Source organism: Variovorax sp. J22R115 (genome assembly GCF_030317005.1).
Lineage (GTDB): Bacteria > Pseudomonadota > Gammaproteobacteria > Burkholderiales > Burkholderiaceae_C > Variovorax.
On record NZ_JASZYM010000004.1, the window covers coordinates 391379 to 441232 of the forward strand.

48 protein-coding genes and 3 tRNA genes (1 of these 51 running past the window's edge) are annotated in these 49854 nt (G+C 65.0%); 22 read left to right on the forward strand and 29 right to left on the reverse strand.

Going from position 1 to position 49854, the window contains the following annotated elements; translation table 11 throughout:
- Nucleotides 1-938 carry the 5' portion of an ABC transporter permease gene (locus tag QTI04_RS09540; RefSeq protein ID WP_286615297.1) on the reverse strand. Its footprint begins 13 nt before the window's first position, so the window shows 938 of its 951 coding nt (coding positions 1-938); it begins with the start codon at nt 936-938; its stop codon lies beyond the left edge, outside the window.
- A gap of 62 nt (nt 939-1000) precedes the next feature.
- Here QTI04_RS09540 and QTI04_RS09545 point away from each other — a divergent pair, with 62 nt between their 5' ends.
- Nucleotides 1001-1309 (forward strand): YfhL family 4Fe-4S dicluster ferredoxin, encoded by a 309-nt coding sequence (locus QTI04_RS09545; protein WP_286615299.1) that lies wholly within the window; start codon nt 1001-1003, stop codon nt 1307-1309.
- On the opposite strand, the gene QTI04_RS09550 is transcribed toward QTI04_RS09545, so the two are convergent.
- The 8 genes from QTI04_RS09550 to QTI04_RS09585 all read right to left on the reverse strand — a co-directional run bounded on the left by QTI04_RS09550 (nt 1306) and on the right by QTI04_RS09585 (nt 7724).
- Entirely contained in the window at nt 1306-1764 is a 459-nt protein-coding gene (locus tag QTI04_RS09550) for a hypothetical protein (protein ID WP_286615303.1), read from the reverse strand. The genes QTI04_RS09545 and QTI04_RS09550 overlap by 4 nt on opposite strands.
- A gap of 32 nt (nt 1765-1796) precedes the next feature.
- The gene (gene pth, locus QTI04_RS09555) at nt 1797-2429 is read right to left on the reverse strand and encodes an aminoacyl-tRNA hydrolase (RefSeq protein ID WP_286615304.1); all 633 of its coding nucleotides are present in this window, start codon (nt 2427-2429) and stop codon (nt 1797-1799) included.
- A 161-nt stretch (nt 2430-2590) separates the two neighbouring features.
- Entirely contained in the window at nt 2591-3250 is a 660-nt protein-coding gene (locus QTI04_RS09560; RefSeq protein ID WP_286601327.1) for a 50S ribosomal protein L25/general stress protein Ctc, read from the reverse strand.
- A gap of 97 nt (nt 3251-3347) precedes the next feature.
- Nucleotides 3348-4325 (reverse strand): ribose-phosphate pyrophosphokinase, encoded by a 978-nt coding sequence (locus QTI04_RS09565; RefSeq protein ID WP_286601412.1) that lies wholly within the window; start codon nt 4323-4325, stop codon nt 3348-3350.
- A gap of 77 nt (nt 4326-4402) precedes the next feature.
- A tRNA-Gln gene (locus QTI04_RS09570) sits at nt 4403-4479 on the reverse strand.
- A gap of 67 nt (nt 4480-4546) precedes the next feature.
- Complete coding sequence (ispE, locus tag QTI04_RS09575) at nt 4547-5407, reverse strand: 4-(cytidine 5'-diphospho)-2-C-methyl-D-erythritol kinase (protein ID WP_286615306.1); 861 nt, start codon at nt 5405-5407, stop codon at nt 4547-4549.
- Nucleotides 5404-5862 carry a lipoprotein insertase outer membrane protein LolB gene (locus QTI04_RS09580; RefSeq protein ID WP_286615377.1) on the reverse strand — a complete coding sequence of 153 codons (459 nt, stop codon included), beginning with the start codon at nt 5860-5862 and terminating at the stop codon, nt 5404-5406. The genes ispE and QTI04_RS09580 overlap by 4 nt, the downstream gene beginning before the upstream one ends.
- Nucleotides 5863-5900: 38 nt before the next feature.
- Nucleotides 5901-7724 (reverse strand): tetratricopeptide repeat protein, encoded by a 1824-nt coding sequence (locus QTI04_RS09585; protein WP_286615309.1) that lies wholly within the window; start codon nt 7722-7724, stop codon nt 5901-5903.
- An 81-nt stretch (nt 7725-7805) separates the two neighbouring features.
- Between QTI04_RS09585 and mutM the strand changes: the two genes are divergently transcribed.
- The 3 genes from mutM (at nt 7806) to mutY (ending at nt 11828) form a co-directional block, all read left to right on the forward strand.
- The gene (gene mutM, locus QTI04_RS09590; protein WP_286615379.1) at nt 7806-8621 is read left to right on the forward strand and encodes a bifunctional DNA-formamidopyrimidine glycosylase/DNA-(apurinic or apyrimidinic site) lyase; all 816 of its coding nucleotides are present in this window, start codon (nt 7806-7808) and stop codon (nt 8619-8621) included.
- Between the two features lie 75 nt (nt 8622-8696).
- Entirely contained in the window at nt 8697-10658 is a 1962-nt protein-coding gene (locus QTI04_RS09595) for a dynamin family protein (protein ID WP_286601330.1), read from the forward strand.
- A gap of 99 nt (nt 10659-10757) precedes the next feature.
- The gene (gene mutY / locus QTI04_RS09600) at nt 10758-11828 is read left to right on the forward strand and encodes an A/G-specific adenine glycosylase (protein WP_286615312.1); all 1071 of its coding nucleotides are present in this window, start codon (nt 10758-10760) and stop codon (nt 11826-11828) included.
- Between the two features lie 21 nt (nt 11829-11849).
- Here the strand turns inward: mutY and rapZ are convergent, their stop codons facing one another.
- From rapZ to QTI04_RS09615, 3 genes are read right to left on the reverse strand one after another with little or no spacing between them, the layout of a single operon-like run.
- Nucleotides 11850-12725 (reverse strand): RNase adapter RapZ, encoded by an 876-nt coding sequence (rapZ, locus tag QTI04_RS09605; protein WP_286615314.1) that lies wholly within the window; start codon nt 12723-12725, stop codon nt 11850-11852.
- Nucleotides 12722-14404, reverse strand: coding sequence for a DNA repair protein RecN (gene recN, locus QTI04_RS09610; RefSeq protein ID WP_286615316.1), 1683 nt, complete (start codon nt 14402-14404; stop codon nt 12722-12724). Before recN ends, rapZ begins: the two co-directional genes overlap by 4 nt.
- A 1-nt stretch (nt 14405) precedes the next feature.
- Nucleotides 14406-15302, reverse strand: a complete 897-nt coding sequence (locus QTI04_RS09615) for an NAD kinase (protein ID WP_286615317.1) — start codon at nt 15300-15302, stop codon at nt 14406-14408.
- A 28-nt stretch (nt 15303-15330) separates the two neighbouring features.
- Between QTI04_RS09615 and hrcA the strand changes: the two genes are divergently transcribed.
- A complete protein-coding gene (gene hrcA / locus QTI04_RS09620) occupies nt 15331-16335 on the forward strand; it encodes a heat-inducible transcriptional repressor HrcA (RefSeq protein WP_286601339.1) in 1005 nt (334 codons plus the stop codon).
- A 400-nt stretch (nt 16336-16735) separates the two neighbouring features.
- Here hrcA and QTI04_RS09625 read toward each other — a convergent pair whose 3' ends face one another.
- Nucleotides 16736-17125, reverse strand: coding sequence for a hypothetical protein (locus tag QTI04_RS09625; RefSeq protein ID WP_286615386.1), 390 nt, complete (start codon nt 17123-17125; stop codon nt 16736-16738).
- On the opposite strand from QTI04_RS09625, the gene QTI04_RS09630 reads away from it, so the two are divergent.
- A complete protein-coding gene (locus QTI04_RS09630; RefSeq protein WP_286615382.1) occupies nt 17045-20110 on the forward strand; it encodes an AAA family ATPase in 3066 nt (1021 codons plus the stop codon). The genes QTI04_RS09625 and QTI04_RS09630 overlap by 81 nt on opposite strands.
- Nucleotides 20111-20114: 4 nt before the next feature.
- On the opposite strand, the gene QTI04_RS09635 is transcribed toward QTI04_RS09630, so the two are convergent.
- From QTI04_RS09635 to QTI04_RS09655, 5 genes are read right to left on the reverse strand one after another with little or no spacing between them, the layout of a single operon-like run.
- Nucleotides 20115-21986 (reverse strand): hypothetical protein, encoded by a 1872-nt coding sequence (locus QTI04_RS09635; RefSeq protein WP_286615319.1) that lies wholly within the window; start codon nt 21984-21986, stop codon nt 20115-20117.
- 15 nt (nt 21987-22001) lie between these two features.
- Nucleotides 22002-23204, reverse strand: a complete 1203-nt coding sequence (locus QTI04_RS09640) for a saccharopine dehydrogenase NADP-binding domain-containing protein (protein WP_286615321.1) — start codon at nt 23202-23204, stop codon at nt 22002-22004.
- 30 nt (nt 23205-23234) lie between these two features.
- Nucleotides 23235-24299 carry a polyprenyl synthetase family protein gene (locus QTI04_RS09645; protein WP_286601342.1) on the reverse strand — a complete coding sequence of 355 codons (1065 nt, stop codon included), beginning with the start codon at nt 24297-24299 and terminating at the stop codon, nt 23235-23237.
- Between the two features lie 10 nt (nt 24300-24309).
- Nucleotides 24310-25116, reverse strand: coding sequence for a hypothetical protein (locus QTI04_RS09650; RefSeq protein WP_286615322.1), 807 nt, complete (start codon nt 25114-25116; stop codon nt 24310-24312).
- Complete coding sequence (locus QTI04_RS09655; RefSeq protein WP_286615324.1) at nt 25113-27365, reverse strand: NAD(P)-binding protein; 2253 nt, start codon at nt 27363-27365, stop codon at nt 25113-25115. Before QTI04_RS09655 ends, QTI04_RS09650 begins: the two co-directional genes overlap by 4 nt.
- 340 nt (nt 27366-27705) lie before the next feature.
- Between QTI04_RS09655 and QTI04_RS09660 the strand changes: the two genes are divergently transcribed.
- Nucleotides 27706-27782 (forward strand) — tRNA-Arg (locus QTI04_RS09660).
- An 87-nt stretch (nt 27783-27869) separates the two neighbouring features.
- Here the strand turns inward: QTI04_RS09660 and QTI04_RS09665 are convergent.
- Entirely contained in the window at nt 27870-28706 is an 837-nt protein-coding gene (locus QTI04_RS09665; protein ID WP_286615326.1) for a hypothetical protein, read from the reverse strand.
- Between the two features lie 381 nt (nt 28707-29087).
- Between QTI04_RS09665 and QTI04_RS09670 the strand changes: the two genes are divergently transcribed.
- From QTI04_RS09670 to greB, 7 genes are all read left to right on the forward strand, one after another.
- Nucleotides 29088-29315 carry a hypothetical protein gene (locus QTI04_RS09670; RefSeq protein ID WP_286615328.1) on the forward strand — a complete coding sequence of 76 codons (228 nt, stop codon included), beginning with the start codon at nt 29088-29090 and terminating at the stop codon, nt 29313-29315.
- Nucleotides 29316-29730: 415 nt separating this feature from the next.
- Nucleotides 29731-30465 carry an ABC transporter ATP-binding protein gene (locus QTI04_RS09675; protein WP_286615330.1) on the forward strand — a complete coding sequence of 245 codons (735 nt, stop codon included), beginning with the start codon at nt 29731-29733 and terminating at the stop codon, nt 30463-30465.
- Nucleotides 30465-31178, forward strand: a complete 714-nt coding sequence (locus tag QTI04_RS09680) for an ABC transporter ATP-binding protein (RefSeq protein ID WP_286601351.1) — start codon at nt 30465-30467, stop codon at nt 31176-31178. Before QTI04_RS09675 ends, QTI04_RS09680 begins: the two co-directional genes overlap by 1 nt.
- Before the next feature lie 9 nt (nt 31179-31187).
- A complete protein-coding gene (locus QTI04_RS09685; protein ID WP_286615332.1) occupies nt 31188-32057 on the forward strand; it encodes a branched-chain amino acid ABC transporter permease in 870 nt (289 codons plus the stop codon).
- A 3-nt stretch (nt 32058-32060) separates the two neighbouring features.
- The gene (locus tag QTI04_RS09690) at nt 32061-33047 is read left to right on the forward strand and encodes a branched-chain amino acid ABC transporter permease (RefSeq protein WP_286601356.1); all 987 of its coding nucleotides are present in this window, start codon (nt 32061-32063) and stop codon (nt 33045-33047) included.
- A 77-nt stretch (nt 33048-33124) separates the two neighbouring features.
- The gene (locus tag QTI04_RS09695) at nt 33125-34354 is read left to right on the forward strand and encodes an ABC transporter substrate-binding protein (protein WP_286601357.1); all 1230 of its coding nucleotides are present in this window, start codon (nt 33125-33127) and stop codon (nt 34352-34354) included.
- A gap of 56 nt (nt 34355-34410) precedes the next feature.
- Entirely contained in the window at nt 34411-34986 is a 576-nt protein-coding gene (greB, locus tag QTI04_RS09700; protein ID WP_286615334.1) for a transcription elongation factor GreB, read from the forward strand.
- A gap of 12 nt (nt 34987-34998) precedes the next feature.
- On the opposite strand, the gene QTI04_RS09705 is transcribed toward greB, so the two are convergent.
- The 4 genes from QTI04_RS09705 to QTI04_RS09720 all read right to left on the reverse strand — a co-directional run bounded on the left by QTI04_RS09705 (nt 34999) and on the right by QTI04_RS09720 (nt 39126).
- Nucleotides 34999-37254 (reverse strand): bifunctional (p)ppGpp synthetase/guanosine-3',5'-bis(diphosphate) 3'-pyrophosphohydrolase, encoded by a 2256-nt coding sequence (locus tag QTI04_RS09705; RefSeq protein ID WP_286601360.1) that lies wholly within the window; start codon nt 37252-37254, stop codon nt 34999-35001.
- Between the two features lie 92 nt (nt 37255-37346).
- Nucleotides 37347-37550 (reverse strand): DNA-directed RNA polymerase subunit omega, encoded by a 204-nt coding sequence (gene rpoZ, locus QTI04_RS09710; protein ID WP_028249368.1) that lies wholly within the window; start codon nt 37548-37550, stop codon nt 37347-37349.
- Nucleotides 37551-37579: 29 nt separating this feature from the next.
- Entirely contained in the window at nt 37580-38200 is a 621-nt protein-coding gene (gene gmk, locus QTI04_RS09715) for a guanylate kinase (RefSeq protein WP_286615336.1), read from the reverse strand.
- Between the two features lie 11 nt (nt 38201-38211).
- Nucleotides 38212-39126, reverse strand: a complete 915-nt coding sequence (locus tag QTI04_RS09720; protein WP_286601362.1) for a YicC/YloC family endoribonuclease — start codon at nt 39124-39126, stop codon at nt 38212-38214.
- 89 nt (nt 39127-39215) lie between these two features.
- Here QTI04_RS09720 and QTI04_RS09725 point away from each other — a divergent pair, with 89 nt between their 5' ends.
- The 8 genes from QTI04_RS09725 to QTI04_RS09760 all read left to right on the forward strand — a co-directional run bounded on the left by QTI04_RS09725 (nt 39216) and on the right by QTI04_RS09760 (nt 45703).
- A complete protein-coding gene (locus tag QTI04_RS09725) occupies nt 39216-40223 on the forward strand; it encodes a serine/threonine-protein kinase (RefSeq protein WP_286601364.1) in 1008 nt (335 codons plus the stop codon).
- Nucleotides 40220-41125, forward strand: a complete 906-nt coding sequence (locus QTI04_RS09730) for a PP2C family serine/threonine-protein phosphatase (protein ID WP_286615338.1) — start codon at nt 40220-40222, stop codon at nt 41123-41125. The genes QTI04_RS09725 and QTI04_RS09730 overlap by 4 nt, the downstream gene beginning before the upstream one ends.
- 26 nt (nt 41126-41151) lie before the next feature.
- Complete coding sequence (gene rph, locus QTI04_RS09735; RefSeq protein WP_286601367.1) at nt 41152-41880, forward strand: ribonuclease PH; 729 nt, start codon at nt 41152-41154, stop codon at nt 41878-41880.
- A gap of 28 nt (nt 41881-41908) precedes the next feature.
- Nucleotides 41909-42508 carry an RdgB/HAM1 family non-canonical purine NTP pyrophosphatase gene (rdgB, locus tag QTI04_RS09740; RefSeq protein ID WP_286615341.1) on the forward strand — a complete coding sequence of 200 codons (600 nt, stop codon included), beginning with the start codon at nt 41909-41911 and terminating at the stop codon, nt 42506-42508.
- A 68-nt stretch (nt 42509-42576) separates the two neighbouring features.
- Nucleotides 42577-43752 carry a radical SAM family heme chaperone HemW gene (hemW, locus tag QTI04_RS09745; RefSeq protein ID WP_286615384.1) on the forward strand — a complete coding sequence of 392 codons (1176 nt, stop codon included), beginning with the start codon at nt 42577-42579 and terminating at the stop codon, nt 43750-43752.
- A gap of 15 nt (nt 43753-43767) precedes the next feature.
- The gene (locus QTI04_RS09750; RefSeq protein WP_286601370.1) at nt 43768-44454 is read left to right on the forward strand and encodes a TetR/AcrR family transcriptional regulator; all 687 of its coding nucleotides are present in this window, start codon (nt 43768-43770) and stop codon (nt 44452-44454) included.
- A 38-nt stretch (nt 44455-44492) separates the two neighbouring features.
- A tRNA-Ser gene (locus QTI04_RS09755) sits at nt 44493-44577 on the forward strand.
- A 406-nt stretch (nt 44578-44983) separates the two neighbouring features.
- Complete coding sequence (locus QTI04_RS09760) at nt 44984-45703, forward strand: hypothetical protein (RefSeq protein ID WP_286615343.1); 720 nt, start codon at nt 44984-44986, stop codon at nt 45701-45703.
- A 187-nt stretch (nt 45704-45890) separates the two neighbouring features.
- Here QTI04_RS09760 and QTI04_RS09765 read toward each other — a convergent pair whose 3' ends face one another.
- The 6 genes from QTI04_RS09765 to QTI04_RS09790 form a co-directional block, all read right to left on the reverse strand.
- Nucleotides 45891-46733, reverse strand: coding sequence for a hypothetical protein (locus QTI04_RS09765; protein WP_286615344.1), 843 nt, complete (start codon nt 46731-46733; stop codon nt 45891-45893).
- Nucleotides 46717-46974, reverse strand: coding sequence for a hypothetical protein (locus QTI04_RS09770; RefSeq protein ID WP_286615346.1), 258 nt, complete (start codon nt 46972-46974; stop codon nt 46717-46719). Before QTI04_RS09770 ends, QTI04_RS09765 begins: the two co-directional genes overlap by 17 nt.
- Nucleotides 46965-47192 (reverse strand): hypothetical protein, encoded by a 228-nt coding sequence (locus tag QTI04_RS09775; RefSeq protein ID WP_286615347.1) that lies wholly within the window; start codon nt 47190-47192, stop codon nt 46965-46967. Before QTI04_RS09775 ends, QTI04_RS09770 begins: the two co-directional genes overlap by 10 nt.
- Nucleotides 47193-47204: 12 nt before the next feature.
- A complete protein-coding gene (locus QTI04_RS09780) occupies nt 47205-47426 on the reverse strand; it encodes an AlpA family transcriptional regulator (protein ID WP_286615349.1) in 222 nt (73 codons plus the stop codon).
- Between the two features lie 82 nt (nt 47427-47508).
- On the reverse strand, nt 47509-48168 hold the full coding sequence (locus tag QTI04_RS09785; RefSeq protein WP_286615352.1) for a hypothetical protein: 660 nt from the start codon (nt 48166-48168) through the stop codon (nt 47509-47511).
- Nucleotides 48169-48181: 13 nt separating this feature from the next.
- On the reverse strand, nt 48182-49459 hold the full coding sequence (locus QTI04_RS09790; protein WP_286615354.1) for a site-specific integrase: 1278 nt from the start codon (nt 49457-49459) through the stop codon (nt 48182-48184).
- Nucleotides 49460-49854: the final 395 nt, after the last annotated feature.

Consider the following 49854-nt stretch of genomic DNA (forward strand, 5'->3'; position numbering starts at 1 on the left):
GCCTTGATGCGCGGGTCGATCACTGCGTAGAGCACGTCGACGACGAAGTTGACGATGACGACCATGGCCGCCAGCAGCATCACGCAGTTGCGCACGACGATCAGGTCGCGGTTGCTGATGGCCTGGAAGATCAGCCGGCCGAGGCCGGGCAGGTAGAAAACGTTCTCGACCACGATCGTGCCGGCGAGCAGTTCGGAGAACTGCATGCCCATCACCGTGATGACCGGGATCAGTGCATTGCGCAGCACGTGGCGCCAGAGCACCGCACGCTGCGACACGCCCTTGGCGCGCGCTGTGCGAACGAAGTCCTCGCGCATCACCTCGAGCACTGCCGAGCGCGTGATGCGCGCGAGGATCGCGGCTTGCACCACCGCGAGCGACAGGGCGGGCAGCAGCAGGGCCTTCAGGCCGGGGAGGATGCCTTCGCCCCATCCCTCGAAGCCGCCGGCTGAAAACCATTGCAGCTGCACCGAAAAGACGAGGATCAGCAGGATCGCGAACCAGAAGTTGGGGATCGCGATGCCCACTTGCGTCAGCCCCATCAGGCCGACGTCGCCGAGCTTGTTATGGCGGGCCGCGGCGGTGACGCCGACCACCAGCGCCAGGATGGTCGTGAAAGTCATCGCGAGCAGTGCCAGCGGCACGGTCAGCGCGAGCCGTTCGAGGATCAGGTCGAGCACCGGGGAGCTGTAGGCGTAGCTGTCGCCGAGCTGGCCGGTCAGCAGGCCGCCGATCCAGTGCCAGTAGCGGGTCCATGCGGGCTGGTCGAGTCCGAGCTTGGTGGCAAGCGCTGCCACGGCGTCGGGCGAGGCGTCCGGGCCCATGAGCATCTGCGCCGCGTTGCCGGGCAGGATCTCGAGCACCAGGAAAACGATGATGGAGGCGCCGATCAGGGTGGCGATCAGCGTCACGAGGCGTTTGAAGAGAAACAGGCTCATGGGGCGGGGCGCAGCATAACCCGATTGACGCAACGACCATGCCCACCCGCGATAATCGGCCAATGGCCCTCATGATCACCGACGAATGCATCAACTGCGATGTGTGCGAGCCGGAGTGCCCCAACGACGCGATCTACATGGGTGTGGAGATCTACGAGATCGATCCGCACAAGTGCACCGAATGCGTCGGCCACTTCGACGAGCCGCAGTGCGTTCAGGTGTGCCCGGTCGCGTGCATTCCGACCAACCCGGATCACGTCGAAACGCGAGAGACGCTCTGGCAGAAGTTCCAGCGGCTCACGGCCGCGAAGCAGGCGGAGCAGGGCGGAGCGGCTGGCAGCATTCCGCCAGCCGCTGCATCCGCGTCCTAGCTCTTCGTCGCGGACCGGGAGGACTTCTTTTTCGGCGGTGGTGATGCAGGGTCTTGCCCGCTCACGTACACCGGGTCTTTCTTGCCCTTCTTCAATCTGTCCGCACCGTAGTTGTCCTGTCGCGATGGCTTTGCCGCCGCTGGCTTGGGCTGGTTGTCGATCAGTGAAGCCTGCCTGCGTGCACTGGTCGACTCCAGGCGCAGACGATCTCGCTCCAGGCGATCGGCCGCGGCGCGTGCATCGCGCGTCGTCTGGTCTGCATCGCGTTTCTGATTGGAATTGCGCGGGTCGTCGAGATCCAGTGCCCTGCCGCCCTGGCAGGGCTGGTCGGTGTAGGTGTTGCCGCAGCGCCAGGTTCCGTTGCTGCCGTCTGCGGCGAAGGCAGCCCATTGAAGGCATGCTCCGGCCAGGAAGACGGCGCTCCGGGTGGCGATTCGTGTGTGTGACAGTTTCATTTTTGTAGCTCCCTTTTCTTCTCTCTCTTCCGCTAGCCCACGGCGGGTGCGCCCCCGTCGCCCGGCTCACGCCGCGGTGGTTTGGGGCGCGGCGGCTTGCTCGTGTGGATGAGCAATGTCGCCTTGTCCATCTCGCCGGCCACCAGCGCCGGGAAGGCATGCAGCGTGCGAGCGATCGCGTCTTCGATCGCCTCGCGTTGTTCCTTGAGAGGCTTCTTCAGCACCCAGCTGACGACCTCCGACTTCACGCCCGGGTGGCCGATGCCCAGTCTCAGGCGCCAATAGTCGGCCGTGCCGAGTTGGGCATGAATGTCGCGTAGCCCGTTGTGGCCGGCATGGCTGCCGCCGAGTTTCAGCTTGGCCTGGCCCGGAACCACGTCGAGTTCATCGTGCGCCACCAGGATTTCCTGCGGTTCGATCTTGAAGAAGCGCGCGAGTGCTGCGACCGACTTGCCCGAGAGATTCATGAAGGTCTGCGGCTCGAGCAACCACAGCGGTTTGCCGCCGACTTGCGTGCGCGCCACGAGGCCGTGATAGGACCGCTCGGGCGAAAGGGTGAGCTTGAGATCGCGTGCGAGCGCGTCGATCCACCAGAAGCCTGCGTTGTGCCGCGTGGCTTCGTAATCCGGGCCCGGGTTTCCGAGGCCGACAAACAGCTTGATCATGTCTGGATCATATTTGTTGCTCGCCCCCAGGCTGCCCGCACTTCGTGTCGGTACGCCTACCCCTGCCGGGGGTGGGCCGGCCGCTTCGGGCGGCCGGGCGCGGCGGCCCCCAAATGAAAACGGCCCGCACTGGGCGGGCCGTTTGGGCTGCGCGAAACGAATTACTTCTTCTTCGCGGGGGCCTTGGCGTCAGCCTTGGCTGCTGCGGGTGCGGCACCTTCGGCGGGAGCGCCTTCAGCGCCTGCAGCGGGTTCTTCCGCGACCAGCGGGGCCACCGCCGACACGACCACGGGGTTGACCTTGCCGTGGCTCACGAACTTCACGCCCTTGGGGAGCTTGATGTCGTTGACATGAACGGTGGCTTGCTTCGTCAGGCCAGAGAGGTCGACTTCGATGAACTCGGGGAGGTCGGCCGGCAGGCAGCTGACTTCGAGTTCGTTCATCACGTGGTTCACGAGGTTGTGGTCGAGCTTGACGGCCACGGACTCTTCCTCGCCCTTGAAGTGCAGGGGCACCTTGACGGTCATGCGGGTGCGGGCGTCGACGCGTTGGAAGTCGATGTGCTGCACGAGCTGACGGAACGGGTGGTATTGCACGTCACGGAGCAGCACCTTGGTGGTGTTGCCGGCGAGTTCCATTTCGAGGATGGACGAGTGGAAGGCTTCCTTCTTGAGGGCGTGCCACAGCGCGTTGTGATCGAGCTCGATCAGTTGGGGCTGGCCTTCGCCACCGTAGACGATACCGGGCGTCTTGCCCGAGATGCGGAGACGGCGGCTCGCACCCGTGCCCTGCTTTGCGCGCTCAAAAGCGACGAATTTCATAACTGGCTCCTGTGGAAGTCGACCGCGACCAGTGCGACTCCGGTTTCAAAATGGGCTCTCCGAAGGAAGCCCGGCTTTTTGCTCGGTCAGCGAAACCTCAGAAGAGGTTTTCCTGGTCCGAGAACAAACTCATGACCGACTCGCCCTTGGCGATGCGCTGGATCGTCTCGGCGATCAGCGGTGCCACGGAGAGTTGGCGGATCTTTCCGCAACCCGTCGCGCTGGCGCTCAGGGGGATCGTGTCGGTCACGACCACCTCGTCGAGCGCGGACCCCTGGGCGATCCGCTCGATGGCGGGGCCCGAGAAGATCGGGTGGGTGCAATAGGCGTACACCTTCTTGGCGCCGCGTTCCTTCAGCACTTCGGCCGCTTTGACCAGCGTGCCGGCCGTGTCGATCATGTCGTCCATGATCACGCAGTTGCGGCCGTCGATCTCGCCGATGACGTGCATGACTTCGCTCACGTTGGCGCGCGGACGGCGCTTGTCGATGATCGCGAGGTCGCAATTCAGTTGCTTGGCCAGCGCCCGGGCGCGAACCACGCCGCCGACGTCGGGCGAGACCACGATCAGGTCTTCGTAGTTCTTCTGGCGCAGATCGCCCAGCAGCACCGGCGACGCATAGATGTTGTCGACGGGAATGTCGAAGAAACCCTGGATCTGGTCGGCGTGCAGGTCCATCGTCAGCACGCGGGCCACGCCCACCGTTTCGAGAAGATTGGCGACCACCTTGGCCGAGATCGGTACCCGGCTCGAGCGGGGGCGGCGATCCTGGCGCGCATAGCCGAAATAGGGGATCACGGCACTGATGCGCTCGGCCGATGCACGCTTGAGCGCGTCGACCATGATGAGCAGTTCCATCAGGTTTTCGTTGGTCGGCGCGCAGGTCGACTGCACGACGAACACATCGCGCGCCCGGACGTTCTGGTTGATCTCGACGGTGACTTCGCCGTCAGAGAAACGACCGACACGGGCCGCACCGAGCGAAGTGCCCAGGTGCTGCGAAATTTCCGCGGCAAGACCAGGATTGGCGTTGCCGGTGAAAACCATGAAATCAGGGTTGTGAGCAGCCTGCATGAGCGTCCCGGCAAAGTGCATCCGGCAATGCGAAATGGCTCTTGAAGGAGCCGCCAAAAATCTCTTGAATGAAGATTTGGCAGGGGAGAAAGGATTCGAACCTTTGCATGCTGGAATCAAAATCCAGTGCCTTAACCAGCTTGGCGACTCCCCTACACGGGTCGATGACCAATGTCATCAACCGATATATGTCGCATCAGACCGCAGAGCGCTCTGATTATCTAGGCTGCCCAGCCCACGAGGGGATGAACAGCCAAGTTGCTGCACTTGCGAACCTGCCAGCCCTGAGGGGCATCGGCCAATTCCGCTTCGTGCTGCATTGTCGCAAACACCGAACTTCCTGAACCGGTCATGCGGGCACTGAGTCCTTGGTGACCGAGCCATTCGATGGCTTCGGTGACCGCGGGACAAAGCCGCTGAGCAACCGGCTGCAGGTCGTTATGACCGAAGTCAAAGCGGAAACCTGAAACTTCCGCTTCGCTGTGTGCAGCAAAGCCCGAGATTATAGCAGCAGGAGTTTCACGTTGGAGATCCGGCGCCGCAAAAATCAGTCGGGTATCGAGTCCGGCGGATGGCTTCACGACTGCGAAGGTCCCGACCGGCAGCGTGATGGGCGTGATTTTCTCGCCGATTCCCTCCACCCACGCATTCTGTCCACGCAAAAAGAATGGAACATCGGCGCCGAGTTGGAGGCCGATCTCCTCGAGCTTCTGCAGAGGCAAATTCAGGCGCCACAGCCGGTTCAGGGCCAGGAGGCAGGTCGCCGCGTCGGAAGAGCCGCCGCCCATGCCCGCCTGGGCTGGCACCTGCTTGGCGATTCCGATGTGCGCGCCCTGAGGCGTTCGCGCAAAGTCCTGCAGCGCCCTTGCGGCGCGCACGATCAGATCGTCCTCGGGGAGTTCTGTCGTCAGATCCTCGCGCGAGATGACCCCGTCGTCGCGCCGTTCGACGTGCAGCGTGTCGCACCAGTCGATCAGCATGAACACCGACTGAAGCAGGTGATATCCATCCGCTCGCCGCCCTGTGATGTGCAGGAAGAGGTTGAGCTTGGCCGGAGCCGGAAGGTCGTAGATCGCCTTCATGCGCGTTCGAACACGATGCGCAGGTCGGCGCGCGGCTCGGGCGATTCGCGGGTCGCCTGCAGTCGTCCCGTGCCGATCTGGGAAAGATCCGGGCGCCAGCCGGGCACGCGTTCGTCGCGGCCGGCCAGCCACGCGAAGAGGGCGCCGACCGGGATGGCGGCGCCCGTCGCGGCCTCGATCAGTGCGTCGACCGAGTCGAAACGCCGTGTCTCGCTGCCGTTCTTGAGCAACGCTTCTCCGGGCGCCCAGTGAAGTTGCGCGAGCGTGCTGCCAATCGGGCTGGTGAGCGTGAGATCCCCGGCCTGCGGTGCGCCGCGCAACTCGAAAAGCGCCGAAAACGTTTGTACGGGCTGACTGTCGATGCGCAGCGAAAGCCGGCCGCTCCATGCTTCGACGGAGATTCCGCCGGCCGGCTTCGCCGGGCCGCTGGGGCTGGCACAACCCGCGGCCAGCATTGCGCCGGCACAGCCGGCTGCCAGCACCAGGCGTCGATTCAAAGTTTCACGCGCAGGCGCTTGAGCGTTTCCTGCAGCGTCTCGTTGTCTGCATCGGCCAGGGACGCTTCCTTCCAGATGGTCATGGCGCGGTCGCGCTGACCAGTGGCCCACAACACCTCGCCCAGGTGCGCGCCGATTTCCGGATCGGGCCGGCGCTTGTAGGCGTCTTCCAGGATCCGCATCGCTTCACCGGTGTTGCCGAGCCGGTACTCGACCCAGCCCAGGCTGTCGGCGATGAACGGATCATCCGGCGCGAGTTGCACGGCCTTCTGGATCAGCGTGCGTGCTTCTTCCAGCCGCACCTTGCGATCGGCGAACGAGTAGCCGAGTGCGTTGTAGGCATTCTGGTTGTCGGGCTTGAGTTCGATCAGGCGGCGCAGCAGGCGCTCCATTTCGTCGAGGCGATTGAGCTTCTCGGCGACCATCGCCTGGTCGTATATCAAGTCGGTATCGGCGGGCGCGGCCACGCTGGCCTGCGCCAGCATGTCGAAAGCCGCCTGGTACTGCTTGGCGTCGCGCAGCAATTGCACTTCGGCCAGGAACTTCTGCTTCTTTTCGTCCGCGGTGCGGTCGGGCAGGCTGCGAACGAGTTCGCGCGCCTGCGGCAGCTTGCCTTGACGGGCGAGCAGCGCGGCGCGGCGCACCTGGGCGACGACCAAGTCGTCCGTGTTGTCGATGCGCGCCAGCCAGCTGTCGGCACCCGCGAAATCCTTCTTGCGTTCCGACAATTGCGCCATCAGCAGGTAGGCCTGTGTCAGCCCGCGCTCCTGGGCGTCCGGGTCGCGCTGCGAGCTGGCGAGCGACATGTAGCGCCTGAGCGAGGCATCGGCCGCCGCATCCTGCCGCGCCTGCACCTGCAGGCTACCGAGCAGCAGCCAGGGCTCGGGCAATTCCGGGCGCGCGGCGGTGAGCGCCGCGAGCTCGGCGGTCGCTTCGGCATAGCGGCGTCCTTCGACCAGCACCCGCGCGTAGGCCATGCGCATCTCGGGCTGGGCTTTCGGACCCGAGAGGTAGCGCTTGACGATCGGCTCTGCCAAGGGCTGGCTCGGATCCATCAACTCCAGGGCCAGCAACGCCGGGCCGTCCGACGATGGGTCCAACTCCTGGCCCTTGATCGCAGCATCGAGCGCCCCTGCCGTGTCGCCTGCGGCGAGCCGGAGGCGGCCCACCGTGCCCCAGGCCGCGCCGCCGGTGGCGGGGCTCTTGAGGTCTTCGGCAAGCGCCTGTTCGACGACCGAAGCCGCAAGCTTCTTGTCGGTGGCCCGGCCGTAGTTGCGCGCGATCACCGCCATGAGAAAAGGTCGCTCGACCTGGGGTGTGGCCGCCACTTCGGCCCGCAGGGGTTCGACCGTCTCGCCGATGCGGTTCAGTGCGATGAGGATCTGCAACTCGAAGCGCCGTGCCTCGCGGGAGTCGGGCACGCTCTCCTTCCATGCTCGGGCTGCAGCCAGCGCCGCATCGCCGGAGCGCGATTGCAGCGCGATCTCGACGGCACGTTGGAAGAGCTTGCTGTCACGGGAACGTCGGGCGGCGTCCAGTACGAGGCCGTACCCTGCGCCCGGGTCGCCGGATCGAGCGGTGAGTTCGCCCATGAGCACTTCATAGAAGAGCTCGGCTGTCATGGCGGAGGGCTGCGCCGGGGATTTGTCCGCACCGCCAGATGCGGCCGGCGTCACAACGGGTGCGGCCGGCTCGATGATGGGGGCGGGGCTGGTGGGTGCTGCAGGCGCGGGCGGTTCAGTCTGTGCCTGGGCGGCAAGGCCCGTCAGAGCCAGGAACGCGGCCGCCGCGAGGCGGGAACGGCGGAGCGGGAAGGTCATCGAACCATAATAATCCAAGGCTTTTGCATGATGGTCGCGTGGGGCTTCGGCGCCGGCGTGTTTTCGTGTCAGCCTTCACCCATGCCCGAACTCCCTGAAGTCGAAGTCACCCGCCGCGGTTTTGCCGATCGCATCGCCGGCGCCCGGATCGACGCGGTTCGCATGGGCAAGCCCTTGCGGTGGGCGCTCGCCGTCGAACCGTTCGCGCTCGTCGGTCGGACGGTGCAGGCGGTTCGGCGCCGCGGCAAATACCTGCTGGTCGACCTGGATATGGGCCTGCTGCTCATGCATCTGGGCATGTCGGGCAGCTTGCGCTTCGACACTGCGTTGCCGGCACCGGCTGCGCATGATCATTTCGACCTGGTCACCAGCCGTGGCACGTTGCGCCTGAATGATCCGCGCCGTTTCGGCGCCGTGGTCTACGTGGAGGACGAGGCCTCACCGCTCGCGATCAAGCTGCTGGGCGGGCTGGGCATGGAGCCGCTGGGCGATGCCTTCGACCTGGACGCATTCCACGCAGGGCTGCGGCGGCGCACGGCGCCCATCAAGCAGGTGCTGCTGGCGGGCGACGTGGTGGTGGGGGTGGGCAACATTTACGCATCCGAAGCGCTCTTTCTCGCCGGCATTCGGCCGACGCTGGCCGCTTCGCGCATCAGCCGGCCGAGGGCCGCGCGCCTGCATGCGGCGGTGCGTGACATCCTGGCGCGCGCCGTCGAGCGCGGGGGCAGCACTTTGCGCGATTTCTCGAATATCGACGGGCAAAGCGGTTACTTCCAACTGGAGGCGACGGTCTATGGTCGCGCCGGAGAGCCCTGTAGAGTGTGCGCAACCCCCATTCGGCAAGTGCGCCAGGGGCAGCGGTCCACTTATTTCTGCCCAAACTGCCAAAAGTACTGAATCTCATCGGGGCGAATGACGCCTGCATGGCCATGCCGATGCTATATTTTGTAAATCGCTCTTACATTTAGCCCCTTGACCGCCTCTTTCAACCAGCAGTTCGACCAGCATGGTGCTTGGCGGCGCAACTTTGCGCAGCGCCTGAAATGGCTTTCGCACTGGCTGAATGAAAACGAGTTGCTGAACCAGAGCGTTGCGGAGCGCTTGCGCGACGTGGAATCGCAACTGCGCACCAGCAAGGTCATGGTCGCCTTCGTCGCCGAGTTCTCGCGCGGCAAGTCAGAACTGATCAATGCGATCTTCTTCGCCGGGTACGGCCGCCGCATCATGCCGGCGAGCGCAGGGCGCACGACGATGTGCCCGACCGAACTGGGCTACGACCCCGCTTATCTGCCCAGCCTGCGCCTCCTGCCGATCGAAACCCGGCTCGAACCTCATTCGCTGACGCATTGGCGCGACGAGCCGGAGCGCTGGACCGAGATAGAGATCGACGTCGAAAATGCCGAGCACCTGTCGCAGACGATGAGCAAGGTCGCCGAGGTGCGATGGGTCCCGATGGATGAAGCCCGCGCACTGGGCTTCTGGAGCGACGACGCCCCCGACGACAACCCGGTCCCCGATTCCGATGGCCGCGTCGAGATTCCGCGTTGGCGCCATGCCGTGCTGAACATGCCACATCCCTTGCTCGAGCAGGGTCTGGTGATTCTCGACACGCCGGGCCTCAACGCGATCGGCGCCGAGCCCGAACTGACGGTGAGCCTGATTCCGCAGGCTCATGCTGTCGTGTTCATCCTGGGTGCCGACACCGGCGTGACGCGCTCCGACCTCTCGATCTGGCGCGAGCACCTCGTGACCGAGGGCGACGTGAGCGAAACGCGCATCGTGGTGCTGAACAAGATCGACACCATGTGGGACATCCTCAGCACGCCTGCGCAAGTCGACGCGCAGATTCAGCGCCAGCGCAAGGGCGCCGCCGATCTGCTTGGCGTGCCGCTGTCACAGGTGCTGCCGGTCTCCGCGCAGAAGGGATTGCAGGCCAAGATCCGCCGCGATGTGCCGCTGCTGCAGGCGAGCCGCCTCCCCGCGCTCGAAGCCGTGCTCGGCGAAGGCCTGCTCGGCAAGCGTGAGACGATGCTTCGGCTGGCCGTGGATGCCGGCATTGCTTCGCTGCGGACCGAGGCGGCGCGCATTCTCAATGTTCGCCAGCGCGACCTGTCCGAGCAGGCGCTCGAACTGCAAGGCCTGCGCGGCAAGAACGGTTCCGTCATCCGGCACATGCGAACGCGCATCGAGCAGGAGCAGACCGAATTCGAAGGCAGCAACACCCGCATCCTGGCCTTGAGGTCGGTGCAGGGCAAGCTGCTGCGCGAGGTGTACGCGGTGCTCGGCAGCACTGCGCTCAAGGCGGACATGGGGCACCTCGCGGCGGCCCTCAAGCGCCGCGGCATCAAGTTCAACGTGCGCAAGGTGTATGGCGAAACCTTCGATTCGCTGCGCAACAACCTGCGCGAAGTCCAGGCGACGACCTCCGAGATCCAGTCGATGCTGCATGCGACCTTCAGGCAGCTCAACGCGGAGCACGGCTTCACCTTGCAGGCGCCGGCCGAGCCCGATTTGTCGGGTTTCGAGCAGCAGCTGACGCAGATCGAGCGCAGCCACGTCCACTATCTCGGCGTCGGCAACCTGCTCAAGCTGGCGCAGCCGGATTTCTGCGACAAGCTGGTACGCGCCCTCGCGAGCCGGCTTCGTGTCGTCAACGAGGCGGCCATGACGGAGGTCGAGCGCTGGAGCAAAGGCGCGGGAGCGCAGCTCGACGCACAACTCAAGGAGCGGCGCCGTACTTTCACCAAGCGGATCGAAGCGGTCGAGCGCATCCAGGGCGCGGCAGGCAATCTCGATGAGCGCCTGGCGGAGCTTTCCGCGCAGGAGGCCAACCTTGCCGAACTGCATCGGCGCTTGGGCGAACTGACCTCGGTGCTCGCGAGCAACGAAGCGCCGAATGCTCCTGCGGCTCGCAGTGAACTCAGTGCAGCATGAGGCTCTCCCCCAGGTTGGCTCACTTCGTGTAGCCTCCCACCCCCTCACCGGGGGCAATACCAGCGGCCCGGCAGAGCCGGTTCCGCGGTATTTCTGGTTTTGAGCGCGTCGGGTTCGGCGCGCGCGCAGGCGTTGGCGCCGGTTTTTTCGGGACGCATCGTCGGGTGGCAGCGCAGCCATGGGCGCAGCGAGTTGCCTTGGCAGAACACCCAGGATCCCTATCGGGTCTGGCTTTCGGAAGTGATGCTCCAGCAGACCCAGGTCAGTACCGTGTTGGGGTACTTCGCGCGCTTTCTCGATCGGTTTCCGGCAGTGCAGGACCTTGCGGCAGGGACCGAGGACGAAGTCTTCGCACTCTGGAGCGGGCTCGGCTACTACAGCCGTGCGCGCAACATGCACCGGTGTGCAAAGGAAGTCGTGGCGCGCTTTGGCGGGGAGTTTCCGCGCACTGCGGCTGAGCTTCAGACCTTGCCGGGTATCGGCCGATCCACCGCTGCGGCGATCGCTGCTTTCTGCTTCGGCGAGCGGGTCGCGATCCTCGACGGCAACGTGAAACGGGTGCTCACGCGGGTGCTGGGCTTCGACGGGGATCTGTCTTCCGCCGCGCAGGAGCGCGCCTTGTGGAATGAGGCCACCGAGCTGTTGCCGCTGGCGCCGCAGCGGAAGGCGATCGCGCGTTACACGCAAGGGCTGATGGACCTGGGCGCGACCGTCTGCCTGCCGCGGAAGCCGAGTTGCATCATTTGTCCGGTCAACGACCTTTGCGCGGCGCGGCAGGAGGGCACACCGGAAAAGTATCCCGTCAAGACGCGGAAGCTGCGGCGCAGCGCCCATTCGTACTGGATGCTGCAGGCGCGCGACGCCAAAGGCCGTGTGTGGCTGGAAAAGCGTCCGTCGCGGGGGATCTGGGCTGGCCTCTACTGCCTGCCGATCTTCGAGACTCGGGACACCTTGCTGGAAGGGCTATTGCCCGAGGACCGCGAGACCGCGCGCGACGACGTGGCCTTTCTTCATGTGCTCACGCACAAGGATCTCCACCTGCATCCGGTGTCCGTCGTCTGCCGTGAAGAGCGGGCGCTGGGCGAAGCCGGCGGATGGTTTGACGGCGACCAATGGCCGGTGCTGGGCCTGCCTGCACCGGTACGCAAACTGCTCGCGAACGGCGGCTGAAAGCCGCCGCCGAGCGGGCCCTCAAGCCCCGTCGAGTTCGCGATGGCGCTGGAGGGCGGCCCACTTCGCGCCGAACCCGCGGGCGAGTTGCTCCACCAGGAATACCGATCGGTGCTGGCCGCCGGTGCAGCCGATGGCCACGGTCACATAGCTGCGGTGGTCCCGCGCCAGCGCATCGAGCCATCGTCCGAGAAACTGTTCGATGTCGGCATACATGCGGGCGACGTCGTCATGCTCGCGAAGCCAATCGATCACCGGGGCGTCACGGCCGGTGAGGGGGCGCAACGCGGGGACGTAGTGCGGATTGGGCAGCATCCGCACGTCGAACACATAGTCGGCGTCGAGCGGCACGCCGCGCTTGAATGCGAAGGATTCGAAGACCAGCGTGAGGGCGCTCTCCGGCGCCGAGATCAGTGCCTTGACGTAGCTCTGCAACTGCGCCGGACGGATGATGCTGGTGTCGATGACATCCGCGCCATCGCGCAGGTCGGCGAGCAACTCGCGTTCGAGTTCGATGGCCTGGACCAGCACGCGTTGCTGCTCAGGTGCGTCGGTACGGCCTTCCTGCCGCGAGAGGGGATGGCGACGGCGCGTTTCCGAGAAGCGGCGGACCAGCGCATCGGTGGTCGAATCGAGGAACAGCGAGCGCAACGAAACGCCTTCGCGCCGCAGCCCTTCGAGCTGCTGCGGAACGAGCGGCAAGGAAACGCCGCTTCGCACGTCCATCGCAATCGCCACGCGTTTGGCTTGCTGCTGCTGTTGCAGGGCAATGAAGGGTGCCAGCAGTTCTGGAGGCAGGTTGTCCACGCAGTAGTAGCCAGCGTCTTCCAGTGCGTGAAGGGCCACGGACTTTCCGGAGCCCGACATGCCGGTGATCAGCACCAGCTCAAGACTCATGGCGATGTCTCCGGCGTCCTGCTGCCCAGCATCTCGCGCGCGTGCGCCAACGAGGTGGCGGAGACGCGTTCGCCGCCCAGCATGCGCGCGATCTCCTGGGCCCGGTCTTCGCCTTCCAGCACCGACACGCCGCTTTCCGTGCGAGGCGCTTCCTTGCCCTTGACGCTGGTCTGCCGCTTGGCGACCACGAGGTGATGATCCGCGCAGGCGGCCACTTGAGGCAGGTGGGTAACGGCCAAGACCTGCCGGTCGCGGCCGAGTTGCTTCATGAGCCGCCCCACGGTTTCGGCCACTGCGCCGCCAACGCCCGCATCGACTTCGTCGAAGATCAGGGTCTGCGCCGCACCGAGCTCGCTGGTGGTGACCGCGATGGCGAGTGCGATGCGCGACAACTCGCCGCCGGACGCCACCTTGCCGATCGAACGCGGCGTGCTCCCCGCGTGTCCGGCGACCAGGAAGGCGATGTCTTCGAGCCCGGAGCGGCTCGGTTGGGCCAGCGGCTGCAGCTCGACTTCGAAACGACCGCCCTTCATGCCGAGTTCCTGCATGGCCTGAGTCACTGCCTGGGCGAGTCGTGGCGCGGCCTGCTTGCGTGACTTGCCGAGTACCTTGGCTTCTTTCATGTAGGCCTGCTGCGTCGCTTGTTCCGCGCGCTCCAGTGCGTCGAGGTCGCTCTGGGCATCCAGCGCCTGCAACTCCGTCTGCCAGCCGGACAGCAGCGCCGGGAGCTCTGCAGGCGGGCGCCGGTACCTGCGGGCCAGGGACATCCAGAGGCCCATGCGTTCGTCGAGTTCGGCGAGCTTTTCCGGGTCGGTGTCGGCCTGGCGGAGGTAGCTGTGCAGAGAGTGCGCAGCATCGGAGGCCTGGGCCACGCTGGAGGCCAACACCTCCCCGAGCGCCTTGAACTCAGGCTCGATGTGCTCGCAGTTCTGCAGCACCGTGACGGCTCGACTCAGTGCGGCCAGCGCGCCGCTGTCGTCATCTTCGAGCGCACTGCACGCGCCTTCGGCTGCGTCGATGAGCGCCTGGGCGTTGGAGATGCGGGTGTGGCTGGACGACAGTTCTTCCCACTCGTCCTCCCCGGGCGCCAGCTTCATCACCTCGGCGACTTGCCATTGAAGGCGTTCGCGCTCTCGTTGCAGCGAATCTTGCGCGGAGCGGGCGGTTTCCAGCGTCGAGATCGCTTGTCGCCAGGCCTGCCATGCGCTGTCGAGTGCCGTGGTGCTCACGCCGGCGTAGGCATCGAGCAGGCCACGCACGGCTTCGGGCCGTGTGAGGCTCTGCCATGCGTGCTGGCCGTGGATGTCGAGCAGGCGGTCGCCGAGCTCGCGCAGTTGTGTCGCCGTGGCGGGGCTGCCATTGATCCAGCCGCGGCTGCGCCCCTGGAGGTCGACGGTTCGGCGCAGGAGCAGGGCGTCGCCCGCTTCGAAGCCGCCTTCGTCGAGCCAACCGGTCAATGTCGGGTCGGCGTCGAATTCCGCGCTCACGTCCAGCCGCTCGGCGCCCTCGCGCACCGAGCCGGCATCGGCGCGATTGCCCAGCGCCAGTTGCAGTGCGTCGATCAGGATGGATTTGCCGGCTCCGGTCTCGCCGGTGAGGACGGTGAAACCCGTCGAGAGATCGAGCTCGAGTGCGCGCACGATCACGAAATCGCGCAAGGCGATGCGGCGCAATGCCATTTCAGGAACCTCCTTCGTTCCAGTGCAGTTTCTTGCGCAGGGTATCGAAATAGCTCCAGCCCTTGGGGTGCAGGAAACGGACCCGGTATTCAGAGCGGCGCACCACGACCCGGTCGCCGATCGCCAAGGATGCCAAGGACTGCATGTCGAAATTCGCGCTGGCGTCGCGCCCGCCCACCAGCTCGATCGAGACTTCGTCCTCGTCCGGCAACAGGATGGGGCGGTTGGAAAGCGTGTGCGGTGCAATCGGCACCAGCACCCATCCCGGTACCGCGGGATGCATCAGCGGGCCACCGGCCGAGAGCGCGTACGCCGTCGACCCGGTGGGCGACGCGATGATCATCCCGTCGGCGCGCTGGTTGGCCACGAAATGGCGGCCGACCGTGACCCGCAACTCGACCATCCCCGAGGTGGCGCCGCGGTTGACGACCACGTCGTTCATCGCGAGCGCGTCGAAGACCGACACGCCGTCGCGAATCACCTGTGCCTGCATCAGGCCGCGGTGGTCTTCTTCGTATTCGCCTGCCAGCATCGGGACCAGCGTTGCCTGATAGTTGTCCAACGAAATGTCGGTGATGAAGCCGAGCCGGCCCCTGTTGATGCCGATCAGCGGAACGCCGTAGGGGGCGAGCTGCCGCCCGATGCCGAGCATGGTGCCGTCGCCTCCGACCACGAGGCCGAGATCGCATTCCTCCCCGATTTCCTCGACTGTCAGTGCCTTGTAGGGCCCGACCTCGACTTTGTCACTCTGCGACCGCTCGACAAACACCATGCAGCCTTGCGCTTCGAGAAAGGCGCCGATGCCTTCCATGACGTTGTCCTGCGCACCACATTGCGCCCGGGCACCGGAAGCCTGGTATTTACCTATGAGGGCGACGTGCCGAAAGCGAGGGGCCATCTACAAATTACAACATTAAAATTGCCCGATGCTGGACGACCGCGCCAAGTTGCTGCTAAAGACTCTCGTCGAGCGCTATATCGCCGAAGGGCAACCTGTGGGCTCGCGCACCTTGTCGCGTGCATCGGGCCTGGATCTCTCCCCTGCGACGATCCGCAACGTGATGTCCGACCTCGAAGGCCTCGGCCTCATCGCCAGCCCGCACACGTCGGCAGGACGTATTCCGACGGCGCGCGGCTATCGGCTTTTCGTCGACACCATGCTGACCGCGCAGCGCGAGCAGTTCTCCACGCCAAGCCTCGCGCCCGATCAGCCGCAGAAAGTGATCGCGAACGCCGCAAACCTGCTGTCGAACCTGTCGCAGTTCGTGGGCGTCGTGATGGCGCCGCGGCGCGCATCGGTGTTCCGCCAGATCGAATTCCTGCGGCTGTCCGATCGCCGTCTGCTCGTGATCATCGTGTCGCCCGACGGCGATGTGCAAAACAGGGTCATTTTTCCGGAAGCCGACTATTCGCAGTCGCAGCTGGTCGAGGCGTCGAACTACATCAATTCCCATTACGCCGGCCTGTCGATCGAGCAGGTGCGGGACCGCCTCCAGTCGGAGGTCGAGCAATTGCGCGGCGAGATCGCGGCGCTGATGCAGGCGGCAGTGCAGGTGAGTTCCGAAGTACTCACCGAGGCGCAGGACGAAGTCGTGATCGCCGGCGAGCGCAACCTGCTGGCCGTGACCGATTTTTCCAGCGACATGAGCCATCTGCGACGCGCGTTCGAGCTGTTCGAACAAAAGGCGCAGCTGATGCGCCTGCTAGATGTATCGAGCCAGGCGGAGGGCGTGCGCATCTTCATCGGCGGCGAGAGCCAGGTAGTGCCTTTCGATGACCTGTCGATCGTGAGCGCGAACTACGAGGTCGACGGACAGGTGGTCGGAACGCTTGGCGTCATCGGCCCCACGCGCATGCCGTACGAGCGAATGATCCAGATCGTCGACATCACGTCGAAACTGGTCACCAACGCGTTGAGTCACCGCAAGTAGGGGCCTCGTCGGCGCTCGCGTGCAGCGCTATAGAATGCGTCGCAGTGGGCCGTTAGCTCAGTTGGTTAGAGCAGAGGACTCATCGAAATGGTGACCCCACCGTGAAAACGATGGTGGAAAAACCGGGTGAATTCAGGGAAACCGTCAGTCAGTTGTTGACCCGGCAATCCTGAGCCAAGCTCACTGAAGGCAGATCGCAAGATCGGTAAGTGAGAAGGTGCAGAGACTAGAGTGCGAGGAGCCAGTCCGATAAGCATTCCTCGAGCGCCCGGCACCCGAACGAACGGAGAAATCCGGGCGAGGGTGGTGAGATAGTCCAGGGAATAGGGAAACCTATACAAACCTGAATCCTTTGGTCGTTGGTTCAAGTCCAACACGGCCTACCACAGCGATTTCGTCGTCAATCCGCGACGACGCGCCTATTCTGGAAGCCGGCACGGCAGCGCAGCCCGGTGCGCCCCTCGACAGGGCGCGCAACTTGAGCGAGGATGTAAGGAGAAACTCTTACTGACAATTCTCCGTATGCGCCATGCCGCTCCAATGCCGACAATGCCAGCGCACTAATCGCGATGACGCGAGCTTCTGCGACTGCTGCGGACGCCGGCTTCGAGGCGGTGCCGCGGATGCGGCGTCGGAATCCACGGTCGAACTCCGCTATGGGACTTTCGTCTTCTGCGACCTTGTCCATTCGACCGCGCTCGCCAATCGTATCGATCTCGAAGACCTGCGGCGTGTATTCCGCTGGTTTCGCGAGCAGGTCGACCTGGTGGCGCGCCACCACGACGGCCATCTGATCCGCTTCGTGGGCGACGGCGCCTTCCTGTCCTTCGGGCTGCCCGAGGCCAGTGAGGATGCCACCGAATCGGCGGTGCGCGCGGGTCTCGCGCTGGTCAGCGCCATCAGCACGGGGGAGGCGCTGCCTGGCATCTCGCTCGCGTTGCGCGTGGGCATCGCGTCGGGCACGGTGGTCTTCGGCGACCTCATCGACGAGGCCGTGGTCAAGGAACAATCGGTGGTCGGCTCGGTGCCGCACCTGGCCGCGCGCCTCGCGGCGACGGCGCCGCAAAACGGCGTCGTCATCGCCGACAGCACGCGCCGCGCCGTCGGCCGCTTCTTCGAGTGCCGTGACCTCGGAAGGCTCGACCTCAAGGGCTTCGATGGTGGCGAGCGCGCCTGGCTCGCCGTGGCCGAGACACAGATCGCATCAACCTTCGAGGCACGCCGCGGCTCGGGCTCGTCGCATGAACTGGTCGGACGCGAAGCGCCGCTGGCCCTGCTGGCCGACGCGTGGAACCGCGCCCGCGAGCGCCACGGCGGCGCCGTCGTCATCAGCGGCAACGCCGGCATCGGCAAGTCGCGGCTGGCCCGGACCGTGCGCCGCCGCGCGCAACGCGACAGCGCCACGCTGGTGGAAATCGACTGCACGCCGCGCACGCAGAATACGCCGCTCTATCCGGTCAGCGTGCTGATGCGCCGGCTCGCAGGCATACGGCCGCAGGACACCGATGCCGAACGGCTGCGCCGCGCCAGCGAGTTGCTGCAAAGGAAACAACTCGACGACGCGCTCATCCCGAACGCGCTGCGCTACCTGAGCCCGATCTTCGGGCTCGCCGCGGTCGACGAGGACGCCTCCGAGGAAAGCGCCGAACGCGTGCGCGAACGCACGATCACGCTGTTGGTCGATCTGCTGGCGTCGATGGCCGGCGACGCCCCGCTTTTCATGCTGTGCGAAGACGTCCATTGGGCCGATGCGTCGACGCTGCTGGTCATCCAGCGCCTGTGCGAGCGCCTCGTCGACTTGCCGGCGCTGCTGGTCGCGACCTTGCGCGGCACCGTCGCGATCGAATTGCCGAACTCGAACAGCGTTGCGCTCGGCGCACTCGACGACGAGACCGCCGCCGCGATGATCCGCTCGTTGACGCGGGCCGATGCGCTGCCCGCGCCGATGATCGAACGCATCATCGCGCGTGCGGAGGGCGTTCCGCTTTATCTCGAGGAGCTGTGTCAGGGCGAGTTCGATGCAGCCACGCGCACGGAGCGCGCGAGCGCCGGTGCGAACCGCGACCACGCCGTGCCGCCGATCATCCAGGCGAGCATCGAAGCCCGCCTCGATCGCTGGAGCGATATCAAGTCGATCATCCAGGCCGCGTCCGTGATCGGCCGCGACTTTGCGCTGCCGCTGCTCAGTGAACTGGTGCCCGAGCGCCGCCGCGAATTGCCCGACGCCATCGCGCGGCTGGTCGATGCGGGCCTGCTAGTGCAGAACTTCGACGTGCGCAGCGGCCCGATGCGCTTCAGCCATGCGCTGATCCATGACGCGGTCTACCAGACGTTGCTGCGCACCGAACGTCAGCGGCTGCACGCGCACGTGGCGCAACTGCTGGTTCAGCATTTCGACGGCCTGCCCGAGTCTGCGCCCGACGTCGTCGCGCAGCATCTGGCCGCGGCGCTGCGCTTCGAGGAAGCGATCGGCTGCCTGATCACCGCGGGCGTGCAGGCGTCGGAACGCGCGGCCTACCTCGAATCCGCGAGCCACAGCCGCAGCGCGCTCGCGCTGCTCGACAAGCTCACGGATCCGCGCGTGCGCACGCAGTACGAACTCCAGCTCCGGGTACAGCTCGGCGTGGCGATTGCCGCGACACAGGGCTACGCTTCGCCCGAGGTCGAGGCCACCTACCGCGCGGCGCGCGAGCTGTGCCGCGACGACACGGACCCGGCCATCACCTTTCCGGTCGTGCGCGGGCTCGCGACCTTCTACTTCGTGCGCAACGAGCAGAACATCGCGGACGAGATGTCCTCGCTTTGCGTCGAGACGGCCGACCGCTCGGCACGCCCCGAATTCATGATCGAGGCGCTCACCGTGCGCGGCTACACCGACATGTACCGCGGCCAGCTCGAAGTGGCGCAGCAGGCGCTGGAGCAGTGCGCGTCGCTCTATCGCCAGCACCAGGGCGAACGCTTCCGCTACCCGTCGGTGCAGGATGCGGGCACCGCGGCGCTGTCGATCCTGGGCATGGTGTGCTGGCTGCGCGGCGACGGCGCCGGTGCCGACCGTAGCGTGGCGCTGGCGATCGAGCACGTCGAACGCCTCGGCCGCCCCTTCGACAAGGCCTACGCGAACTGCTTCATCGCGCAGCAGTTGAACGTGCAGCGCCGCCACGCCGAGGCGATGCAGCACGCCGCCGTGAGCGTCGAGCTCGGCACTCGCCACGGCTTTGGCACCTGGCTGGTGTGCGGTCTGATGCAGCAGTCGATCGCCGCGGCGGCGCTCGGCCCGTCGCCCGAAGCCGTGAGCGGCCTGCGCCAGGCCATGGGCGCGTACCTCGCGGCCGGTGCCCAGGCAGCCGTGCCCTTCTTCCTGTGGGGCCTCGCGCTCGGCCTGCGACAGATTGGCGATGCCGCCGGCGCGCAGGCCGCGCTCGCCGAAGGCCTGCGAAGCGTGCGCTCGACCGGCGAGGTCTACCTCGAAGCCGAACTGTTGATATTGGCGGCCGAGCTCGAAAGCTCTGACGCGCGCGCAGAGCTGCTCCTCGCCGAGGCCCGTCGCGTCGCCGTACAGCAGGGCGCGGCCACGCTCGCGCTGCGCGCGGTGCTCACGCTGCTGCGACGCCGTGGCTTGAGTTCCGACGACCCGCACCGCGACCTGGCCGCATGGCATGTGCTCGAAGCGCGGGCGCCTTGCCCGATCGACCAGGGTTGGGCCAGCACGGCGCTGCTCGGCGCGAGCCGCTGCCTCGACGCGATCGAATCGACGACGACTGCCCTGGCGCGCTGAGGCCTCACCAGTCCAGTCCGTTCTGGATGCTCAGGTCCATCGAGCACTTGAGGCGGTACCAGTCGCCGGTCGGCAGGCTGATCTCGAGCATGTTTTCGCTCTTCAGGAGCTTGCACAATCGAAACCAGCCGTCGTCCTTGTCCACGCCTTCGTCCCCGTCCACAGCTTCGTCGTCGTCCACACCTTCGTCCCCTTCATCCTCGTCCACACCTTTGGCTCCGAGCTTGAGGACAGCGACGCCAATGGGGAACTGCGCCTGGACGTCCTTCAGCGTAAAGCCGCCGTTGATCCACGTCTTCGGCAGGTCGCGGCCGTCGACCGGCGTGACCTGCACGCTGCGGTAGCGATTAAAGCCCTCTTTCATAGCCTGGCGCGCGAACGACCGGCGAAAGTCGACATCGCTGAAGTCGACCTGCCGCCAGCGCGAACTGGTGAATACCGAGCTGTTCAGGATGGCGTCGATATCGACGCGATCGAAGCGGTCGTCGTCGATGCCGCCCGCGGGGTACTGGATGTCGAGCAGCGCCTTGGGCTGCGAATCGTCGACATGTTCGAAGCTCGGCGGCACGCGCACACGGACGATACTGGTCAGCGGCTCGGCCTTTTCCTCGCCCGGCCGCTTGCCGTCCCTGCCGACGGGGTGGAAGTCATGCTGATCGTCCGGCGTCGGCCGTTCGTCGATGCAGAACTCAGCGATCTCCTTCTTGAAGCCCTGCATCTCGCGGCCGACGTATTTCGACCACGGGTTGTCGACGAAGATCGCGGGCACATACTGCGCTGCGTCGCGCGCCTGCGAGCCGTCGTCGTCGACCTTGCCCACCAGCAGCCTCACGATGAGTTCGTGCTGCGCCATGGAGTCATCGCTCTGCAGCGGCGCCAGCGGCTCGAGCGACCGCATCCTGCCGTAGCGCAGCAACTCGATCACGACGGTCGGTGTCGAAACGCGATAGCTGAAGTCAGTGCGGATGCCGCTCAGCTTCCGATGGAAGTTCAGGGCGTCGGCGAGCGCCTGGAGCTTGGGCAGTGTCCGTTCGGGCAGTTCCAATCGAAAGCCGACGATCTCGACTTCCTCGAAGCGAAATCTTGGCCGGCCGAACACGCTGTCGGACGTCTGGCGCTGGGGGGGAACGCTCTTCGACGGCGGCTCGACACCGTGGGAGGGCTGCGGCACCTCGCTGTCGCGAAGAATCGACTGGGCCGAGTCGACCAGTCTGCCCGCCGAGAGCGCCGCCAACGCAGGCATCGCACCCTGCGCCTCGATGATCGCGGCGAGATCGGGATAGGCGGCGGCCTGGACCTTGATGGCTGCCTCGTTCCTGGCCGGCGACCGAAGGTCGCTGCGCTGCACCTCCCAGGGCGCCGGCCGCGTCAGCACGTCGCGCGTCTGCTGCGCAACATCGGGCGCGCTCAGGAACTGCGCGTACCAAGGCTTCGGTGAACTCTCCGGGTCGGATTTGCCATAGGGGCCCGGATCGACGCCCTGGATCTCGATGAGCGGTTGATCGGACAAGACCACCGGGTTCAAGCCGACGCGCGTCGGATAGACAGCGGCATGCACTTTCAGATGCCCGCCGCTCAACTCGATGTGAGCCTCCAGCATCGGAATGCCGAACGCGCAGAAGCGGTTGCACCAGCCCGGGTCGTTCGAGTAGGCGAGCCAGCACGTGAACTGGGTCGGCGAAGCCAGATCGTCGGCGACGGACAACAGGAGCGCCAGCCGCCCCTGCGCCTGATCATCGCGAATGATTTCGACCGCCAGCGCCCCGGCCCTGCCGGCATCGATGGCAGCGCGCAACGCGAGGTCGGCCGAGCGCGCCTGACCCTGCAGGCTCGCGGGGTCCAACGGCATCGTGGCAATCCAGAACGAATGTGACATGGCGCCCTCGCTTGGCTAGGTGTGAGCGACGGCCTTCGACCGGCGCTCGGTTCGGCAGCCCATCAGCGGACTGTCCAGTCCCTGGTCGATGAGCGGTTGCCACAGGCCAAGCACATCGGCGGGGGTCAGCCATCCACCGGGCGACTCGGCCTCGGCGACCTTGCGCGCGACGGCGAGGGCGAGCCGCGCCGTCAGCTCGTAGGGGTCGCCGGTGACGATGCACCAGTCGACGACGAGTTGGCGGTAGCGGTCTTCGATCTGCAGCACGACGCGATGCGAATTGTCCGCGCGCTCCTTCGCGTCGGGGCCCTCTGGCAGCATGTCGATCTGCCAGCGCGTGAGTTCGCGCAGGATCGGCAGCTGGTAGCCGACGGCCCCGACCGCTGCCGCGTGGTAGGCGAGGCGCATCGTGGTCGGCATCTCGATGTACGACTCGATGCGTTCGAGCCTGACTTTGCGGCGTTCAGCCGTATGGCGCGCCGTGAGCGTGTCGATGAGGTTCGCGGCCGAGGCGATGCGCAACCCGCTGCCGTGCTTCGGCTCGCCGCTGCCGAAATCAAAACTGCGTTCGAGTTTGCCGACCGGCGCATGCGACAGCACGAGCCGCGGACTCTTGCTGTCCGGTACGCCCCGCGCGACGGTGACCTGCTCCCGCACCATGCGCATCATGGTGCGGGCACTGCCGCGCGAGAGGTACTTCATGCGCGCGACGGCGATGCGCGCTATGCCGAGTTCGTCCGCCAGGCCGTTGCCTTGAAGGTCGTGGAGCGCGGTGTCGAGCATGAGGTCCGACAAGGTCGCGGTATGGCCCGCGCCGCACACCAGCGCCAACCCGCGGCTCTGCGCAAAGTAGTGCAGGTCGTCGAGGCGCTTGTAGACGTCGACCTCGCCGTTGATGTCGACGTAATGGCATCCAGCGTCGAGCGCCGACTTGGCGAGGCGCTCTGCCGTCTGGTCGAAGGGACCGGCCGCGTTGATGAGCACGTCGAAGCCATTGAGCGCGCGCACCACCGACTCGCGATGGTCGAGGCTGAAGGCGCGGTAGTCGAGCTGGAGGTCTTCGGCCAGCTCCGCCAGCGCGCGCCGGTCGCGACTGGCGAGCACCAGCTCGCAGGGGCGATGGGTCTTCGTACGGTTGCCCCAGCGGCGCGCCGCCTCGGCCGCGATCAGTCGGCCCGAATAGCCCGTAGCCCCATAGAGCAGGAATCGATTGGCCATCGGCTGTCCCTCCAAGACAAACGTCGTCAGTCAATGCAGGCGCCGCAGCACCCATGTGATCAGCGCCCGAACGAACTGCAGGTCGCGGCCTTCCGGCCTGCCGTGGAACGCCCCTTCGAACTCGTGCAGCGCGGCGCCCGCGAGGCCGCGCGCCACCTGCCGTGCATGCTCCATGGCGCCGGTCTTGTCGAAGAGCGCGCGCACCCACGCGACCTCCGCCGGCGTGCGGCGGGCCCGCGGCCGCGCCAGGAAGCGCTGCAGCCGACCGCGCTCGGCGGCCGTCGCCTTGCGCATCGCATGGATCAGCATCAGCGTGCGCTTGCCTTCGAGAAGGTCGCCCGCCAGCTCCTTGCCGTAGTCGGCGCCCGGCTCGAGGTTGAGCAGATCGTCCTGGATCTGGAACGCGGCGCCGAAGAAGAAGCCGAGGCGGATGAGAGGGTCGAGCGGTGCGCGCCCGCGCGTCCCGATCAGGCAGCCGATGCGCAACGGATGGATCGTGGTCAGCCAGCAGGTCTTCTTGAGCACCATCGTGAGATAGCCCTCGTCGTCGACGTCGCTGCGGTTGTCGCGACGCCAGCCGAGCTCCAGCGCCTGCCCCTCGGTGGTCTCCCACGCCATGCGCTCGGTTTCCTCGAAGATGCGCATCGCGAGCGTGAGGCCGAGGCGGCGCACGTTGTCCTTCAGCGGTCGCAGGCTCAGCAGGCCCAGCGCGTCGCCCGCGTTGAGCGCCAGTGGCAATCCGTGTAGCGCATGCAAGGTCGGCGTGCCGCGGCGCTCGTCGCTGTCGTCCTCGATGTCGTCGTGGATCAGCAGCGCGTTGTGCAGCAACTCGATGGCGACGGCCGATGCGACCGCGTCGTCGGCCGTCGCCCCGAAGGCGCAGGCCGAGGCGATGCACAGGCTCGGGCGCAGCATCTTGCCGCCGCGCTGCGGGTAGTCGGCGATCAGCTCGTGCAGGTAGCTGCCGGGCTCGGTTTCGGGCAGGTAGGCGCGCAGGTGCTTGCGCGTGAGCTCGCCGTACTGGGCGAACATCTCGTTGACGAGCCGGTCGTCGGCTTCGGGGTCGGCAAACTTGCGCGTGTCGTTGAAGCCCATTGCCGTGTCCTCAGAGCTCGATCTCGATCACGCCGACCTGCTCGTCATCGGGTTGACGGCAGACTGCGGCGCGCCAGCGGCCGGGCGGATGCTCCTTGTCGGTCTCGATCCGCAGCCGCAGCTTGTCGGCGGCGACCGCCGACAGCCAGCCCGTGAGTACCTTCGTCGATGCGTCCTTGAGGTGGTAGAAGGCCAGCTCGACTTCGCCCGCCAGTGAGCCGTCGGCAAGGCTCAGGCTGCAGACGGTCACCGCCCGTTTGGCGCTGCCGGACACGTGCAGCACCGACACCGCGAAGGGCACCGCGGCGGGCGGCTGGATGTCCTCTTTGGGAGGACGCGGAGAGTCCTTGCCCGCCTTGCCGCGCTTGCGCTCGCCGTCGTTGGCCTTTTCGTCGTCCTTGTTCAGGCCGAAGATGGAACCGACCATGCGGTATTCGGCCGAGAGCAGTCGCTTGACCGGGCTGCCCGGCTCGGCGGCCGAATCCTCGAGCCATTGAAGCCCGGCGAGCAGCGCCTTGCTCGCCAGCCGCTCTGCCGAGTCGAGCATCTGGCCCGGGTCCCCGCTGCCCTGCCGCTCGGCCGCGCTGCGCAGGCGCCGCGCAACGCGCATGCCGCGGTCGATCTGCGAGTCGACGACGCGATAGCCCATCTGCACCGCGGCAACCACGGCGTCCTCGGTGGTCTGCAGCGGAACGCCGCGCAGGAGCTTGCCGCGGACCTGTCGATCGGCGCTGCGGTAGTAGCCGCCGAATGCGCGGTTGGGCCCGAGCGCCTCGGGCTCTTCGCGGACCCAGCGACCGTTGGCATCTTGTTTCATGGATGGTCGTACCCCACGATGTCCTCGAGCGCGGGAAAGCCGCAGATGGCGTGCGAGGCGAGCATGCCCGACATCACGGCCGCCTCGATACAGCCTTCGTTGAAGCCGCACTCCGTCCAGTCGCCGGCGATGGTCATGTTGATCACCGACGCGTCGAGCGGCGAAATGCGATGTTCGAGCGACCCGGGCAGCGCGAGCGTGTAGCGGTCGGAGCCAAGGAAGTTGGCCTGCACGTGCTGCGCCTTCAGGCCCTCGGAACCTAGAAGCTGGCCCTTCTCGTCGACGAGGTGGTCGAGGGGCGTGCTCTCGAGATTGCCCTTGTCATCCCTCATGAACGCGTCCGGCCACAGCGGCTCGACGCGCTTGACGAGCAGCTCCTGAAGGTTGTCGCGCACCATGGCCTCGATCTCCGTGGCGTTGTATTCCTTTGCCTTGATGTCGGCATCGCTCAGCAGGCCGACGAAATAGGAGACCGATCGGGTCGCGTCGGCGTCCGGCTTCTTGCCCATCTGCACGCGCCACGCGCGCTCCGCGGCGAAGGTGTGCGTCATGTCGGCCCATGACTCGAAGGGGTCCTCTAGCGCCGACACCAGCGCCGAGCCGCGACGCCAGCCGAGGTCCTCGACACTCGTGTCGAGCCAGACCTGCGCTGCCTGCGTGCCCACGGTCTTGACGTGCTTCTGCATCTCGTTCCAGCGCTTCAGTTTCTTGAACAGGCCGTCCTTGTCGCGCTGGCAGATGACACGGAAGTCGTCGATGCCCATGGCGAACACGACCACGTCGAATTCCTTGTCGTAGTTCAGCGTGACGGACGACGTGTCCGCCTGTGCGAACTGCGCCGGCCGCTCGTGGTACCAGCATCCGGCGTCGTCGAGAGGCTCGAAGCCGGCGAGGCCCGCCGCGCTGCCCGGGGTTTCGAAGCGCATGCTGGCGACGTGCACGGGCTCGCCCTTGAGGGGCTCGCCGACGAAGCGGATGTCTTCGAGCTGGTGCATGAACTTGAAGTCCACGCCCCGGTCCTTGAGCACCCGGTACAGCGGCGCGAACACCGTGTCTCCCATGCCCGAACGCATGCGCCAGAACAGCGCACCCCGGTAAGTGAAGAACATGCGCAACGCGCCGCGCAAGGCTTGTCCCGCCGCGAGCGCGGGCTTGCTGCGATCGCCCTCGCGGTAGCAGAACGCGAGGTCGTACAGGCCGGTGACGAAGGGCGACTCGACCGAGCTGCGCATCGCGCCGTGCTTGATGAGCCAGTCCTTGCAGTCGATGTGATTGATCGCGTCGAGGCCGCGCGAGTCGAACAGCACCCGGTCGCGGTACAGCCCGACGACGATCGTCATGATCAGATCGATGATCTCGGTCTTGCGGCGAAGCGGCTCGTCGATGCCGACGAGATCGGTGAGCTGCCGTCGCGTCTGCGCGGCCAGTGCCTCGATGAAGGCCAGCACCGTCGAAGTGAATTGCGGCGCGGGATCGCGCTCACGCAGCCAGTTCTCGAGGATGGTTGCGCCTTGAAGCACGCCCGCGGCCGTGGTCAGCGTGCCAACGCGCAGCAGCTTCGCCATGCGGTCGATCACCACGCCGGGCGAACGCACCGCGTCGAAGCCGAAGTCGAGCTCGATCGACTCGTCGAGCGTCGAACGCGAGCCCTTGGGTGACACGCCGGAAGGCGGCGCAACCACGCTGTGTATCAGCGCCTTGCTCAGTCCGATGCAGCGCGCGAGGTAGCCGGCCAGCGTGAAGGGATTGGTGCGATCGTCGAGCTCGGTGCCAGGCAGCCCCTTCATCGGCGGCAGCATGCCCGACCAGGCCTCCCATTGCCCGCTGCGGCTCTTGGTCGCCACTCCAATGTGCGGCTCCGGAAAGAAGGCGTCGTCGAAGGACTCGTGTGGCAGCGGCTGACGGGCCTTATCGTCGTTGCACACCGGCCCCCACGGGGCCTTGCGCACCTCGTCGTAGCAGTGGCGCATCATGGCGAAGGCGTTTTCGTAGAAGCCGAGCCAGATGTGCAGGCCGTGCTCCCGGATGCGGCCCGAGCTGTCCCGTCCCGACGCGCCCTTGCCGCCGAGGCGCCAACTCTGTTCGTAGACAGTGATCTTGAAGTCGGTGCAGTCGCCGTTGCCCATGCCAGCTTTGCGATCGGTCTTGGCCTGCGCCTTGCTCAGCGCCACGAATTCACTGATCTGCCACGCCGTCGCGATGCCGGCGCATCCGCCACCCACGATGGCCACGCGGATCGGCGCTGTCATGACGTGACTGCCGTGTGAGAGGCAAGAGATTCCACTTGGCGCACCTTTCGTAGACGCCGAATCGAATTAGCCTTGGGTCTGCGTGCAGGATTGCGCCTGGAGGGGCTTGAATCTGCGGCCGCTGTGTAATTCGGCGTCGCATTCTTGCACGCTGTTGCATTTTTGGGCAGTTCCGGATCGACGAAACGTCGCGCGTCATCAACGCAGGGGAGGGCACAAGGCGTGGGGGCGTCACGTCCCTGAGACGGTTGCAGCGTTGAGCCTTCACGCGCCGTTCGAGGTGCATGAAAATTGGACGACTGGAAGCAGGTCCAAAATGCATGCTATACTCGCAAGCTGTGCGGCTGTAGCTCAGTTGGATAGAGTACTTGGCTACGAACCAAGGGGTCGTGGGTTCAATTCCTGCCAGCCGCACCACTCTTCAAAATGGCCTAGAGGTTTTCGACCTCTAGGCCATTTTTCTTTGGCGGATCCTTTCGCGCGTGCACGCAGGCCCGTCGCCGCTCACCCCATCAACATCGGATTGCGGCGCGCCTCATCGATGCGGCGCTGGCGCACCGCTTCGCGGCATTGGCCGAGACGTGCGGCCCCGGGCTCCGCGCAGCGGTTGTTGACGCACACGGCGCGTGCCAGGAAGCCCTTGGTGCTGCACCCCGCCAGAAGGTCCTGGCTGTGACGGGCCGATCCGACCGCAGCCTCCTTGGTGCGGCCCGGAGCCGACTTCGCCGCGCGGGGGAGCGGCACCGGCACCCCAACGTTCGATGCGCGGTCGCTGCTTTCCTGTTCGGGCGCCTGTGCCTGCACTTCAGGCGGAACGGCCGGCAACGCGACGCGCCCCGCTTGCTCGTGCCCGATGGTGATGTTCTTGCTGGCCAATAGGTCCGACACGATTTTTTGCTGTGGAGAGACCACCGCGATGGGGTTCAGCGCCGCGCCTGCAGCAGGCGCGGGGACTGGCTTGGCCAAGGTCGCGGGAGGCTCATGGTTCTCGAACTGCAACTGGTGCCATGCGGCGAAACTGATGAACAAGAGCAGCGGCGGTATCACCACCATGGTCAAAACGCTGCGCAATGCACGGGCGTCGGAGGACGAAGTCCTGGCCGCCTTCACTGGTTCGGGCGACGGCGCTTCGTCGCTGGGCGGGGTCAGCGATCCACCACAGGTTGCGCAACGAACCGCATCGAGGCTGTTCATCGTTCGGCAGAACTCACAGGCAACGAAGTCGGACTCTCGGTGCTGAACGAACATCTTGAAGAAGTCCCCCACTTGCGCGTAGGCAACGGCTTGCACCGTCACCGGCCACTTGGCGGGCCATACCGAATTCGCGGTGGTCGCATACATGCTGGACTCCTTTGGAGATCGGTTGAGAAACCCGCTCCTGGCGGAGCGGCACGCGGAGCCCTTGAAGGGTAGAACTCGCAGGCGGCCAGTCAATGAGGAATACGGCACCCCAGCAGGTCGCGACAGACACATCGGACGCCTTTCTCCTACGGTGCGTGCGCGCCACTTGTAAGACTGCGCCTGAATCTGGTAGCCAAGAAATGCTGAGGGGAGCGATGGCCGCAGCAACACTACTGAGGAAGTGGCCGCGTCCGCGGTCGCACCGTGCCCGCGGGATAATGCGCGGCGGCCACGCCAGGGGCCGCTTGGGACGTCGATGCATAGGCCCAGCCGACACAGGCCGGCGGCGTTCACAGCCTGGCGCTCATGGGGACGATCACGATGAGTTCATTGCACATGTTCCTGCCGGCATCCGAGCCCGCTCGAAGCGAGGCCCTGGCCCAGTTGAAGAAGACCCATCACATACCGCGCCATCTCGTGAGAGGCACCTCGCGCGCGGATCTGGGCAAGCGTGGGCTGGCCGTATCGGACGAGATCCCGCAAAGCCAGCAAGAGGCACCTCCCCAGGAACAGCAGTCATCGGATCCCTCGCCAGAACAGGCGAGTTGAAGCTTCCGTCGAGGTCGCGCAGTGCGCAAACGCGACCTGCCGATACCCGGCAAGGACGAGCCCCCACCAGAGCCGGTGCCGGGTCAGAACGAGCCGAACCCGCAAAAGCCCGATAGCGACGAACCGAGCCTTCCGAGGCCGTTCGATCCTGAGAGCCCGAATCTCCAGCCAACCGAGTGAGTCGGGAGGGGGAATTCTTGCCCACCTTCTCTCATGCCGTCACCTATGTGACAGCAAGGGTAAAGCCCGCTTCGAAATATTTCAAAGCTCGGTATCTTGATGTATCCGTCGGCATCGAGCTTTCATTTCAGGCAGCCAAGATCGTCCGACACCGGCCGCTGACCCACCGCGCAAGGAGTCGAACATCGTCTCGCCTGCCAACCGTGCTGAACTGCTCCGTGTCGATGGCGTCACCGTGCGCTTCGGCGGGATCACGGCCCTCGACAAGGTGTCGTTTTCGGTCTCGACCGGGCACATCGTCGGGCTGATCGGCCCCAACGGTGCGGGCAAGACGACGCTCTTCAACTGCCTCTCCCGGCTCTACGCATTCAGCGAGGGGCGCATTCTTTTCGAAGACCGTTCGCTGGTCGCCACGCCGGCCCATGGCATCGCGGCGCTCGGCATCGGGCGCACTTTCCAGAACCTGGCGCTGTTCCGGACCATGACGGTGCGACAGAATATCCTGCTCGGCGGGCATTGCCGAACGCGCAGCGGATTCTTCGCGAATGCGATGCGTCTGCCGTGGGTGCGGCGCGAAGAGCAGGCGCTGGGGGCGCATGCCGACCAGCTCATCGATCTGCTGGATCTGCAGAGCGTCGCCGACACCCGGGTGATGGATCTGCCGTTCGGTACCCAGAAGCGCGTCGAACTGGCGCGTGCCCTGGCCAGCCAGCCGAAGTTGCTGCTGCTCGACGAACCCGCCGGCGGCCTCAACCACGAGGAGGTCGGCAACCTCATGGAACTGCTGCGGCAGGTGCGTGACCGGCTCAAGCTCACGATGCTGCTCGTCGAGCACCACATGAACCTCGTGATGCGGGTGTCGGACAAGGTGGTTGCGCTGGACTTCGGCCGCATCATTGCCGATGGAACGCCGGCCGAGGTGCAGGCCGACGCCGAGGTAATCCGCGCCTATCTGGGGGGCCAGGCCTGATGGCCGCGCTGCTCGAAGTGCGCGGCCTGCACGCGCAGTACGGTCCGAGCAAGGTCCTGCACGGCATGGACTTCGGCGTGGAGGAGGGCGGCATCACCACCATCCTCGGAGCGAACGGCGCGGGCAAGACCACGACCCTGCGCGCTGTCTGCGGCATGGTGAAGACGCAGGGCGAGATCGTCTTCGCGGCGACGCGCATCGACGGACGCTCGACCGAAGGCATCGTCCGCATGGGTGTGGCCCACGTGCCTGACGGCCGCGGCACCTTCGTGAACCTGAGCGTCGACGAGAACCTGCGCCTGGGCGCCTACACGCGGCGCGACAAGTCGGAGGTGGCCGCAGACTTCGAGCGCGTCTACGACTACTTTCCGCGTTTGAGGGAGCGCAGGCGCCAGCAAGCCGGAACCTTGTCGGGCGGCGAACAGCAGATGCTGGCCGTGTCGCGTGCGCTGATGCTGCGGCCGCGCCTGCTTTTGCTCGACGAGCCTTCCTTCGGGCTCGCGCCGCGCATCGTGCAGGAGCTTTTCGAGATCTTCCGCGAGATCAATCGGCGCGACCGCGTCAGCATGCTGCTGGTGGAGCAGAACGCGGCGCTGGCGTTGAACCTGGCCGACCAGGCCTACCTGCTGGAAACCGGCCGCGTCGTGATCTCGGGCACCGCCGAGGCCATCCGTAGCGATGAGGCGGTGCGGCGTTCGTACCTCGGCTACTAGCCCCCCCATATGAACGTCCTGCTCCATCAAGTGCTCTCCGGTCTTGCGACGGGCGGCATCTATGCGAGCGTGGCACTGGCGTTGGTGATGATCTACCAGGCCACGCACCTGGTGAATTTCGCGCAGGGCGAAATGGCGATGTTCTCCACCTACATCGCGTGGAGCCTCATCCAGGCCGGCGTGCCGTACTGGGGGGCGTTCTTCATCACGGTGGGTGTCGCCTTCGTGCTCGGCGTGCTGATCGAGCGAATCATCGTGCAACCGGTGGAGAACGCGCCCATCCTGTCGGTCGTGATCGTGTTCATCGGCCTGCTGGTGATCCTCAACAGCCTGGCGGGGTGGATCTTCACGTACACGATCAAGCCTTTCCCGAGCCCGTTCCCCACCGACCCGCTGTTTGGCAATTCGTACGTGTCCTCGCACGAACTGGGCTCCATCGGCATCACGCTGACGGTGCTGGCGCTCGTCTTCGTGTTCTTCCGTTTCACGCCGCTAGGCCTGGCGATGCGTGCGGCCGCGCAGAACCCGGAATCGAGCCGGCTGGTGGGCATCCGCGTCGGCTGGATGCTGGCGCTCGGCTGGGGACTGGCGGCGGCCATCGGATCGATCGCCGGCATCATGGTCGCGCCCACTGTGTTCCTCGAGCCGAACATGATGGCCGGCATCCTGCTGTATTCCTTTGCCGCGGCGTTGCTCGGCGGCATCGACAGTCCGGGCGGCGCGGTGCTCGGCGGCTTCATCGTCGGCGTGCTGGAGAACCTGGTCGGGGCCATCCTCGGCACCGAGCTGAAGCTGACGGTCGCATTGGTGCTGATCGTCGGCGTGCTCGTGATCCGGCCGTCCGGCTTGTTCGGCAAGGTCCACATCACGCGGGTCTGAACCATGGCCATACCCAACGAACCGATCGGCGCCACATCGGGTAAGGCGCGGCTTGCGGGACTGCTGCTCCTGCTCGTCATCGCGTGTGCGCTCCCATTCCTGGTCAGCAACTACCGGGTCTTCCAGTTCACGCTCGCGCTGGTCTACGCCATCGCGTTGCTGGGCCTGAACATGCTGACGGGCTACAACGGCCAGATCTCGCTCGGCCACGGCGCCTTCTATGCGATCGGCGCCTACGTTGCGGCAATCCTCATGGACAAGTTCGGCGTGCCCTACTGGCTGACCGTGCCGGTCGCCGGCGCGGTGTGCCTGCTGGCGGGCTTCCTGTTCGGCTTGCCGGCGCTTCGCCTGGAAGGTCTCTACCTGGCGCTGGCCACCTTTGCCCTCGGCGTGGCGATGCCGCAGATCCTCAAGTACAAGCACCTCGAGCATTGGACCGGCGGCGCGCAAGGCATCGTCATCGTGAAGCCCGAGGCCCCGGAGTGGACAGGGTTGACGCAGGACCAATGGCTGTATTTCGTCGTGCTGGCTTGCCTGCTGTTGCTGTTCGTCATCGGTTGGAACCTGCTGCGCGGCCGCATGGGGCGGGCGATGGTTGCCATCCGCGACCAGCCGATCGCGGCACAGGCGATGGGCGTCAACACCGCCATGGTCAAGTCGTTGACTTTCGGCGTCTCGGCGATGTACACCGGCATCGCCGGAGCCTTGGGAGCGATCGTGATCCAGTTCGTCGCACCGGATTCATTCAACATCTTCCTGTCGATCACGCTCGTGGTGGGCATCGTGATCGGCGGGCTGGCGTCGATCCAGGGCGCGATCTTCGGGGCTGTGTTCATCCAGTTCATTCCGAATGTCGCCGACCAGATCTCGAAGGCCGCGCCTTGGGCGATCTACGGCGTGTTCCTCATCGTGTTCATGTATGTCATGCCGGGCGGCGTGGCCGGTTTGATCCGCATCCTCTTCGGTCGATTTCAAAGGCGCAGACGCTGAGAAGTTCGTGTTCTCGTCCGGTTCCCGGCCCGCAGGCCGGTCCGATTTGTGTTCGATGACATTGAAGGAGACACATCATGAAGTTCAGTCCAGACCGTCGTGCAACCTTGCTCGCCGGCGCAGCGGCGGTCGCCTTGGCCGTCGTCGCCGCACCAGCCACCGCACAGAAGAAATACGGCCCCGGCGCCTCCGACACCGAAATCAAGCTCGGCCAGACCATGCCCTACAGCGGACCGGCCTCGGCCTACGGGACGATCGGCAAGCTCCAGCAGGCCTACTTCAAGATGATCAACGAGAACGGCGGCATCAACGGCCGCAAGATCACCCTGATCAGCCTGGACGATGGGTACAGCCCGCCGAAGACCGTCGAGCAGGTGCGCAAGCTGGTCGAGCAGGACGAAGTGCTCGCGCTGTTCCAGACGCTGGGCACGCCGAGCAACTCGGCGATTCACAAGTACGTCAACGCCAAGAAGGTGCCACACCTGCTGCTCGCCACCGGCGCGACGAAATGGGCCGACCCCAAGAACTTCCCCTGGACGCTCGGCTTCAACCTGAGCTACCAGGCCGAGGGAATCATGTACGCCAAGTACCTGCTGAAGGAAAAGCCCAACGCGAAGATCGCGATCCTTTATCAGAACGACGACTACGGCAAGGACGTGCTCAAGGGCGTCAAGGACGGCCTGGGGGCGAAAGGCGCCAAGATGATCGTTGCCGAGGCCACGTACGAGGTGACGGATCCCACCGTCGATTCGCAAATCGTCACCCTGCAGGGCTCCGGCGCAGACACCTTCATCAACATCACCACGCCCAAGTTCGGGGCGCAGGCCATCCGCAAGGCCTTCGACTCGGGTTGGAAGCCGCTGCACATCGTCAACAACGTCGCAGCCTCGGTGGGTTCCGTGCTCACGCCGGCCGGGCTCGACAAATCGACGGGCCTGCTCACCATGCAGTACTACAAGGATCCGAACGATCCGCAATGGAAGGACGACCCCGCAATGCTGGAATGGCGCGCCTTCATGGGCCGCTACTACCGCGAGGGTGATCCGAAGGACGCGTCCAACCTCTATGCCTATCTGGCGGCGCAGACCATGGTCCAGATTTTGAAGCAGGCCGGCAACGACCTGTCGCGCGAAAACGTGATGAAGCAGGCCGCCAACATCAAGAACCTGAAGTTGCCGCTGCTGTTGACGGGCATGTCGCTCAATACGACGCCGACCGACTTCTTCATCGTCAAGCAGGGGCAATTGGCTCGCTTCACCGGCACGCAGTGGCAAGGCTTCGGTGACCTGGTCAGCACCGCCGATTGACGCGGCCCCCCGTGATACAACCGCTTCCGAGCCCGCGATGGGACGGTTGTTGAGCAATGAGCAAGGCATTCACGAAAGAAAGCGACACGGACGACGAGGACGGCGGTGAGAGCGGTGCGCTGCCCCCGTTGCCTGCGGGCGGCAAGAACTACATGACGCCCGCGGGCTATGCACGCCTGCGCGCCGAGTTGCTGAATCTCATGGACGAGGAGCGGCCGAAGGTGGTCGAGGCGGTTCACTGGGCGGCAAAGAACGGCGATCGGTCGGAGAACGGCGACTATCTCTACGGCAAGAAGCGGCTGCGCGAGATCGATCGCCGAATCCGCTTCCTGACGCAGCGGCTCGAAGTGGCGGAGGTCACCGATCCCTCGGTGCACCACGGCAGAGACCAGGTGTTTTTCGGCTCCACGGTGCGCTACGCGGACGAAACCGGTGAGGAGCGCGAAGTCACCATCCTGGGCATCGATGAGGCCGACAGCGCCCGATCCCAGGTCAGCTGGATTTCGCCGATCGCCCGCGCACTGCTCAAGGCGAGAGAGGGCGACGTGGTCAAGCTCGCGACGCCCGGCGGCGTGCACGACATCGAGGTGTTGTCGGTCACCTATCCGCCGCCTTCGACCAGCTCGGCCTGAACGGCCGCCAGTTCAGGGCGCGGGGATGGTTCGCGCCGCCGCGAGCACGGAGGAGGTCCGGCGCACCGCACGCAGCACGGCTTCGAGATGCGTGCGGTCGCGCACGGCGATCACGAAACGAAGATCCGTCGAATCCTGCGGCGTCTCGTCGGCCATTTCCACGTGCGTGATGTCGGCCTCGGCGTCGGCGAGCGTCGCTGCGACGCGCGCCAGCACGCCCTTGTCGTTGCGCACCGTGATGATGACGCCGGTCTCGAAGGTGCGGACTGGGTCGTCGGCCCATTCGACCGCGAAGAACCGCTCGCTGTCCTTGTAGCGCAGGCGTTGCCCGACGCCGCATTCATCGGTGTGGACGACCAGGCCTTCGCCATGGCCGAGGTAGCCGACGATCGAATCGCCCGGAATCGGCCGGCAGCACAGTGCAAAGCGCACGGAGGAGTTTTCGCTCCCGTCCAACGTGACGGCGCCTTGCGAAACGCCTTCGTGCGCGGTAAAGCGCTCGCGGCTCAGCATCAGCGCATCGGGCTTTTCGCCGCGTTCGGCCAGCAGCGCCATGAGCCGCTTTGCGACGATGCTGGCGATGCGCTTGCCCAGCCCGATGTCGGTCAGCAGTTCGGAGCGCGTGCGGTTGCCGGTGAATCGCAGCAGCTTTTCCCAGAGTTGCTGGTGTTCCGCGTCGTCGTCCGGCAGATTGCCCAGGCCCTCGGCGCGCAGCGCCTGGGCGAGCAGCTTTTCGCCCAGCCCTTCGGATTCGGCGTGGGCGAGAGTCTTGAGATAGTGGCGAATCTTCGAGCGTGCACGGCCGGTTCGAACGAAGCCGAGCCACGCGGGATTCGGCGTCGACACCGGCGCCGTGATGATCTCGACCACGTCGCCGTTCTTGAGCTCGGTGCGCAGCGGGACCTGGTCGCCATTGATGCGCGCGGCGGACGTGTGATCGCCGATGTTGCTGTGGATCGCATAGGCGAAGTCGACCACGGTCGCGCCGCGCGGCAGCGCCATGATCTGGCTCTTGGGCGTGAACACGTAGACCGCATCGGGAAACAGGTCGACCTTGACGTGGTCCCAGAACTCGGCGGCGTCGCGCGTTTCATCCTGGATGTCGAGCAGCGACTGCAGCCATTTGGCGCCGAGTCGTTCGCTGGTGGTTGCCGCCGCAGGCTCCGCGGCCTTGTAGAGCCAATGCGCCGCGACGCCGGACTCGGCGACGACGTGCATGGCCTCGGTGCGCAGCTGGAACTCGACGTTCACGCCCGCAGGGCCCACCAGTGTGGTGTGCAGCGACTGGTAGCCGTTGAGCTTGGCAATCGCGATGTGGTCCTTGAACTTGCCGGGCAGCGGCTTGTACATCTGGTGCAGGATGCCCAGGCCGGTGTAGCAGGAGATCACCGTTGGCACGATCAGCCGGAAACCGTAGATGTCGGTCACCTGGGCGAAGCTCAGATGCTTTTCGTCCATCTTTCGGTAGATGGAATAGAGCGTCTTCTCGCGCCCGGCGATTCGCACGCTCATGCCAGCGGCGGAGAAGGCCGTTTCGACCTCCTGCTGCACCTTCTGGATCAGGTCGCGTCGTCGCCCGCGCGCCTTGGCAACTGCTTTTGCCAGGATGGTGTAGCGCCATGGCCGCAGATGGCGAAACGACAGGTCCTGCAGTTCGCGATAAGTCTGGTTGAGGCCGAGCCGGTGGGCGATGGGCGCGTAGATCTCGAGAGTTTCGCGCGAGATGCGGGCCCATTTCTCGCGTGGCGCGTCGTCCAGCGTGCGCATGTTGTGCGTCCGGTCCGCCAGCTTGACCAGGATGACCCGCACATCGCGCGCCATGGCGAGAAGCATCTTGCGGAACGACTCCGCCTGGTTCTCCTCGCGCGTGTTGAAGCGCAGCTTGTCCAGCTTCGTGAGACCGTCGACCAGCTCCGCGACCGGGGCGCCGAATCGCTCGATCAACTCCGACTTGGTGACGCCGCAATCCTCGATCGCGTCGTGCAGCAGGGCGGCCATCAAGGCCTGCGCGTCGAGCTTCCATTCCGCGCACTGCGCGGCTACGGCGATCGGATGGGTGATGTAGGGCTCGCCGCTGTTGCGCAACTGTCCCAGATGAGCTTCGTCGGCGAAGCGGTAGGCGCGGCGGACTTGTTCGACATCTTCCGCGCCCAGATAGTCCAGGCGATCGGTCAGCGCCGCGAAGCTGGCGGCGGCCGCATTCAGCGCCGCCGGGCTCGGCCGGGGGCTCGGGGAGGCCTCTAACTGGGGCTTGACGACCGCGCTCATGACTCCCACTTTAGCGTGCCAGCCAATGGGACGCATTCAGGCACAAAAAAAGCACCGCGTACGGTGCTTCCTTGTTGCATGTGAGCATCAACTTAGCCGGGAACCTTCTTCAGCATTTCAAGGCCGATCTTGCCTTCGGCGATTTCGCGCAGGGCGGTCACGCCGGGCTTGTTCTTGCTCTCGATCTTGGGAGCATGGCCCTGGCTCAGCATGCGCGCACGGTAGGTGGCAGCGAGCACGAGCTGGAATCGGTTCGGAATGTGTTGCAGGCAATCTTCGACGGTGATGCGGGCCATGAGGATCTTTCGGCGGTGGGGTGGGCGGATCAGGGGATGTTCAGCGCGGCAAAGGTGCTTGCACGCGCGCGGCGCTGTGCGGAGTAGCGGAGCCGCTGAGCGTGGACTATCGCCTTCAAGTCGAAAAGTGCGCGCTCAAATACCTCATTGATTATAACGAAGTCGAATTCGCTGGCGCGGGCCATCTCCTCGGCGGCGTTTCTCAGCCTCAGTTCAATGATCGCGGCGCTGTCTTCCCCGCGGCGTTCGAGCCGGGAACGCAACTCTTCCCAGCTCGGCGGCAGGATGAAGATCATCACTGAATTCGAAAAGGTCTTTCGGATCTGGAGAGCGCCCTGAAAGTCGATTTCGAGGATGACGTCCGCTCCTTGGGCGATGCGCTCCTCGATGGCCTTCTTGGACGTGCCGTAGCGTTGACCGTGCACGTGCGCCCATTCGACGAAGGCATCGGCCGCCACCATGGAATCGAACTCCGAATGGGATGCAAAGAAGTACTCGCGACCGTGCTTTTCCTGGCCGCGAGGCGGGCGGGTGGTGTGCGAAACCGAGGGTTGCACCGCGGAGTCGAGTTCCATGAGGGCCTTGACCAGGCTCGATTTGCCGGCGCCGCTGGGCGCCGCGACCACGAAGATGTTGCCGGGATAGTCCATTCGCTGCTTCTCTATTCGATGTTCTGGACTTGCTCGCGCATCTGCTCGATCAGGACCTTCATGTCGACGCCAATGCGCGTCAGTTCGAGCGTTGCCGACTTCGAGCCCAGGGTGTTGGCCTCGCGATGGAGTTCCTGGATCAGGAAGTCCAGTCGCTTGCCGATCTCGCCGCCCTTTTTCACGAGCCGCTCGATTTCATCGAGATGCGAATTCAGGCGCGTCAGTTCCTCGGCGACATCGATGCGAATGGCGAAAGCCGTGGCCTCCGTGAGGGCGCGATCCTGAGCCGCTTCCGGCAGCGTGCCACCGCTCAGGCCCATGGCTTCCTGCCAGCGTTCGAGAAAGCGCGTGCGCTGCTGCTCGACGAGTTGGGGGACCAGCGGCAAGGCCTGGGTTGCGAGCGCTCGCAGCTGCGTGAGGTGGTCCTGCAGCATCTTGGCGAGGCGGGCGCCTTCACGTTCCCGTGCAGAAAGGAGCGCCTTGAGCGTCTTTTCGGTGACTTCTGCCAGATCGGGGGCCCAGTCGCCCCTGGTCGCAGTGTCGCCGGCGGCAAGCCGCAGCACGTCGGCAACGCTCAGTTCGCGCGCGTCCGGAAGCCATGCCTTGACGTTGTCCTGCAGGCCGTTGAGCCTTTGCAGCAGCTTGGCCGAGGGCTCGCCGATGCCGGCATTGGCGGTGTTTTCGATCGCCGCTCTCACCTCGACCTTGCCGCGCTTGAGCTGCCCTGTGAGCAGTTCGCGCAGCGCCGGTTCGTGCTGGCGCAGTTCCTCGGGCAGCTTGAAGGTCAGGTCGAGAAATCGGCTGTTGACCGAGCGGATTTCGACCCCGAGCCGGGCTGCGGCGTGCGGCCGCGCGTCGGCTTCGGAGTGGCTGCCTGCGGGGCCGCTTTGGCCGCTGGCATAGCCGGTCATGCTGTAAACTGGCATTGCGCCTCACTGTGATTTGTTGCTCGCACCGTGGCGTCGGCACAGCGTTCGCTTGCCGCACCATCGCCTTCGGGCGAAACTCCCGGATTATGTCAAAGGTCAAACCTTCGCCCCTGTTGCCTGATACGGTCATTGGCGGCTATCGCGTCGTGCGGCGGCTTTCCGCTGGCGGTTTCGGCGTCGTCTACCTCGCCGTCGACCACGATGGGCAGCAAGTGGCCATCAAGGAGTATCTCCCTTCGTCGCTGGCGACGCGCGGCACCGGTGAGCTGGCGCCACAGGTACCGCCTGAGAAGCTCTCGCTCTACCGCCTTGGCTTGAAGAGCTTTTTCGAAGAAGGACGCTCCCTTGCGCAGATCTCGCATGCCTCCGTGGTGAGCGTGCTCAATTTCTTCCGCGAGAACGAGACGGTCTACATGGTCATGAACTACCTGGAGGGCGCGACCCTGCAGGATTTCATCGTCACCGCGCGCGATCTGAAGAAGCAGAAAGTATTCCGCGAGTCCACGATTCGCTCCCTGTTCGACGAGATCCTGCGCGGCTTGCGCATCGTGCACCAGCACAAGATGCTGCACCTGGACATCAAGCCGGCGAACATCTTCGTGACCGACGACGACCGCGCCGTCATGATCGACTTCGGTGCCGCGCGCGAAGTGCTCTCCAAGGAAGGCAACTTCATCCGCCCGATGTACACGCCCGGCTTTGCCGCGCCCGAGATGTACCGCCGCGACTCCTCCATGGGGCCGTGGACCGATATTTACGCCATCGGTGCTTGCATCTACGCGTGCATGCAGGGTTATCCCCCAAACGACGCGCCGCAGCGCATCGAGAAGGATCGCCTCGGCCTGTCGCTCTCGCGCCTGCGCGGCATCTATTCGGACAACCTGATCGAAGTGGTCGAGTGGTGCATGTCGCTCGATCCGCTGTCGCGCCCGCAATCGGTGTTTGCGCTGCAGAAGGAGCTCAGCCGCGAAGGCGAACGCCGCTACACCAAGCTCACCGTCGGCGAGAAAGTCCGACTTTCGATCGACAACATGCGCTCATTTGAAAAGAAGGGGCTGCCGAAGGCGGCAGCGCCGACCACACGCCCGGCATGAAGTTTTCAGTATTCCAAGTCAGCCGCAAGGGCGGCCGCCTCAAGAACGAAGATCGCATGGGTTATTGCTACACGCGTGAATCGGGGTTGTTCGTGCTGGCCGACGGCATGGGCGGACATCCCGAAGGCGAAGTAGCGGCCCAACTGGCCTTGCAGACCATCGCGGCGCTCTACCAGCGCGAAGCCCGGCCCATTGTCAAGGACGTCAAGGCCTTCCTGACTGCGGCGGTCATGTCGGCGCACCAGCAGATCATGCGGTACGCGGGCAACAAGGGCATGCTCGACACGCCGCGCACCACCGTGGTAGCTGCCGTCATCCAGGGCACGACGGCGACGTGGATTCACTGCGGCGACTCTCGCCTGTATGTGGTGCGCGATGGCGAACTCCTCACCCGCACCCGCGACCATTCGCACGCCGAGCGACCGCGCGCCAATTCGGGCCCTGAACCCGTCAACCGCAACCTGCTGCTGACCTGCCTGGGCTCGCCCACGCCGCCCTTGTTCGATGTGTCGGCACCACTCCAATTGCAGCGCGGCGACCGCATCATGCTGTGCTCGGACGGCGTTTGGGGCGTGCTGGACGACAGCGTGATCGTGCACATCCTCTCGTCCGGCAAACCGGTCTCCGACTCCGCGCCTGACCTCGCGGAAATGGCGCTGCGCAACGGCGGCACCCACAGCGACAACGTGACGCTGATCGCGCTCGAGTGGGAAACACCCGACGAGCCGGGACAGAAGCGCGGTGTTTCCACCGACAGCATCAGCGACGGCGTGTTCGCCTCGACCATCCAGGCCGGCATGCCTTCGGACAGCGAACTCGACGATCTCGACGAAGACGCCATCGAGCGTTCCATCGCCGAGATCAACGAAGCCATCAAGCGTTCCGCTGCCCGCAAGGGCTAGTTTTTCTTCATTTTTCGTTCTTCACCATGACAGTTTTCGTACGAAGCGGCGGCCGCGCCGCCGATCAGTTGCGCCCGGTGCGCATCACGCGTGGCTTCACCATTCACGCGGAGGGCTCGGTTCTGATCGAGTTCGGCCAGACGCGCGTGCTTTGCACGGCATCGGTCGAGGAGAAGGTTCCGCCGCACAAGCGAGGCAGTGGCGAAGGCTGGGTCACGGCCGAATACGGCATGCTTCCGCGTGCCACGCACACCCGCAGCGATCGCGAAGCCGCCCGTGGCAAGCAAAGCGGCCGCACGCAGGAAATCCAGCGCCTCATCGGACGCTCGATGCGCGCCGTGTTCGACCTCGCGGCGCTGGGCGAGCGCACCATCCATCTCGACTGCGACGTGCTGCAGGCCGACGGCGGCACGCGGACGGCGGCCATCACCGGCGCTTTCGTCGCCGCGCAGGACGCGGTCAACAAGCTGCTTTCGGAAGGCAAGATTCCCGCGTCGCCCATTCGCGGCCACGTGGCAGCCATCTCGGTGGGCATCGTGCAGGGCACGCCGTTGCTCGATCTTGAATACACCGAAGACTCGGCCTGCGATACCGACATGAACGTCGTGATGACCGGTGCCGGCCATTTCGTCGAAGTGCAGGGCACGGCCGAGGGTGCTGCCTTCTCGCGTGAAGAGATGAACGCGCTGCTGGCGCTGGCCGAAAAGGGCATCGCCGAATTGACCGCCTTGCAGACGCAGGCCCTTTCGAGCTGAAGAAAACGCGCATCCGCGCACGCCGACGATGAAACTGGTCCTGGCCTCTAACAACCAAGGCAAGCTCGTGGAGCTGCAGGCCCTGCTTGCGCCGCTCGACGTCGTGCTCGTGCGCCAATCGGAACTGGGCGTCGGCGAGGCCGAGGAGCCGCATCGCACCTTCGTCGAGAACGCGCTGGCCAAGGCGCGCCATGCGGCGGCGGTCACGGGCCTGCCAGCCATAGCGGACGATGCAGGCCTGTGCGTCGAAGCCTTCGGCGGCCTTCCTGGCGTCGACACGGCGTACTACGCCACGCAGTTCGGCTATGAGAAGGGTGATGCGAACAACGTGCGCGCGTTGCTGGAGCAACTCGCCTCGAAGACCGATCGCCGCGCCGCCTTGGTCAGCACCCTGGTGGCGCTGCGCAGCGCCGACGATCCGGAGCCGTTGATCGCCGTAGGCCGAGTGGCCGGCCAGATTGCACGCACGCCCGTGGGAGACAACGGCTTCGGCTTCGACCCCGTGATGTTCCTGCCGCAGTTCGGCAAGACCTTCGCGCAATTGCCTGCCGACGTGAAGAATGCCAACAGTCATCGCGGTCAGGCGGCGCGTGCGATGCTGGCCTTGATGCGCGAGCGGTGGTCGTGAGCGTCGTCATCCCGATCTCGACGAACGCCGCGGAAAGTCCCGCCGGCGCGAACGATGCGCTTCATCTGATGCGGCCCGGGCCCTTGCAGCTGTCGGCGCTCCCGCCGCTGTCGCTGTACGTCCACCTTCCCTGGTGCCTGCGCAAGTGCCCGTACTGCGACTTCAATTCGCATGAATGGCGAAGTAGCGACGACGCGCTGCCCGAACAGCGCTATCTCGATGCGCTGGTTGCCGACCTGGACGCCGCGCTCCCCTTGATCTGGGGCCGCACCGTGCACACCATCTTCATCGGCGGCGGCACACCGAGCCTGTTCTCGCCGGCATCCATCGACCGGCTCATCGGCGATCTCCGCGCGCGCCTCAAATTGGCGCCCGATTGCGAGATCACGCTGGAGGCCAATCCCGGCACCTTCGAGCGCGATCGCTTCCGCGCCTACCGTGCGGCTGGTGTCACGCGGCTGTCGGTTGGCGTCCAGAGCTTCAACGACGAGCATCTGAAGGCGCTCGGCCGCGTGCACGACCGTGCGCAGGCCATTGCCGCGGTGGAAGAGGCTGCAGTTGCCTTCGACACCTTCAACCTCGACCTGATGTATGCGCTTCCCAGCCAGACGCTGGAAGGCCTGGACGCGGACCTCGACCAGGCCCTGGCGCTGGCGCCGCCGCATCTGTCGGTCTACCACCTCACGATCGAGCCCAACACCTACTTCGCCAAGTTCCCGCCCGTGGTGCCGGAGGACGACACCGCCTATGCCATGCTGGACCGCATCACGGAGCGCACCGCCGGGCACGGCCTGGGACGCTACGAGATTTCGGCCTACGCACGCAGCGGCCATCAGTGCGCGCACAATCTCAACTACTGGGAGTTCGGCGACTACCTCGGCATCGGCGCCGGCGCGCATAGCAAGCTGAGCTTTGCGCACCGCATCGTGCGACAGGTTCGCTTTCGGGAGCCGCGTCTCTATATGGACAACGCCATCGCCATGCAGGCAGTTGCGCAATGCGACGATGTCGCTATCTCTGCGTTGCCCTTCGAATTCATGCTCAATGCCTTGCGACTGAGGGGCGGCTTCACGCTGGCCCAGTTCAGCGAGCGCACCGGCCTTGCCATCACCGCCGTCCAGCGCGGCCTCGAAGAAGCCGAGCGCAAGGGTTTGATCGAACGAGATCTCTCGCGCGTCTGGCCGACGACTCGGGGATACGATTTCTTGAGTGACCTTCAGGCCATCTTCCTGCCGGACACCTGAGCGACTTCAACAGCCATGGAAAACCTCGAATCTCCAGAGACCAAACGCCGTTCGCGCGGCCGACCCAGCCCGGAGCAGGCCATCGCGCTGCGCGAGTCCTTTCTTGCCGCGGCGCTGGAGTCCTTTCTGGACAAGGGCTACGCAGCCACCAGCATCGAAGCCATCGCGCGCGAGGCGGGCGTTGCCAAGATCACCATCTACCGCCAGTTCGACAACAAGGAAGCTTTGTTCCGCGAGGTGGTGCACCGTGCCGTGAGCAGCGCCCGCGAGACGATGCAGGCCACCCTCGTGCAACCCGACGCCGGCGAGCGCCAGGTGCTGCTCGACCTGATTGATCGCATGTACCTGGGCGCCACGGAGCCCAAGACGCTCGCGCTCCTGCGCCTCGTGATCGCGGAAGCCGTGCGCTTTCCGGAACTGGCCAAGTCGCTGTACGCCGAAAACAGCTACGTGCTCGCGCCCGTCGTGGAGTACCTGGCGGAAGCGCACAAGGCTGGGAAGCTGCACGTGCCGTCGCCTGAACTGGCCGCCGTGCAGTTGTCTACCTTGGCTTTCGGTGGTGTGCGTTTCTTCATTTCGAAGCCGCTGGCCGGTTCGGATGAGCGGCGCGCGTGGGCAGAAGGCATCGTTGATCTGGTGATGCGAGGGTGGGCGCCCGCGCCCGCTGGCGCGTCCGAAGAATCGACCCCAAGCAGCGACTAAAATCGCGACCCTGCCTCCAAGCGCATGGAGGCAGTCCAGGAGAGTTGGGTGAGTGGTTTAAACCAGCAGTCTTGAAAACTGCCGACGGGCAACCGTCCGTGAGTTCGAATCTCACACTCTCCGCCGGACCCCTAGTATTCATGCGGGTTTCCAGACGATTTCTACGCTCACCCAACATCGAACCCAACAACGCGCTGGGTGGTTGGTGACACCTCCGAAATGCCTGCGCTCCGGGTGCACTTAGCATGCGTTTCTATAAGTGCCAGCGTTGGGAAAGACGAAAAAAACTTCACGCAGGGCTTCAAGCCCCCCGCTGTGCCCAAAGGGGTGTCAAGGTCCGAGTGGACGTGGACGTGGACGTACACGTCTAGGTCTGGTCTGGATCACGGTCAGTGCGTCCCGGGGCTCGCCGTGGAAAACTGGATGTTTTCTTGATGGCGATGGGCAGCAGAAAGGGGCGCTTTGCTTATATCTAGCCTTTGCCCTATGCACTATAGTCCGCGCGCCGCAACTCCGAGACATGTAAACCGTGAGATTCCAGAACGCTCGCCAGCCCACTTTCGCGCTCCTTTTGGCCGCGTCCCTTTTTGCCACGGCTGTGCATGCCGATGATGAATTGACCGCCGCCGACGTAGCTGACTCGGGAAAGCGCTTTTCCCGAATCGGAACCTCTTACATCGTGGACAAAGACAACGGGTACTTAGCCACGCCGAAATCTCTCTTCAACCTGTGGCTCGCTCGATTCACGCCCCGGCCGACGATTGAGTGCAACACGGGCGGGGACTGCTCAAGTGCAATCCCGTTGCGGGCGCCTCGGGAGTTCATCGTGGAAGCGGTGGTGTCGCCGGACGACGAACTCAAGAATCCGAAGGTCACTTGTCGTGCGAACAGCATGTTCTGCGCTTATCGGGTGCGCTTCGCCGACGGGGAAATCGCGTATGTATCCGTGGATACCTTCGAGAAGTCCTCGACTCAGCATCTTGCCATTGCGAGGGACATGCCCGGTTTGTTCTCGATTCGGCCGAAGGTCGCCACCGCCGAGTCACGCAAAAGCCAACTCGCGCTGGAGAAGCACTTCCGGAGAATTGGCATCAAGCCCGGGTTCACGATGGCCGATGTGCTGCGAAGTGACTGGGGCAAACCGGAGCTCAAGACACCCGGCAACGGGCGAGCGGTGGTCTGGGCCTACCAGACAAGGATGGTGTCCTTCTTTGACGGCGTCGTTCACGAAATCAAACCCATCGATTAGGCCCCCGCCTGCCTTCCCCTGGTCCGGGGCGTTCTAAGGGGTTGCGCTCTACGATGGGAGCGCAACCCCTTCGCGAGGTGATTGGCGCAACCCCTAAAACTGGCGCCAGTATTGGGCTCTAAGGGGGTGCGGGGCTACCCCTAATTCCTTCGGAATTAGGACGCACATAAGAAGGACCACAAACAACCTAATGCGCCCGGTCGCCGTCCAGCACTTCCAAGGCCGCTGCGACCTGCTTAGCGACGGCCTGCCGGGTCATCGTCTCGCCGGTCAGCAAACGCCAGTTTGCTGCGGTGGTCGCCGCGCTCCTACCGGAAAGTATGAAGGCCCTAAGAAGACGCGCACGGCGTGCAGCAACGGCATCAGGGGTGCGCGCTCCGGAGCGGTCAGGGTGCTGCATCGCATGGCTCAGCAGGCGCTCGCGCATCGCGGCAAAGGGTGCTGGTGCTAGTTGTCTGCGCTCGGCCACCATCGCCTTTGTCGGCGTGGTCATCAGGTCCATCCTTTGGGGCTCGGTCAGCCCCATACCGTTGGCGCACCAGTAGGCCACGCTGTAGCGGCTGCTGACGTGCAGGAACTGCCGCATTGCCGTTGCGTGCCACTTGGCGCTCGTGGGCGGGTTATCGAACAGTCCTTTCCAGCCCCGAAACCGGGGCGTGTGCGCTGGGTTGCGCTTGGCGAACCACAGCATGTCTGCAAGCCACGTGATGAACTCGTGCTGAGGCGTGATCTCGTTCGCCGGCCAGCGTTGGCACGGCGGTACGCCGCGCCGGTCTAGTTCCAAGTGCTGCGCCCACAACATGAGCGGATCGGACGTTGTAGCGAGCCGTAGGACGAGCGTTTGGGTGCTGGCGGAGGGTAGGACGCGGACGCCATCGCGGAAGCGCTGTAGGCCCTCCTGATGGCGCCGCTCTGCCACCAGCACCGTGATGGACTTGAAAGGGCCTTCGGCGCGCGGGGTAAGGCTGAGGACTGGGTCGTCCTCCACCGACCCCGGCCCGGTGCTGGCTGCGCTACGTTCCAGAGCCATCGGCGCGGTTGATCGCCCGTGCGTGGTCGTGAATGCTGCCGCCGCTCTCGGCGTCGAAGCTGGAGCAGGGGTAGATGACAGTCGCACCCCCGTCGGGCGTGCCGATGGCGAGGATGTCCAGCCCGTTGAAAGTCAGGACATAGGTGCGCTGATCCTCAAAGTCCAACATGTCCTCTGTCTTGGTCGCTGGGTCGGTGAAAAGGTCGGCGAACTGCGAGGCGTCGAGGTGGTTCACTTGCATGACGGGTTCTCCGATGGGCAAACAATGTGGGGATTGGCGTTAGCGAAGATCAACTTGCCGGACAGGTCGAGCAGGCGCCGTTCCTGCGGACTGCCGGGCGCTGCAGTGATCAACAAAGCGCGCACCGTTTCGGCCATTTCCTTGTAGTGTTGGATGCACTGTTGATGGTGGCGCTCGGCTACTCGTGCGACATGGGCGGGAGTCGGAATGGTTGGCATGGGCTGCCCCCTTCAGTGCATGGCCCGGGCGCGCGTCGCGAGCCACTCGTCGATGTCGCTGCGAAGCCAAGCGACTGCCTGCTCACCCACGCGAATGGGTGCCGGAAAGTCGCCGCGCTTCCTCATGCGGTCGATGGTGCTGGGGCTGACGCCGACCAGAGCCGCCGTCGCGCGCTTGCGGAGTGCGAGTGCGCTTCCAATAGTTTCGATGCAGTTGCTCAAAATGTTCCTCATGTTGCGTTATCAGCTGAGCCGGGATGGCGTCAGCTGGGGAGGATTTCATCGCGATGAGCAGCTTTTAAACAGTCTTTCCTAGTTAACTTGAAAGTGCCTTCTTGGCCTCGGCGTCCGAGAGGACGTAGCCGTGTTCCTCCAAGAGGTTGCGAACGAGAGTCCGGTTCTTCTTGGACTGACTCTCCGGACGGCCATTGAGGTCGTCAGAATTGAACGCTAGCTTGTGTTCGTAGGCCTTCCGAAAGCCACCTCGAAGTGCCGCTTCATAGGGAACCCCTGCATCGTGCAGCCTGCCCAGTTCGGCACTGCACACATGAACCAACTCCATCTTGGTCGCAATGCTCCACGCGGGCGCGCGGGTGTTGCCTCCCCGGCCAGGACCTCGCGCGCCGAATGCGGTGGTGAGCATGTCCGCACGATCATGTGAGGTGTGAGCGTCATCGGGCGGCTTCGATGCGTGGAGGTGGTAGGACCGAAGCGCCCTTAGCACGTAGCGAACGAGCGGAACAGTGAGCGTGTTGGCGAGGATTTCTTTTTCAGACGGCTCCCCGGCTGAGTAGCCGAGGTCCACCACGTTGCAGACATCCAGAAAGCGCCTGTGCGCCGGTATCCTCGATTCCGGGCTATGCAGCGCAGCCAGTGCCTTGACGAGCACGGGGGCATAGATCGAGCCGGGCTCCAGTGCTGCCAACTTGGACTCTAGCTCTTGCCATTCCGAGGGAGGATGTCCGGGCTCGTTCATCTGGGATTCTCTCTTAGGCTAAGGCGTTGGCGCGCTTGCGAATCGGTGTCACCGCCGCGCTGGTCGGACGAGGCGTCGTCAGGAACTTGGCCCATGTCTCCATCATCACCCGGCGCTTTTCTAGGGCGTCACCGCGCCTGTAGGCCGCCTCGGTCTTGTCGGCGAGCGAATGAGCGAGTGCCTGCTCGGCCAGATCGCGCGGGAAGTTGGTGCGCTCGCCGCACCAGTCCCGGAAGGTGCTGCGCAGACCGTGAGGGACTGCCTGTTGACCCATCCGGCGCATGACCTGAGTTAGGGCCATGTCGGACAGTGAGCCGCCCCTCGGGGCTGAAAACACTAGGTCGGCGACCTTCTCCGAACGCTCCGGTTCTTCGGGCTGGACGATGCGCGGCAGTGCCTTCAACAGCGCCAGCACTGCCTTGGATAATGGCACACGGTGTTCCCGCTCGGCCTTCATGCGCGCGCCCGGAATGATCCAGATTGCCGCATCGAGGTCTAGTTCGTCCCACGTCGCACCGCGAACCTCTCCGCTCCGGGCTGCTGTGAGCGCGACAAATTCTAGGGCGCGTGCTGCAATGCCTTCGCGCTGGCGCAGTTCGGCAAAGAACGTCGCCGCATCGTCGATGGGCACTGCGGGATGGTGCTGCACGCGCTGCACCTTTCCGGGTGCTGGGAGTAGCTTGTCGAGGTGCCCTTTCCAACGGGCAGGATTTTCACCGTCGCGATAGTGTTGTGTCTTGGCCCAGTCAAGCACGACTTCTAGGCGGCCACGCAGACGGGAGGCGGTCTCATTTTTGGTCTTCCAAATCGCACCCAGGATTTGAAGGATGTGGGACTGGCTCACGTCACGGACCAGCATGCTTCCAATGAGGGGGTAAGCGTAGGTCGCCAGCGTGTTGGTCCACTGGGTGCGGTGCTTGGGGTTGCGCCACGTATCGCCGTGGGCGTCTATGTATTGCTGTGCGCACCATGTGAATGTCTTCTCGGACGCCTGCTCGGCCCGGAGCGCACTCTGTGCACGCTCACGGCGCAAGATGGGGTCCACCCCTTGCTCGATCTCTTTGCGGGCATGGCGGGCCTTCTCCCGGGCCTGCGCCAGCGTCGTGCCGGGGTAGCTGCCGAGCCCCATGTCTCGGCGCTTGGAGCCGACCTTGACGCGCAAGACCCAGCTTCGCGCGCCACTGGGGGTGATTTGAAGTTGCAGCCCCGGCACGACGCCAACGGCGACAAGCCCCGGGGCGGTCAAGCGGCTCACCTCCAGGGCTGACAGTTCACGTGCGATTTTGGGCATCCGGGGCTCTCCTAAGCGCGCACTAACAATCGGCCCAACATCTGACCCAACTTAGAGAGCGCGCTTGGATGCTATCAGTTGGATGCCGGTTGACTCCGGTTTTCTTCGTTGTCAGAGGGAGAAGTCGAATTTCTTGAGTCGAGTTGACACTGCTTGGTGCGGCGAAAAGTTCGGCGGAGGAGGACACACTCTCCGCCACCGCGCTCCGTCTCCGTCTGCCACTGCGCGATCTGGCATGCACCCCGACCAGGCAAGACTGAGCTGGCCCCTTGAATGACAGGACTCGGTCCATCGCTTATCTTTGAAGATAGGAGTAGGACTGTGAGTACGAATAGGAATACGGATACCGTCGAAGTGATCATGAAGGACCAGCGCCGCAGGCGCTGGTCCCTCGC

What these genes read in the sequence shown, in the direction of transcription:
- QTI04_RS09635 (WP_286615319.1), bottom strand. Translation starts at nt 21,986, where the DNA reads ATGTCACATTCGTTCTGGATTGCCACGATGCCGTTGGACCCCGCGAGC.
- QTI04_RS09580 (WP_286615377.1), bottom strand. Translation starts at nt 5,862, where the DNA reads ATGCTGGCCGCGGGTTGTGCCAGCCCCAGCGGCCCGGCGAAGCCGGCC.
- QTI04_RS09560 (WP_286601327.1), bottom strand. Translation starts at nt 3,250, where the DNA reads ATGAAATTCGTCGCTTTTGAGCGCGCAAAGCAGGGCACGGGTGCGAGC.
- QTI04_RS09670 (WP_286615328.1), top strand. Translation starts at nt 29,088, where the DNA reads ATGAGTTCATTGCACATGTTCCTGCCGGCATCCGAGCCCGCTCGAAGC.
- QTI04_RS09720 (WP_286601362.1), bottom strand. Translation starts at nt 39,126, where the DNA reads ATGCCAGTTTACAGCATGACCGGCTATGCCAGCGGCCAAAGCGGCCCC.
- rph (WP_286601367.1), top strand. Translation starts at nt 41,152, where the DNA reads ATGACAGTTTTCGTACGAAGCGGCGGCCGCGCCGCCGATCAGTTGCGC.
- recN (WP_286615316.1), bottom strand. Translation starts at nt 14,404, where the DNA reads ATGGCATTGCGCCGCATCGCCTTGCGCGATTTCGTGATCGTGCGCGCA.
- mutM (WP_286615379.1), top strand. Translation starts at nt 7,806, where the DNA reads ATGCCCGAACTCCCTGAAGTCGAAGTCACCCGCCGCGGTTTTGCCGAT.
- ispE (WP_286615306.1), bottom strand. Translation starts at nt 5,407, where the DNA reads ATGAAGGCGATCTACGACCTTCCGGCTCCGGCCAAGCTCAACCTCTTC.
- QTI04_RS09695 (WP_286601357.1), top strand. Translation starts at nt 33,125, where the DNA reads ATGAAGTTCAGTCCAGACCGTCGTGCAACCTTGCTCGCCGGCGCAGCG.
- greB (WP_286615334.1), top strand. Translation starts at nt 34,411, where the DNA reads ATGAGCAAGGCATTCACGAAAGAAAGCGACACGGACGACGAGGACGGC.
- QTI04_RS09750 (WP_286601370.1), top strand. Translation starts at nt 43,768, where the DNA reads ATGGAAAACCTCGAATCTCCAGAGACCAAACGCCGTTCGCGCGGCCGA.
- QTI04_RS09705 (WP_286601360.1), bottom strand. Translation starts at nt 37,254, where the DNA reads ATGAGCGCGGTCGTCAAGCCCCAGTTAGAGGCCTCCCCGAGCCCCCGG.
- QTI04_RS09780 (WP_286615349.1), bottom strand. Translation starts at nt 47,426, where the DNA reads ATGAGGAACATTTTGAGCAACTGCATCGAAACTATTGGAAGCGCACTC.
- QTI04_RS09770 (WP_286615346.1), bottom strand. Translation starts at nt 46,974, where the DNA reads ATGCAAGTGAACCACCTCGACGCCTCGCAGTTCGCCGACCTTTTCACC.
- QTI04_RS09725 (WP_286601364.1), top strand. Translation starts at nt 39,216, where the DNA reads ATGTCAAAGGTCAAACCTTCGCCCCTGTTGCCTGATACGGTCATTGGC.
- pth (WP_286615304.1), bottom strand. Translation starts at nt 2,429, where the DNA reads ATGATCAAGCTGTTTGTCGGCCTCGGAAACCCGGGCCCGGATTACGAA.
- rdgB (WP_286615341.1), top strand. Translation starts at nt 41,909, where the DNA reads ATGAAACTGGTCCTGGCCTCTAACAACCAAGGCAAGCTCGTGGAGCTG.
- QTI04_RS09665 (WP_286615326.1), bottom strand. Translation starts at nt 28,706, where the DNA reads ATGTATGCGACCACCGCGAATTCGGTATGGCCCGCCAAGTGGCCGGTG.
- QTI04_RS09625 (WP_286615386.1), bottom strand. Translation starts at nt 17,125, where the DNA reads ATGGCCGTCGTGGTGGCGCGCCACCAGGTCGACCTGCTCGCGAAACCA.
- QTI04_RS09645 (WP_286601342.1), bottom strand. Translation starts at nt 24,299, where the DNA reads ATGGGCTTCAACGACACGCGCAAGTTTGCCGACCCCGAAGCCGACGAC.
- QTI04_RS09655 (WP_286615324.1), bottom strand. Translation starts at nt 27,365, where the DNA reads ATGACAGCGCCGATCCGCGTGGCCATCGTGGGTGGCGGATGCGCCGGC.
- QTI04_RS09790 (WP_286615354.1), bottom strand. Translation starts at nt 49,459, where the DNA reads ATGCCCAAAATCGCACGTGAACTGTCAGCCCTGGAGGTGAGCCGCTTG.
- QTI04_RS09785 (WP_286615352.1), bottom strand. Translation starts at nt 48,168, where the DNA reads ATGAACGAGCCCGGACATCCTCCCTCGGAATGGCAAGAGCTAGAGTCC.
- hemW (WP_286615384.1), top strand. Translation starts at nt 42,577, where the DNA reads ATGCGGCCCGGGCCCTTGCAGCTGTCGGCGCTCCCGCCGCTGTCGCTG.
- rpoZ (WP_028249368.1), bottom strand. Translation starts at nt 37,550, where the DNA reads ATGGCCCGCATCACCGTCGAAGATTGCCTGCAACACATTCCGAACCGA.
- gmk (WP_286615336.1), bottom strand. Translation starts at nt 38,200, where the DNA reads ATGGACTATCCCGGCAACATCTTCGTGGTCGCGGCGCCCAGCGGCGCC.
- QTI04_RS09730 (WP_286615338.1), top strand. Translation starts at nt 40,220, where the DNA reads ATGAAGTTTTCAGTATTCCAAGTCAGCCGCAAGGGCGGCCGCCTCAAG.
- QTI04_RS09685 (WP_286615332.1), top strand. Translation starts at nt 31,188, where the DNA reads ATGAACGTCCTGCTCCATCAAGTGCTCTCCGGTCTTGCGACGGGCGGC.
- QTI04_RS09640 (WP_286615321.1), bottom strand. Translation starts at nt 23,204, where the DNA reads ATGGCCAATCGATTCCTGCTCTATGGGGCTACGGGCTATTCGGGCCGA.
- QTI04_RS09585 (WP_286615309.1), bottom strand. Translation starts at nt 7,724, where the DNA reads ATGACCTTCCCGCTCCGCCGTTCCCGCCTCGCGGCGGCCGCGTTCCTG.
- QTI04_RS09550 (WP_286615303.1), bottom strand. Translation starts at nt 1,764, where the DNA reads ATGAAACTGTCACACACACGAATCGCCACCCGGAGCGCCGTCTTCCTG.
- hrcA (WP_286601339.1), top strand. Translation starts at nt 15,331, where the DNA reads ATGCTGGACGACCGCGCCAAGTTGCTGCTAAAGACTCTCGTCGAGCGC.
- QTI04_RS09690 (WP_286601356.1), top strand. Translation starts at nt 32,061, where the DNA reads ATGGCCATACCCAACGAACCGATCGGCGCCACATCGGGTAAGGCGCGG.
- QTI04_RS09565 (WP_286601412.1), bottom strand. Translation starts at nt 4,325, where the DNA reads ATGCAGGCTGCTCACAACCCTGATTTCATGGTTTTCACCGGCAACGCC.
- rapZ (WP_286615314.1), bottom strand. Translation starts at nt 12,725, where the DNA reads ATGAGTCTTGAGCTGGTGCTGATCACCGGCATGTCGGGCTCCGGAAAG.
- QTI04_RS09545 (WP_286615299.1), top strand. Translation starts at nt 1,001, where the DNA reads ATGGCCCTCATGATCACCGACGAATGCATCAACTGCGATGTGTGCGAG.
- QTI04_RS09650 (WP_286615322.1), bottom strand. Translation starts at nt 25,116, where the DNA reads ATGAAACAAGATGCCAACGGTCGCTGGGTCCGCGAAGAGCCCGAGGCG.
- QTI04_RS09775 (WP_286615347.1), bottom strand. Translation starts at nt 47,192, where the DNA reads ATGCCAACCATTCCGACTCCCGCCCATGTCGCACGAGTAGCCGAGCGC.
- QTI04_RS09680 (WP_286601351.1), top strand. Translation starts at nt 30,465, where the DNA reads ATGGCCGCGCTGCTCGAAGTGCGCGGCCTGCACGCGCAGTACGGTCCG.
- QTI04_RS09615 (WP_286615317.1), bottom strand. Translation starts at nt 15,302, where the DNA reads ATGGCCCCTCGCTTTCGGCACGTCGCCCTCATAGGTAAATACCAGGCT.
- QTI04_RS09765 (WP_286615344.1), bottom strand. Translation starts at nt 46,733, where the DNA reads ATGGCTCTGGAACGTAGCGCAGCCAGCACCGGGCCGGGGTCGGTGGAG.